Source organism: Pseudomonas putida, from assembly GCF_001941965.1.
Taxonomy (GTDB): domain Bacteria; phylum Pseudomonadota; class Gammaproteobacteria; order Pseudomonadales; family Pseudomonadaceae; genus Aquipseudomonas; species Aquipseudomonas putida_L.
This window is the reverse complement of sequence record NZ_MKZO01000040.1, coordinates 1-48,795: the sequence shown is the minus strand read 5'-3', so window position 1 is coordinate 48,795 and position 48,795 is coordinate 1. Positions and strand designations below refer to the sequence as shown.

46 protein-coding genes are annotated in these 48,795 nt (G+C 64.0%); 24 read left to right on the top strand and 22 right to left on the bottom strand.

Annotated elements, in window-relative coordinates:
- The first annotated feature begins 309 nt into the window (after nucleotides 1-309).
- From PSEMO_RS22420 to ku, 3 genes are all read left to right on the top strand, one after another.
- A complete protein-coding gene (locus PSEMO_RS22420) occupies nucleotides 310-483 on the top strand; it encodes a con-10 family general stress protein (RefSeq protein ID WP_075805168.1) in 174 nt (57 codons plus the stop codon).
- Nucleotides 484-584: 101 nt separating this feature from the next.
- The gene (locus tag PSEMO_RS22415) at nucleotides 585-764 is read left to right on the top strand and encodes a hypothetical protein (protein ID WP_075805167.1); all 180 of its coding nucleotides are present in this window, start codon (nucleotides 585-587) and stop codon (nucleotides 762-764) included.
- Nucleotides 765-780: 16 nt separating this feature from the next.
- The gene (gene ku, locus PSEMO_RS22410; protein ID WP_075805166.1) at nucleotides 781-1,602 is read left to right on the top strand and encodes a non-homologous end joining protein Ku; all 822 of its coding nucleotides are present in this window, start codon (nucleotides 781-783) and stop codon (nucleotides 1,600-1,602) included.
- Between the two features lie 120 nt (nucleotides 1,603-1,722).
- Here ku and PSEMO_RS22405 read toward each other — a convergent pair whose 3' ends face one another.
- Genes PSEMO_RS22405 through ligD form a run of 5 tightly spaced genes read right to left on the bottom strand, consistent with a single transcriptional unit; the run spans nucleotide 1,723 to nucleotide 7,208 of the window.
- Entirely contained in the window at nucleotides 1,723-2,376 is a 654-nt protein-coding gene (locus PSEMO_RS22405) for a glycosyltransferase (protein WP_075805165.1), read from the bottom strand.
- Complete coding sequence (locus PSEMO_RS22400) at nucleotides 2,373-2,972, bottom strand: class I SAM-dependent methyltransferase (RefSeq protein ID WP_075805164.1); 600 nt, start codon at nucleotides 2,970-2,972, stop codon at nucleotides 2,373-2,375. Before PSEMO_RS22400 ends, PSEMO_RS22405 begins: the two co-directional genes overlap by 4 nt.
- The gene (locus PSEMO_RS22395; protein ID WP_075805163.1) at nucleotides 2,969-3,721 is read right to left on the bottom strand and encodes a PIG-L deacetylase family protein; all 753 of its coding nucleotides are present in this window, start codon (nucleotides 3,719-3,721) and stop codon (nucleotides 2,969-2,971) included. Before PSEMO_RS22395 ends, PSEMO_RS22400 begins: the two co-directional genes overlap by 4 nt.
- Nucleotides 3,718-4,761 (bottom strand): acyl-CoA dehydrogenase, encoded by a 1,044-nt coding sequence (locus tag PSEMO_RS22390; protein ID WP_075805162.1) that lies wholly within the window; start codon nucleotides 4,759-4,761, stop codon nucleotides 3,718-3,720. Before PSEMO_RS22390 ends, PSEMO_RS22395 begins: the two co-directional genes overlap by 4 nt.
- Nucleotides 4,762-4,772: 11 nt before the next feature.
- Nucleotides 4,773-7,208, bottom strand: coding sequence for a DNA ligase D (ligD, locus tag PSEMO_RS22385; RefSeq protein ID WP_075805161.1), 2,436 nt, complete (start codon nucleotides 7,206-7,208; stop codon nucleotides 4,773-4,775).
- Between the two features lie 152 nt (nucleotides 7,209-7,360).
- Here ligD and PSEMO_RS22380 point away from each other — a divergent pair, with 152 nt between their 5' ends.
- Nucleotides 7,361-7,828, top strand: a complete 468-nt coding sequence (locus PSEMO_RS22380) for a phosphotransferase system, HPr-related protein (protein WP_075805160.1) — start codon at nucleotides 7,361-7,363, stop codon at nucleotides 7,826-7,828.
- A gap of 18 nt (nucleotides 7,829-7,846) precedes the next feature.
- On the top strand, nucleotides 7,847-8,083 hold the full coding sequence (locus PSEMO_RS22375; RefSeq protein WP_075805159.1) for a metallothionein: 237 nt from the start codon (nucleotides 7,847-7,849) through the stop codon (nucleotides 8,081-8,083).
- A gap of 114 nt (nucleotides 8,084-8,197) precedes the next feature.
- On the opposite strand, the gene PSEMO_RS22370 is transcribed toward PSEMO_RS22375, so the two are convergent.
- Together PSEMO_RS22370 and PSEMO_RS22365 are read right to left on the bottom strand one after the other, a co-directional pair.
- Nucleotides 8,198-8,569, bottom strand: a complete 372-nt coding sequence (locus tag PSEMO_RS22370; protein WP_075805158.1) for a Rho termination factor N-terminal domain-containing protein — start codon at nucleotides 8,567-8,569, stop codon at nucleotides 8,198-8,200.
- A 25-nt stretch (nucleotides 8,570-8,594) separates the two neighbouring features.
- On the bottom strand, nucleotides 8,595-9,512 hold the full coding sequence (locus tag PSEMO_RS22365; RefSeq protein ID WP_075805157.1) for a DUF72 domain-containing protein: 918 nt from the start codon (nucleotides 9,510-9,512) through the stop codon (nucleotides 8,595-8,597).
- 237 nt (nucleotides 9,513-9,749) lie between these two features.
- Here PSEMO_RS22365 and PSEMO_RS22360 point away from each other — a divergent pair, with 237 nt between their 5' ends.
- The 5 genes from PSEMO_RS22360 to PSEMO_RS22340 all read left to right on the top strand — a co-directional run bounded on the left by PSEMO_RS22360 (nucleotide 9,750) and on the right by PSEMO_RS22340 (nucleotide 12,637).
- Nucleotides 9,750-10,166 carry a low affinity iron permease family protein gene (locus tag PSEMO_RS22360; protein ID WP_075805156.1) on the top strand — a complete coding sequence of 139 codons (417 nt, stop codon included), beginning with the start codon at nucleotides 9,750-9,752 and terminating at the stop codon, nucleotides 10,164-10,166.
- Between the two features lie 2 nt (nucleotides 10,167-10,168).
- Nucleotides 10,169-10,720, top strand: coding sequence for an ATP-dependent Clp protease proteolytic subunit (locus tag PSEMO_RS22355; protein ID WP_075805155.1), 552 nt, complete (start codon nucleotides 10,169-10,171; stop codon nucleotides 10,718-10,720).
- A 229-nt stretch (nucleotides 10,721-10,949) separates the two neighbouring features.
- Nucleotides 10,950-11,834, top strand: coding sequence for an EamA family transporter (locus PSEMO_RS22350; protein ID WP_075805154.1), 885 nt, complete (start codon nucleotides 10,950-10,952; stop codon nucleotides 11,832-11,834).
- Nucleotides 11,835-11,972: 138 nt separating this feature from the next.
- A complete protein-coding gene (locus PSEMO_RS22345; protein WP_075805153.1) occupies nucleotides 11,973-12,164 on the top strand; it encodes a hypothetical protein in 192 nt (63 codons plus the stop codon).
- Nucleotides 12,165-12,334: 170 nt separating this feature from the next.
- Entirely contained in the window at nucleotides 12,335-12,637 is a 303-nt protein-coding gene (locus PSEMO_RS22340) for a hypothetical protein (protein ID WP_075805152.1), read from the top strand.
- Nucleotides 12,638-12,736: 99 nt separating this feature from the next.
- Here PSEMO_RS22340 and PSEMO_RS22335 read toward each other — a convergent pair whose 3' ends face one another.
- A complete protein-coding gene (locus PSEMO_RS22335) occupies nucleotides 12,737-13,069 on the bottom strand; it encodes a hypothetical protein (RefSeq protein WP_081430311.1) in 333 nt (110 codons plus the stop codon).
- A 445-nt stretch (nucleotides 13,070-13,514) separates the two neighbouring features.
- On the opposite strand from PSEMO_RS22335, the gene PSEMO_RS22330 reads away from it, so the two are divergent.
- Nucleotides 13,515-14,996 (top strand): DASS family sodium-coupled anion symporter, encoded by a 1,482-nt coding sequence (locus tag PSEMO_RS22330; protein WP_075805151.1) that lies wholly within the window; start codon nucleotides 13,515-13,517, stop codon nucleotides 14,994-14,996.
- A gap of 28 nt (nucleotides 14,997-15,024) precedes the next feature.
- Here the strand turns inward: PSEMO_RS22330 and PSEMO_RS22325 are convergent, their stop codons facing one another.
- From PSEMO_RS22325 to PSEMO_RS22315, 3 genes are all read right to left on the bottom strand, one after another.
- Complete coding sequence (locus tag PSEMO_RS22325; protein ID WP_009408871.1) at nucleotides 15,025-15,573, bottom strand: cupin domain-containing protein; 549 nt, start codon at nucleotides 15,571-15,573, stop codon at nucleotides 15,025-15,027.
- A gap of 183 nt (nucleotides 15,574-15,756) precedes the next feature.
- A complete protein-coding gene (locus PSEMO_RS22320; protein ID WP_075805150.1) occupies nucleotides 15,757-16,938 on the bottom strand; it encodes an MFS transporter in 1,182 nt (393 codons plus the stop codon).
- A gap of 178 nt (nucleotides 16,939-17,116) precedes the next feature.
- Nucleotides 17,117-18,373: an OprD family porin gene (locus PSEMO_RS22315; RefSeq protein ID WP_075805169.1), complete on the bottom strand. Its 1,257-nt coding sequence runs from the start codon at nucleotides 18,371-18,373 to the stop codon at nucleotides 17,117-17,119.
- A 149-nt stretch (nucleotides 18,374-18,522) separates the two neighbouring features.
- Here PSEMO_RS22315 and PSEMO_RS22310 point away from each other — a divergent pair, with 149 nt between their 5' ends.
- The gene (locus PSEMO_RS22310) at nucleotides 18,523-19,716 is read left to right on the top strand and encodes a Bcr/CflA family multidrug efflux MFS transporter (protein WP_075805149.1); all 1,194 of its coding nucleotides are present in this window, start codon (nucleotides 18,523-18,525) and stop codon (nucleotides 19,714-19,716) included.
- A 164-nt stretch (nucleotides 19,717-19,880) separates the two neighbouring features.
- Nucleotides 19,881-21,254 (top strand): nucleotide 5'-monophosphate nucleosidase PpnN, encoded by a 1,374-nt coding sequence (gene ppnN / locus PSEMO_RS22305; protein ID WP_075805148.1) that lies wholly within the window; start codon nucleotides 19,881-19,883, stop codon nucleotides 21,252-21,254.
- 89 nt (nucleotides 21,255-21,343) lie between these two features.
- Here the strand turns inward: ppnN and PSEMO_RS22300 are convergent, their stop codons facing one another.
- The gene (locus PSEMO_RS22300; RefSeq protein WP_075805147.1) at nucleotides 21,344-21,781 is read right to left on the bottom strand and encodes a hypothetical protein; all 438 of its coding nucleotides are present in this window, start codon (nucleotides 21,779-21,781) and stop codon (nucleotides 21,344-21,346) included.
- Between the two features lie 154 nt (nucleotides 21,782-21,935).
- On the opposite strand from PSEMO_RS22300, the gene PSEMO_RS22295 reads away from it, so the two are divergent.
- The 5 genes from PSEMO_RS22295 (at nucleotide 21,936) to PSEMO_RS22275 (ending at nucleotide 25,542) form a co-directional block, all read left to right on the top strand.
- Nucleotides 21,936-22,223 carry a hypothetical protein gene (locus PSEMO_RS22295; protein ID WP_075805146.1) on the top strand — a complete coding sequence of 96 codons (288 nt, stop codon included), beginning with the start codon at nucleotides 21,936-21,938 and terminating at the stop codon, nucleotides 22,221-22,223.
- A gap of 122 nt (nucleotides 22,224-22,345) precedes the next feature.
- Nucleotides 22,346-22,870 (top strand): DUF3455 domain-containing protein, encoded by a 525-nt coding sequence (locus PSEMO_RS22290; protein WP_075805145.1) that lies wholly within the window; start codon nucleotides 22,346-22,348, stop codon nucleotides 22,868-22,870.
- Between the two features lie 68 nt (nucleotides 22,871-22,938).
- Nucleotides 22,939-23,475, top strand: coding sequence for a sigma-70 family RNA polymerase sigma factor (locus PSEMO_RS22285; protein WP_075805144.1), 537 nt, complete (start codon nucleotides 22,939-22,941; stop codon nucleotides 23,473-23,475).
- Nucleotides 23,472-24,194, top strand: coding sequence for an anti-sigma factor (locus tag PSEMO_RS22280; RefSeq protein ID WP_075805143.1), 723 nt, complete (start codon nucleotides 23,472-23,474; stop codon nucleotides 24,192-24,194). The genes PSEMO_RS22285 and PSEMO_RS22280 overlap by 4 nt, the downstream gene beginning before the upstream one ends.
- A gap of 199 nt (nucleotides 24,195-24,393) precedes the next feature.
- A complete protein-coding gene (locus PSEMO_RS22275; protein ID WP_075805142.1) occupies nucleotides 24,394-25,542 on the top strand; it encodes an HPP family protein in 1,149 nt (382 codons plus the stop codon).
- On the opposite strand, the gene PSEMO_RS22270 is transcribed toward PSEMO_RS22275, so the two are convergent.
- Complete coding sequence (locus tag PSEMO_RS22270) at nucleotides 25,539-26,402, bottom strand: LysR family transcriptional regulator (RefSeq protein WP_075805141.1); 864 nt, start codon at nucleotides 26,400-26,402, stop codon at nucleotides 25,539-25,541. The genes PSEMO_RS22275 and PSEMO_RS22270 overlap by 4 nt on opposite strands.
- A 201-nt stretch (nucleotides 26,403-26,603) precedes the next feature.
- Entirely contained in the window at nucleotides 26,604-28,088 is a 1,485-nt protein-coding gene (locus PSEMO_RS22260; RefSeq protein WP_075805139.1) for an aldehyde dehydrogenase family protein, read from the bottom strand.
- 260 nt (nucleotides 28,089-28,348) lie between these two features.
- Here PSEMO_RS22260 and PSEMO_RS22255 point away from each other — a divergent pair, with 260 nt between their 5' ends.
- From PSEMO_RS22255 to PSEMO_RS22245, 3 genes are all read left to right on the top strand, one after another.
- Complete coding sequence (locus PSEMO_RS22255) at nucleotides 28,349-29,518, top strand: p-hydroxyphenylacetate 3-hydroxylase oxygenase component (RefSeq protein ID WP_075805138.1); 1,170 nt, start codon at nucleotides 28,349-28,351, stop codon at nucleotides 29,516-29,518.
- Between the two features lie 69 nt (nucleotides 29,519-29,587).
- Nucleotides 29,588-30,532 carry a p-hydroxyphenylacetate 3-hydroxylase reductase component gene (locus PSEMO_RS22250; protein WP_075805137.1) on the top strand — a complete coding sequence of 315 codons (945 nt, stop codon included), beginning with the start codon at nucleotides 29,588-29,590 and terminating at the stop codon, nucleotides 30,530-30,532.
- Nucleotides 30,533-30,720: 188 nt separating this feature from the next.
- A complete protein-coding gene (locus PSEMO_RS22245) occupies nucleotides 30,721-32,814 on the top strand; it encodes a TonB-dependent siderophore receptor (protein WP_075805136.1) in 2,094 nt (697 codons plus the stop codon).
- 81 nt (nucleotides 32,815-32,895) lie between these two features.
- On the opposite strand, the gene PSEMO_RS22240 is transcribed toward PSEMO_RS22245, so the two are convergent.
- The gene (locus tag PSEMO_RS22240) at nucleotides 32,896-33,285 is read right to left on the bottom strand and encodes a VOC family protein (RefSeq protein WP_075805135.1); all 390 of its coding nucleotides are present in this window, start codon (nucleotides 33,283-33,285) and stop codon (nucleotides 32,896-32,898) included.
- A gap of 116 nt (nucleotides 33,286-33,401) precedes the next feature.
- On the opposite strand from PSEMO_RS22240, the gene PSEMO_RS22235 reads away from it, so the two are divergent.
- Nucleotides 33,402-34,223 carry a class I SAM-dependent methyltransferase gene (locus PSEMO_RS22235; protein WP_075805134.1) on the top strand — a complete coding sequence of 274 codons (822 nt, stop codon included), beginning with the start codon at nucleotides 33,402-33,404 and terminating at the stop codon, nucleotides 34,221-34,223.
- A gap of 133 nt (nucleotides 34,224-34,356) precedes the next feature.
- Here the strand turns inward: PSEMO_RS22235 and PSEMO_RS22230 are convergent, their stop codons facing one another.
- From PSEMO_RS22230 to PSEMO_RS22215, 4 genes are all read right to left on the bottom strand, one after another.
- Nucleotides 34,357-36,312, bottom strand: a complete 1,956-nt coding sequence (locus tag PSEMO_RS22230; protein WP_075805133.1) for a DNA topoisomerase III — start codon at nucleotides 36,310-36,312, stop codon at nucleotides 34,357-34,359.
- Nucleotides 36,313-36,902: 590 nt separating this feature from the next.
- Nucleotides 36,903-38,585, bottom strand: a complete 1,683-nt coding sequence (locus tag PSEMO_RS22225; RefSeq protein ID WP_075805132.1) for an alpha-keto acid decarboxylase family protein — start codon at nucleotides 38,583-38,585, stop codon at nucleotides 36,903-36,905.
- Nucleotides 38,586-38,701: 116 nt separating this feature from the next.
- Entirely contained in the window at nucleotides 38,702-40,354 is a 1,653-nt protein-coding gene (locus tag PSEMO_RS22220; RefSeq protein WP_218641251.1) for a flavin monoamine oxidase family protein, read from the bottom strand.
- Between the two features lie 243 nt (nucleotides 40,355-40,597).
- A complete protein-coding gene (locus PSEMO_RS22215; protein ID WP_075805131.1) occupies nucleotides 40,598-41,875 on the bottom strand; it encodes a bifunctional O-acetylhomoserine aminocarboxypropyltransferase/cysteine synthase in 1,278 nt (425 codons plus the stop codon).
- A 277-nt stretch (nucleotides 41,876-42,152) separates the two neighbouring features.
- Between PSEMO_RS22215 and PSEMO_RS22210 the strand changes: the two genes are divergently transcribed.
- Both PSEMO_RS22210 and PSEMO_RS22205 read left to right on the top strand, forming a co-directional pair.
- Nucleotides 42,153-43,610, top strand: a complete 1,458-nt coding sequence (locus PSEMO_RS22210) for a SulP family inorganic anion transporter (RefSeq protein WP_075805130.1) — start codon at nucleotides 42,153-42,155, stop codon at nucleotides 43,608-43,610.
- 113 nt (nucleotides 43,611-43,723) lie between these two features.
- Nucleotides 43,724-44,923 carry a hypothetical protein gene (locus PSEMO_RS22205; RefSeq protein WP_075805129.1) on the top strand — a complete coding sequence of 400 codons (1,200 nt, stop codon included), beginning with the start codon at nucleotides 43,724-43,726 and terminating at the stop codon, nucleotides 44,921-44,923.
- Nucleotides 44,924-44,974: 51 nt separating this feature from the next.
- Here the strand turns inward: PSEMO_RS22205 and fusA are convergent, their stop codons facing one another.
- From fusA to PSEMO_RS22190, 3 genes are all read right to left on the bottom strand, one after another.
- Entirely contained in the window at nucleotides 44,975-47,080 is a 2,106-nt protein-coding gene (fusA, locus tag PSEMO_RS22200) for an elongation factor G (RefSeq protein WP_075805128.1), read from the bottom strand.
- A 257-nt stretch (nucleotides 47,081-47,337) separates the two neighbouring features.
- Nucleotides 47,338-48,333, bottom strand: coding sequence for a DUF6708 domain-containing protein (locus PSEMO_RS22195; protein ID WP_075805127.1), 996 nt, complete (start codon nucleotides 48,331-48,333; stop codon nucleotides 47,338-47,340).
- Nucleotides 48,333-48,795 (bottom strand): hypothetical protein (locus tag PSEMO_RS22190; RefSeq protein ID WP_218641250.1); only part of this gene is annotated, 463 nt, incomplete at its 5' end. The genes PSEMO_RS22190 and PSEMO_RS22195, both read right to left, overlap by 1 nt.

Here is a 48,795-nt window from a genome sequence, read left to right as displayed (position 1 = left end):
TCAAGAACCATGCTGGCAGCACGTTGCTTAAACTCGCGGGTGTAGGTCTTCCGTTCTTGCATAGAACCTCCTGAATGGGCGAATCATATCGCCCTTAAGAGGTGTCCGGGATCATTAGGCCAGTTCAGCTTGCCAGCGATGAGGCCAGTAGCAACACCGCAAAAAACCAGTACCCCAAACACCCCCCTCCCGCTATTTCCCGCCACCCGTCCGACCGCCCCGAATCAAAGCGAATCCCTGCCCCGAACCGGACTCCCAGTCATGTACGGCAAACGTCGTGCATCCCTAGTTTCTATGAGGTGAAAGATCATGGCTAACAATGAAAACCGCACTGGCTCCAAGCAAGGTGGCAACCCGGGCAACTTCGCCAACGATCGGGAAAAAGCCTCCGAAGCCGGTCGCAAGGGCGGGCAACATTCGGGCGGCATGAATCAGGACCGGCAGAAACCCCAGGACACCGGCCGCAAAGGTGGTCGCTCCTGATGCAGCAGTGAAGTAATTGGCGGGGCATGCACATGCCCCGTCCGTCTGGCGCATCGTGGCCCTGCCTCGGTGCGCCGTTTGCTTTTGCGGAGGAATCGGCCATGAACAAGGGCGCAGCCATGCTTCTGCTGTCCGGCCTGCTGGCGCTGGGCGGCTGTTTCGACAATTCCAACCACCCCGGCAAGGACTCCGATCCGAGCAAGCCGTCATTGCAGATGCAGCAACCGCAATCGGAAAGTCCGGCTTCGCAGCTGGCGCCGAGCAAGGACAGCGACAACTGACCTTCGGGAGTTCGCCATGCCACGTGCAATCTGGAAAGGTGCGATCAGCTTCGGCCTGGTGCATATCCCCGTTGCCCTGACCACCGCAGTCAGCAGCCAGCGCATCGACTTCGACTGGCTCGACCAGCGCAGCATGGACCCGGTGGGCTACAAGCGGATCAACAAGGTCACTGGCAAGGAGGTGACCAAGGAACATATCGTCAAGGGCGTCGAGGTGGAGAAGGGCCGCTATGTGGTGATCAGCGAGGAGGAGATCCGCAAGGCCCGGCCCGAGGCGACCCAGACCATCGATATCTTTTCCTTCGTCGAGGCCGGGGAGATTCCCTTGCAGCAGTTCGAGACGCCGTATTACCTGGCGCCGGACAAGCGCGGGGGCAAGGTCTATGCGTTGCTGCGCGATACCCTGGAAAGCACTGGCAAGGTGGCCTTGGCCACGGTGGTTTTGCATACCCAACAGCATCTGGCGTTGGTGCGGCCACTGGAGGAAGCCTTGGTGTTGATTACCTTGCGCTGGCCGGATGAAGTACGCGGTCTCGACAGCCTGGAACTGGACAGCAGCGTGACCAAGGCCAAGGCGAGCAAGGCCGAACTCGACATGGCCAAGCGCCTGGTCAAGGACATGAGCGGCAGCTGGACGCCTGGGGATTACCACAACGAGTTTCGCCAGACCATCATGGACCTGGTGGAGGAGAAGGCGGCCAAGGGCAAGATCGCCACGGTGGAACAGCCGGGCGAGGAGGGCGAGGGCAAGGGCGCGGATATCATCGACCTGACCGAATTGCTCAAGCGCAGCCTGGGTGGGAAGCCGAAGAAGAAGGTTGCGCGCAAGGCTTCATGATTGTTGGTTTTTTTACTGGCCTCATCGCTGGCAAGCCAGCTCCCACAGGGTTCGGCAGCGCGGCGGACACTGTGGGAGCTGGCTTGCCGGCGATGAGGCCATCAGCAACACAGCAAAATGTCAAAGTTGCAGCGACCGCAGATAATCCCCAAACCCACCCCGAGCCCGGCTATCCATGCGGCTGCTGGTCGACACACTGTTCAACGCCGTCCACACGATAGTCGCCCCGCACGCCTCCAGATCCTGGATCAACTGCACATCCTCGTTCAGCGCCAACGGCCGGAACCCGCCCACCCGCTGATAGGCGCGGGCACAGATCCCCAGGTTGGCCCCATGGATATGCCGGTGCCCCTCGCGCATCTGGTAATGCCCGAGATAACGTTCACGCAGGGCCTGGTCCTGATCCACCTGCCATTCCTCGATATGCACCGTGCCGCACACCGCATCGGCGGCGAAGCCCAGTTGGCACAGCAGCCAGTCCGCCGGCACGCAACTGTCGGCATCGGTACAGGCCAGCCACTGCGCACCGCGCTGCAGCATCAGTTCGGCGCCAGCCCGGCGGGCCTGGCCGACATTGCGCACATCGACCTCCAGCGTCTCCACGCAAAACGCGCGGGCGATCTCGGCACTGGCATCCGTGCAGTGATCCAGTACCAGCACGATCTCGACCTGGTGCCCGGCACTTTCAGCGGCGCGGGCAGCGGTTCGAACGGCTGCAAGGCAGCGGGGCAAGGTGTCCGCTTCGTTATGTGCAGGAATGATCACGGCAATCATGGGCAGGTCTCGTCCAGGTCGATCACGCTGGGCTGGCAACTCCAGTACTCCAGCAAAAAGTCTGCTTCCTCGTGGCGCAGCACGCGGTACAGCGGCAAACGCTGCTCCAGCAGGGCATGTACCTGACGCCCGTCCTGCGGGCAGCCGTCGATCGGGTGCAGCCAGTGGCAGGCCAGCAGCGCTCCATCGGCGTTCAGGCTGGCCACCGCCTGCTCGATCACCTGTAGCCACTGCGCCGGGTCGAGGTAGTAGCCGATCTCGCCGAGGACGATCAGGTCGAAACTGCCGCCCGGCCAGTCCCCCGGCAGGTGTCCCTGTTCGACCTGGACACCTGGCAAGTGGGCGAGGCGCTGGCGGGCGAGGGAAACGGCGGTGGCGTCGAGGTCATGGCAGACCAGTTCGCTACAACGCTCGGCAAGCGCTGCACTCAGTTCGCCATTGGCACAGGCCGGCTCGAAGATGCGTTCGTAGAACTGCTTTGGCAGGCTGGCCATGATCAGGTCGCGCTTGCGCTTCTCGTACCAGCGGGTGCGAAAGGCCCAGGGGTCGTCGCTGGCGGCGAACAGGTTGGCGAAGTAACGGGCATCGACACTCATCGGAACACCAGTTCGAAAGGTTGCATCAGGCATTCGAGCGTTTCCGCCGGCAGCACCGGCGGGCGCTCGCCATCGGTTTCCAGTTGGCTCACATGGGCCGTGATCGCCTGCTGCTTGCGTTGCAGGGCATCGGCATCCAGTTGCACCTTGTACGCCCGCTCCCAGGGCAGGCGCGTGTCCTCCGGCTCGGCCCAGTACCAGGCCCAGACCGGCACCTCCAGCAAGGCCACGCTCTTGGCCTGCGCTGCCTGGGCGCAGGCACGGCCGACGGCCTCGTGATCGCAGTGGCCATCGCCGCGCCAGGTGCAGAGGAGTTGGTCATCCGCGCGCAGCAGCTGGCTCAGGTGATTGACGAGGAAGGCCTCGTCCCGGGCCACGGCGGTGTCCTTCAACGACAGGCGCTGCCAGTTCAGCGTCTGCACATCGAGGCCGAGCTTGTGCAGGGCGTTGCGGCTTTCCTGCGGGCGCTGGCGGCGCAGGCGGTATTCAGTCCAGTGTTGCGAACCGGGATGACTGGCCTCGCCATCGGTGACCGAGATCAGCAGCAGGTCCGCTTCACGGCCGCGCAAGCTGGCGAGCAGGCCGCCGCAGGCGAGGATCTCGTCGTCGGGATGGGGCGCCACCACCACCAGGCGCCGGCCCGGCGGGCACAGCTGCTGCGGGGTGATCCAGGTGGCCCGGGCCAGGTGGGCCGAGTGCTGCCATTGCTCGTGCCGGGTTGCCGGGCCCTTGAACAGGTCTTCGCTCATAGCTGCCAGGCTCCCGCGGGCATGCCCGCCAGTTGTCGGCCGAGCACGGCGAGATCGCGCTCGGCGTGGCTCTGGCGCAGGAATACCGGCAGGTCTGCGGCGAGCCGGGCGAAATGACTGTTGTGGCAAAACGGCGTGGCGCCAAGGGCGCGGCCGACATGCTCGATTACCTGGTTCACCGCCTGTTCCACCTGGGCCCGGGTGCGCCGCACCAGCAGTTCGGCATCGCTGCCCGGGTTGGCGTCGATCCAGCCCGCGCACTCGCGCAAGGTCGCACGGGCACCGCACAGGGCGGCATCGACTGTGCCCAGGTGCGCCTCGGCGTGCGGGTCGGGGCGTGGCTTGCGGCAGTGCTCGCGCAGGTAATCGGCCAGCGCCTCGGCGGCGCCGTACCAGCAGGCGGCAATACCTGCGCCGCCGTGCCAGAACCCGGGGCGCGACAGGTACTGGCCCGGCGCGCCGATGGCCCGGGCCGGTGAGTCATTGAACTCCATGACCACGCTGGAGGTGGTCGACATGCCCACCGCCTGCCAGCCCTCGGCAATGATTCGCTGGCTCGGATGAGACAGCTCGATCGCCACCAGTTGCGGCTGGTCATGCCTGTCCCAGGCGGTGAGCAGCGCGTTGTCGATCTGCAAGGCGCCGGAACACCAGGCCTTGCGCCCCTCCAGCAGCACCCGCTCGCCATCGCGCTCGACGATGCGCACCCGTGCATCTGGCGGTTCCGCAGCCCACACGCCCCAGATGCCCTGGCCGACCTTGTGGCTGGCGCCGCATTCGGAAAGGATCGCCAGGGCATCGGTGTGGCCCTCGTACAGCTTGGCCAGGCTCAGGTCGCAGCCGGCGACCCGGGCCAGGGTCTGCCAGCGTTGCAAGGTATGGCCCTGGCCGGGCAGGGGCAGCAGGTCGAGATGATCCTGTTGCAGCGATTGCAGGATCAGCGGCAACTGGGTGTCCAGATGCAGCGCCTGGGGACGCTGGGTGAAGCTGCGCAGCAGGGTGTCGAGGCTGCCCAGGTCGAAGTCCTGGATGATGCTCATACGTGGCTCCTTCACTTCAGGCCGAGTTTCTTGCGTATGGCGGCGGTGATCGACTGGCGAGTGGCGGCGTAGTCCTTCCACGGGTCGTTGCCGTCCGCCAGGCGCTCGTCGATGGTGGCCAGGGTCCAGTGGTTGGCGCCCTTGAGCCCGGCCAGTTCCTCCGGCCAGATTGGTACCGACACGGGCATGCCCTCGCGGGCCCGCAGCGACCAGGCGCAGACGGTGGTGGCTCCCTGGCCGTTACGCAGGTAGTCGATGAAGATCCGCCCGACCCGGTTCTTCGGCCCGGACACCGCCGACAGCCGGTCCGGGAACAGCCCGGCCATGTGGCTGACGATGGCGTGGCTGAAATCCTTCACCTCGTCCCAGCCGGCCTTGCGCTGTAGTGGCACCACCACGTGGATGCCCTTGCCGCCGCTGGTCTTGAGGAAGCAGCGCAGGCCCAGTTCTTCGAGCAGGGTGAGGGTCAGGGTGGTGGCCTCGACCATGGCTTTCCAGGGCAGCTTAGGGTCCGGGTCGAGGTCGAGGATGAAGCGGTCCGGGCGCTCGAACTGCTTGTCGGTGGCGTTCCAGGTGTGCAGTTCGAGGGTGTTCATCTGCACCGCGCCGAGCAGAGTGTCCTGGCGATTGATCACCATGGCGGCCTGGCCTGCCTCGTCCTTGCCGTAGGTTTTGACATGGGGCAGGTCGAGCTGGGCGGCGTTCTTCTGGAAGAACAGCTCGCCGGCCAGCCCGTCCGGGGCGCGGACCAGTGCGACCGGGCGATCCTTGAGGTGTGGCAGGATCAGCTTGCCGACCTTGGCATAGTACTCGGCGATGTCCAGTTTGCGGGTGTGGCTGGTGGCATCGATGATGCGCTCGGGATGGGTCAGGCGCATCTGCCTGGCGGTGCTTTTCCTGGCGGTCATGGGACGCTCCAGAGTGATCGCGCTGGCTGGCTTGTCGTTGCGCAGGCCATGGAACACTGCATGGCGGACGATGCCTTCGCGGGTCATCTGGGCGAAGCTGATTTCGGCCAGCAGATGCGGCTTGAGCCAGTGCACGCCACGGGCCTCGGCACCGCTCGGTGGCTTGTCCAGCGCCGGCCGGGACACTTCCAGCGGTTTGAGTTGCCGATGCAGAGTGTGCAGGGTGTCGGTGCTGAAACCGGTGCCCACCTTGCCGGCGTAACGCAACTGCTTGCCATCGTGCAGGCCCAGCAGCAGGGCGCCGAAGGCGGCGCGACTGCCCTTCGGATCGGTGTAGCCGAGCACCACGAACTCCTGGCGTTGCTGGCACTTGAGCTTGATCCAGTCGCTGCTGCGCCGTTCCACATAGGTGCTGTCGCGACGCTTGCCGATCAGGCCTTCGAGGTTCATCCGGCAGGCGCTGGCAAGCAGCGAGGTCACCGGTTCATCGAAGTCGGCGGAGTAGCGCACTTCAGGCGGCGGATCGGCGAGCAGCTTTTCCAGGGCCGCGCGGCGCTCGTGCAAGGGGTGCTGGCGCAAGTCGTGGCCGTCGAGCCAGGGCAGGTCGAACAGGTAGTAGAGAATGCGTTCGTCGTGCTCGGTGTCGAAGGCGTTCTGCAGGGCCTGGAAGTCGGCCACGCCGTTCTCGTCGGCTACCACCATCTCGCCGTCGAGCCAGGCGGATTTCAGCTTGAGCTTCTTGAGCGCGGCCACCTGGCGCGGCATCTTCGCCGTCCAGTCATGGCCATTGCGGGTGAACAGACGCACCTCGCCGTCATCGATGCGGGCCAGGATGCGATAGCCGTCGAACTTGATTTCGTAGCGCCAGGCGCCTTGCGGTGGAGCGTCCACCAGGGTTGCCAACTGCGGCTTGAGTGTGGCGGGCAGCGGCGCCTTGCGCGTTTTTTTCTTCGCCGTAGCGGGCTTGGGCGCGGGTGTCGCATTGGGCAGGGTGCGATCGCTGAGCACGCTGTCCGGCGCGGCTTCGAGAATGTCGTAGTCGCTTTCTTCACGGGCCTGGGCGTCTGCTGACTTGACCAGCATCCACTGTTCTTTCTTGCCGGCCAGGCGCGTGCGGAACAGGTTCCAGCGCCCGCCCAGCTTTTCCCCTTGCAGTTCGAAGCGCAGATGACCTTTGGCATAGCCTTGATGGGGATCGCCTTCGGGAATCCAGATGCCGCGATCCCAGACGATCACATCACCGGCGCCATAGTGACCTTCGGGGATATGCCCCTCGAAGCCGGCGTAGTCCAGCGGATGGTCTTCGACATGCACGGCGAGGCGCTTGACCTTCGGGTCCAGCGACGGGCCCTTGGGCACCGCCCAGCTTTTCAGGGTGCCATCCAGTTCCAGGCGGAAGTCGTAATGCAGGTGGCTGGCGTCATGTTTCTGGATGCAGAACTGCAGCGCCTGGCCTTTGCCACGGGCGCGCTTGCCACTGGGTTCAGGGGTGGCGGTGAAGTTGCGCTTGCGCTGGTATTCCTCGAGGGGCTTGGCCATGGCGAATGCTCTGTCTCCGGCGTCTTACCAAGTGGGAGAGGGGGCGCATGACGGGAGTTCAATCGGCGTGGCGACCGGGTGGCAGAAAGACTGAATCATTCTTCGCGGCGGTGAGTCGACTCAGGTACAGCTCATCCGCAAGCGAGGTTGCCATGAACGAGAAAAGTGAAAAGCCTGCCAGCCATGTGCCGCAGGAGATCGACGACATCCAGGACCGCATGGGCGAAATGCGTGAGCTGGATTTCAGCGACCGCCACGACGAGCGTCAGGGCCGTGCCGGCGATGCGCGGTCGGCGGAAGAGGTGAATCGCGAGTTTCCCGCCGAGCGGGTTGAGCGCAGCGGCATGACCGGGGGGGAAGCCCTCAGCGAAAGCCTGCATGAAGACAACGTCACCTACGACGACCTGAGTCCCGACACCCTGTACGACCAGACCGGTGCCCGCGATCCGTCCGAACGTGGCGGTGCCGGGCCTGTGGACCAGCAACTGCGGCGGGTCGACGAAGACGAAATCGGCGGCGGCATCGGCCTCGATGAAGCCGAGCTGGCACGCTCGGCACCGCTGGACGGCAAGCCCTGGACCGACCGGGTATCGCCGCCGCAAGGCGATGAAGAAGCCTGAGTGAAGGAGGAAACGATCATGAGCGAACAACACTGTGCCTGCCCCGGTTGTACCTGCGAAGTGGACGCCAATGCCGTGCAGGTGGGCGGCGAAGCCTATTGCTGCAAGGCCTGCGCGAGCGGGCATGCCAATGGCGAGCCGTGCCGCATGAGTGAATGCCATTGCGGGGATGACAAGGCGAAGCAGCCGGATGAGGAGAGCGTGGATAACGCGCTGGAGGAGACATTTCCGGCGAGTGATCCGATCTCGCCTTGAAGCCTCTGGGACCGCTTTGCGGTCCTTCGCGGGCAAGCCACGCTCCTACATTGAAACGCGATCAACTGTAGGAGCGTGGCTTGCCCGCGAAGGCCTGCGAAGCAGGCCCAAAGCTTATTTGCTCAGTGCCTTTACCAGATCCGCCTTCCTCATCCTCGATCTCCCCGCAATATTCTGCTTGCGTGCCTTGTCCATCAGCTCGGTCTTGGTCAGTTCCTCCAGCGGCTGATCCGGCCGCGGTTCACCCTGCCGGGTCTTCACCGCGCGTTGCGCTGACGACTGCCGCGACTTGTGTTTAGCGCTCTCACTCTTCTTCTGCCCGGAACCCCCGGCCTTCTCGCCGCCGCCGGATTGCTTGTTGACCGTGGCCCAGGCACGGGCTTCGGCTTCATCCTTGGGCACGCCCTTGGCCTCGTAGCTGTCCTCGATGCGCGCGGCCTTGCGCTTCTGTTCCTCGGTGTACTTGGCTTTGCTTCCGCGTGGCATGGGTGTGGTCTCCGATTATCCATGGCTACAGGGGTGGGGCCGGCAGTTCGCCCGGCGCCGTTTGCAGGTGGGCATCGAGCTTCAATCGATGCAGCAATGCCCGCGCGTCGAAAGGCGCACGGACTTTCAAGTCGTTGTCGAAGTAGCAATAGATCGCCTTGGCACCCTTGGTCGCGGCCTCCCGTGGACCGGCCAGATGGGCGTCGCCAGGTTGCTTGCCGTGACTCCAGGTGCGGATACGCCGGGCCCAACGCTGCAGGGCGCTATCGGTGTAACCGCTGGAATACAGCTCGGCATCGCCGTGCAGACGCAGATAGACGAAATCGGCAGTCAGGTCTTCCAGCAGCGGCCATTTGCCGGCGGTATCGGCAACCACCAATGCCACTTTGTGCTTGCGCAGCAGTTCGATGAAGGCCGGGTCGCGGAAGCTGTCGTGGCGAATCTCCACGGCATGGCGCACTTGCCCCTTGTCATCGTGGTCGAATGCACCGTCTTTCTTCATCCGCGCGGCGCAGTGCCGGGCGCATTGACTGGCGGCGGCCTGATCATGGGGCAGGCGCTGAAGAAAATCGGCGAAGCGCTGCGAATCGAACTTCAGGCTCGGCGGAAACTGCCAGAGGATCGGCCCTAGCTTGGCGCCCAGTTGCAGCGGCCCGGAGGCAAAGAAATTGGCCAGCGGCTCGTCAATCTCCTTGAGCCGCCGCACATGGGTGATATAGCGCGGCGCCTTGACCGCGAAGACAAAGTCATCCGGCGTGGCATCGCGCCATTCGGCATAGCGTTGCGGAGTTTGCAGGGCATAGAAGGAACCGTTGATCTCGATGCTGTTCACCGCGCGCGAAGCGAACGCCAGCTCCTTCGCCTGGACCAGCCCCTCGGGGTAGAAGACCTTGCGCCACGGGGCATAGCGCCAGCCGGAAATGCCGATGCGGATCTCGCTCACGCCGTCGTTCCTTACACTGTTCGTTAAGGGTGCGACTGGCGTGGCTGAGTGTGGGTTCAGGAGGGTGGACGAATGGCGGGAAGAAAAAAGCCCCGTCAGGCGGGGCTTGGAAATTCGCAGTTGGCGAGAAGATGTTCGGCGTAAAGCGTAGATGTATTGCCAAAACTGAACTTTGCCCCCGCCAGCCTTTCCACCGAATGTCGGCCCCGGCGCGCGCGACACGACGAGGAAGCCACCATGAAGTTTTCCCGCTTTGCCCAGAAGCTGGCCAGTTGGACCGGCCGCCCCACGACCTTCTTCATTGCCTTCGCCTTGGTCCTGGTCTGGGCAATCAGTGGCCCGCTGTTCCATTTCAGCGATACGTGGCAACTGGTGATCAATACCTCGACCACCATTGTCACCTTCCTCATGGTGTTCCTGATCCAGAACACCCAGAACCGCGATACCGACGAGTTGCATATCAAGATCGACGAGTTGCTGCGCGCTACCCGCCGGGCGCATAACGCCCTGCTCGGGCTCGATGATCTGGACGCGAAGCAACTGTCCGAGTTGCGCCAGCGCTACGAGCATATAGACGCGCTCGCCGATGACACGGGGGCTGACAAGCAGCTCCGCAACCCTCACGCAGACCCAGGGAAGCACTCCACGAGGTGACCATGGCCAGTCATATCATTCATTTCACCGGACCGATCAACGCCTCCACCTGCGGCAATCTGATCAGCACCTGCTCCAAGGCCCTGCAACAGGGCGCCGAACGTCTGCAGGTGAATATCGCCACCATGGGCGGGGAGTGCAGCTACGGCTTCAGCCTGTACAACTTCCTGCGTTCGCTGCCGGTGCCGGTGGATACCCATAACCTCGGCACGGTGGAGTCGATGGGCAATATCCTGTTCCTGGCCGGCGAGCGGCGTAGCGCCTGTGCCTTGAGCAAGTTCCTGTTCCATCCCTTCCACTGGACCTTGCATGGCTCGGTGGACCATGCGCGGATGGCCGAGTATGCGATGAGCCTGGACTACGACCTGCAGCTCTATGCGCAGATCGTCGCCGAGCGGACCCGGGGGGCGCAGGAGGTGCTGGACATTCCTCGGTACCTGATGGCGCATCCGCGGATCGTTACGCCCGAGGAAGCCATTCGCTGTGGGTTGATCCAGGCGGTGGATGACTCGGTGATCGGGGTGGATGTGGTGCAGTGGAGTGTGCATGCCTAGTGGCTGTACTTGAGGGCCTCATCGCTGGCAAGCCAGCTCCCACAGGTTTTGCGGTGTACGCGGTCCCTGTGGGAGCTGGCTTGCCAGCGATGAGGCCCTTGTGGATTGCATCATTTTCGAGCGTTCCGCCACCTGCTGGTGCGCCCGCAGCCTGACTTTCCTTTGCTGTCACCCCTCCGCCTAATGACGATATGATGTTTCAAATTATTACGCGTGCAATGGGGGAAAAATGCCGCTCAAGGATTTGTTGCTGGCGCTGGTGGTGATCGTTGCCTGGGGCCTGAACTTCGTGGTGATCAAGGTCGGGCTGGACGGTTTGCCGCCGATGTTGCTGGGGGCGCTGCGTTTCATCCTGGTGGCCTTTCCGGCCGTATTCTTCATCCGTCGGCCGCAGTTGCCGTGGCGCTGGCTGATCGCCTACGGCTCGACCATCTCCCTCGGCCAGTTCGCCTTCCTCTTCGAGGCCATGCACAACGGCATGCCGCCGGGCCTGGCTTCGCTGGTGCTGCAATCCCAGGCCTTCTTCACCATGATCTTCGCCGCCGTGTTCCTCGGTGAGCGCCTGCGTGCGGCCAGCGTCCTTGGGCTGCTGGTGGCGGCAGGCGGGCTGGCGCTGATCGGCAGCGAGAACGGCAGCCATGTGCCCATGCTGGCCCTGGTCCTGACCCTGTGCGGCGGTGCCTGCTGGGGGATCGGCAATATCATCACCCGGCGTTTCGGCAAGATCGACCTGGTGGCCCTGGTGATCTGGGGTGCGCTGATTCCGCCACTGCCGTTCCTGGCCCTGTCCTGGTACCTGGAAGGCCCGGCGCTGATCGAATCGTCGCTGCGCAATATCGGGCTGAACTCGATCCTGTCGCTGATCTACCTGGCGGCGATCGCCACCATGCTCGGCTATGGATTGTGGAGCCGCCTGCTGTCGCGCTACCCGGCGGGGAAAGTGGCACCGTTTTCGCTTCTGGTTCCGGTGGTGGGGCTGACCTCTTCGGCCCTGCTGCTGGATGAGCGCCTGACGGCGATCCAGTGCTGGGGTGGCGTGCTGGTGATGCTGGGGCTGCTGATCAATGTGTTCGGGCCACGGCTGAAGGACGTGTTCAGGACCGCCCAGGCCTGAGGTGCCACTGGTCGGGCATCGATAAGATGACCGGCCAGTCTGCAAATGTCCGGCTAGTCTCTGGATTGTTGAGATCGATATTTTCAGGTTCTCCGGCTGGAGGATCGGTATCGGTCGCTTTCAGAGGGGAGCAGGAACATGAAGGATCAATTTCTCGAAGACCTCGGCGACGAATTCCCGATCAATTCCGTGGTGCGCTGTGGTCAGTCCGCCTTCCGCCTGGGCATTGGCCACATGACCCTGGACGATGCCCAGGGCACCTTCAAGGCGAAGATGCCTGCGCGCATCGAAAGCCGCCGCTTCCTCCCGGCTGCGCTGCCAAAACGCTGAACCAGAGCGCTTTCGGCTATTTGCCGAAAGCGCCGACGGGTACGCGGTTCGCGCCAATTCATGCCGCTTTGTTTGATTTCGCTCATTGCGCCGCCCAGCGGCGCTGGAGAGTGATGGCGATCTATGCCTTACTACGTGCCGTCAATGCGCTATTCCAGTGGAGGAAAGCAATGCGTATCAGGGAAGACAAATACTGGGAATGGGCGGATGCCGGGTTGCACAGCCGCAGCCATGATGAAGTGCTCAGCGACGGTACCAGCATCGATGTGCAGGTCCGGCTGTCGCGCACCGGTGCGACCCAACTGTTCCTCGGCGTGTATGCCCGCCACGGCAAGGCGTTGCTGGAGGAGTACTACCCGACACGACCGAGCGAAAGCATGAGCCGGGCGCTGGTCTGGGGTGTGGACCGGGCCAGGGCGATGGTTGCCGAATTGCAGCCCGAGGAGCCACTGGCGCTGCTGCGACGGGCATGAAAAAAGCTGCAAGCTACAAGCCGCAAGCTGCAAGAAAGAGCGACACCGGGTCCGCTTTTACTTGCAGCTTATAGCTTGAAGCTTGCAGCTTCGAAGGACTCAGCTGAGGCGGTCGATGACCTGAACGCCCTGGCCTTCACGCAGCGCTGGCCACTCCTGTTGCAAGGTTTCCAGCACGCGACCGACGAACTGGGTATCGGCGGCCGCTTTCTTGCCGACGTAGCCCTGGCCACGGCGGTACATCTTCATCCGGGCGCGCATGCCGGGTTTGCCCTGTTCGAATTCATCTTCGGTGGTGCAGGGCGACAGGCTGTCGATATGCACTTCACCTTCGTCGCAGATCCAGAGGATGTGGCTGTCGAGCGTGTCTTTGCGCGCAGCGAACAGTTTGGCCAGTTCCTGGATAGTCGGTTGTTCGTTCAAGTTCATCATTAAAGCCCCCATAACCCTTCAGTGGTTGATTCGTTCAGACTCGCGCTTCATGTAGCGCATCTACCAAGGCTGCTACAGCAGCATCGCAACAGGGGCTTTCTTCACTCTGCCTTTTGGACAGTCCCACTCCACGGACAACCCGAAAATCACTCGAATCGTCTGGAACACCCTTGCCAGCGCTCCCGATCGGGGAGACGAGTCCATCATGCAAGAGCCCGATGAACGGCGTCAACGGGTTTGTAGTGATTTTTTCTTATCACTACAAAAATGATGTCCCACGTATGTAGTTATTGCCGGGTTGTCCTACAAAACCTGCGGCAGCCTGATCCGTCAGGGCTTGATCGATGTCATTTTTTCCGCGAGAGAGCGGGAGGATGATCGAGGAGAACGGGCAAGCCGCGGAATAGAGCGCTTGCCAGCACTTCCCAAGGCAGCGAGGCAGGCCATGAATACGTCACCCACAACCGCGACCCTCCGGCCGGGTCTACCCATTGGCCTGCTGGTGGGCATCGCCGCCCTGATCGGCGTCCTGTTGCTGCCGCTGCCGAGCGATCTGCCGGTGGCGGGGCAGCGGGTCCTGGCGATCCTGGCCTTCGCCGTGGTCATCTGGATCACCGAGGCGGTGTCCTACGAAGCCAGTGCGATCATGATTACCTCGCTGCTGGCCTTTCTCCTCGGCAGCGCGCCGACCCTGGCTGACCCGAACCTCACCTATGGCTCATCCGCTGCCGTGGGCATGGCCCTGACCGGGTTTTCCAATACCGCGCTGGCGCTGGTGGTCGGTGCGCTGTTCCTCGCCGCCGCCATGACCCATACGGGCCTCGACCGGCGCATCGCCCTGGTCACCCTCGACCGTATCGGCGTCAGTACCCGGCGCATCCTCCTCGGTGCGGTGGTGGTCACCATCCTGCTCAGCCTGGTCGTACCCAGCGCCACCGCGCGCAGCGCCTGCGTGGTGCCGATCATGATGGGGGTGATCGCCGCCTTCGGCGTGGACAAGCGCTCGAACATCGCCGCCGGGATCATGATCATCGTCGCCCAGGGCACCAGCATCTGGAACATCGGTATCCAGACCGCCGCCGCGCAGAACCTGCTGACCGTGGGCTTCATGGACAAGATGCTTGGTGCCCGGGTGTCGTGGATCGACTGGTTGATCGCCGGTGCTCCGTGGGCGCTGCTGATGTCGGCGCTGCTGATCGTGGTGGTGCTGAAGATGCTGCCGCCGGAGACCGACAGCATTCCCGGCGGCAAGGCGGCGGTGGCCGAGCAGTTGGCGGCGCTGGGGCCGATGAGCGGGGCGCAGAAGCGCCTGCTCGGGGTATCGCTGGCGCTGCTGCTGGCCTGGGCCACCGAGGGCAAGCTACACGGCTTCGACACTACCTCGACCACCTACGCCGGGCTGGTCCTGCTGTTGCTGCCGCGTTTCGGCGTGATGACCTGGAAGGACGTGCAGGCGCGGATTCCCTGGGGCACGGTGATCGTCTTCGGTGTCGGCATCAGTCTGGGCACCACGCTGCTGACCACCCAGGCCGGGCAATGGCTGGGTGCGCAGGTGGTGGCCCATACCGGGCTGGATCAACTGGGCACCCTGGGCGTTTTCGCCATTCTCGGGGCGTTCCTGATCCTGATTCACCTGGGCTTCGCCAGTGCCACCGCGCTGACTTCGGCGCTGCTGCCGATCCTGATCGCCGTGTTGCAGACCCTGCCGGGAGATTTCAACCGGCTGGGCATGACCATGGTCCTCGGCTTCGTGGTCAGCTACGGCTTTATCCTGCCGATCAACGCGCCGCAGAACATGGTGTGCCTGGGCACGGAAACCTTCAACGCACGGCAGTTCGCCAAGGTCGGCCTTGTCGTGACCCTGGTTGGTTACCTGCTGATGCTGGTGTTCGCCGCCACCTGGTGGCACTGGCTGGGCTGGATGTGAAAACGGCGGCCTCAGGGCCGCCGTTTCATCAGAAGTTCGCCGGGGTGTTGGCGCTGATGATCTCGGCCTCGTCCTGGCCGATGTTCTTGAAGCTGTGGGGCAGGGTGGTGGGGAAGTAGTAGCCGTCACCGGAGTTGAGGATGCTTACCTGGCCATCGACCCGCAATTCGATGGTGCCACGGGTGACCAGGCCGCATTCCTCGCCTTCGGCATGGACGATCGGCTCTTCACCGGAGTCCGCGCCGGGGGCGTACAGTTCGCGCAGCATGCGCATCTGCCGGCCTTCGACACTGGCGCCGACCAGCAGCATGCGCATGCCGCTGCGGCCTAGGTCAGGCTGCTCGGCCGCGCGGAAGACGAAGCGTTCTTCCCGCGGAGGCTCGTCGAAGCTGAAAAACTCCGCCAGGGACATGGGAATGCCTTCGAGCAGTTTTTTCAGGGAGCTGACCGAGGGGCTGACGCGGTTCTGCTCGATCTGCGAGATCGTCGAGTTGGTCAGGCCGCTGCGTCGGGCCAGTTCCCGTTGGGAGAGCTTGTTGCGTTCACGCACCAGTCTGAGTCGTGTCCCCGTGTCCATAGCCGCCTTGGTGTTGAGAAGAAAAAATGGGCGACGCATTAAAACACACTCGGCGGGGGTGTGTCGGGGCTGGATTTCCCTGCTGTTCTTTCGGGCCTCATCGCTGGCAAGCCAGCTCCCACAGGGACCGAGTGCACCGCGGACTTTGTGGGAGCTGGCTTGCCAGCGATGAGGCCCGAAAGGTCACTTCTCTTTCGAGGTAGTCCAGAGGCCGATCAGCAACAACAACCCCGCCGCCACCAGCCACGGCAGCCGGGCATCCAGGCTGTAGATCAAGGTCCCGGCCAGCGGCCCGATCACCACCCCGAGCCCTTGCATCGCGCCGATCGACCCGGCGGTAGCGCCCTGTTCCGAGGCTTCCACCGCATTCGCCGCCAGCGCCGCGAAGGCCGGGAAGATCCAGCCCATGCCGCCGGCGCAGATGAAGAAGCCGGCCGAAAGCATCAGGCTGTCCACGGCAAAGGCACTGACCACGAAGCCCAGCGCGCCGACACAGGCCCCCACGCGGATCATCCGCAGCGGCGGCCATTGCAGCTTGCGCACCAGCAACTGGGAGAAGATCAGCGCCACGCCGACCATGGTCAGGGCGATCCCCGCCGCCTGGGCCGCTGCGCCCGGTTCCAGGCCGAGGCGGTCGAGGGCGAAGAAGCCGACGGTGATCTGCGCCAGGGACACGCAGAGCATGGCGACGAAGGCCACCGCCAGCGGCCGGCGCAGGCGCGGGTCGCTCAGCCGTACCGGGCGTGGTGGCTGGGCCAGGTGCAGTTCCTGGCGCACCAGCTTGTGGCGCAGCACCAGCAGGGCCAGCAGCGGCAGGATTGCCAGGGCATACATCGGCAGGCTCAGGCTGAAGCGGGCGAGCAGGGCGGCCAGGGCCGGGCCGAGCACCAGGCCCACGGCGTTGGCAGCACCCAGTGAGGCCATGGCCTTGGCACGGTTGGCCGGTTCGACGTTATCGGCGATCAGCGCATTGCTGCCCACCGGCAGCGCAGCATAGAACGCGCCGATGGCGCCGCGGCCGATCATCATCCCGACGAAAGCGATGGACGCCGGCGGCAGCCAGCGCAAGGCGCCGTCGATGAACAGGCACAGGGCCCAATAGGCGAGGGTGAAGCCGCCGGCACCGAGCAGCAGGATGCGGCGCCGGCCGTAGCGGTCGCTGGCGCGGCCCCAGGGGCGGGCCAGGAGCATCCAGATCACCCCGGAGACGGTCATGGCGGCACCGGCCTGCCAGGGGGCCAGTTGCAAGACCCGGGCGATGGGGCCGATCAGCGAGACGAAGGCCATCATGGCGATGGTGCAGGCCATGTGGGCGAAGAGCAGGGGGCGCAGGTCGAAGGCAGGGGCTACCTGGGCTTTGGTCATAAGAGGTCCTGTTTTTGTGGTGTTCTTCAGGGCCTCATCGCTGGCAAACCAGCTCCCACAGGGATCGCATAACCTGTGGGAGCTGGCTTGCCAGCGATAGGGCCCGAAAGGCCGACCATTGTGCCCCGCCCTGAAACATTTCTTGAAGATAAAACCCGTATTTACGTTTTTTCTGTCCTCACCACAGCGCCACGGTATACCCGAGAATCAAGCGGTTCTCATCGATATCCGTCGTCAACCCGCCACTGGAGCGAAACGTCGCATTCCTCAAGCGCACGCTGAAATTCTTCAACGGCCCGCTCTGCACCACATAGGCGATATCGGTGTCCCGTTCCCATTCCTTGCCGCCGCTGACCGTCGCCGTCTCGATGTGCTTGCCGTTCACATAGCGGGTCATGAAGCTCAGCCCCGGCAAGCCGAAGCTGGCGAAGTTGTAGTCATAACGGGCCTGCCAGGCATCGGTCTCGGCCTTGGTGAACACGTTCACCGTGACCAGGTTCACCGAGTAGGGATCCAGCCCCGGGTAGGCGAAATCACCGTCGCCGGAGAGGTTCTGGTAACCCAGGCCGAATTTATGCGCACCGACACCCAGGGTCAGCATGCCGTTGAAGAAGCGGTTGTCGATCTTCCCGCCATCCACCCGGTTCGCCGAACGCAGGGCGTCGTGGCCGCTTTCCCGGGTGTCGAAGTAGCGCAGGTCGCTGCGCAGGCTGACCCCGTCGCCGAGCGGCAGGTCATGCACCAGCCCGGCGTAGTGCTGGCGGTAGATGTCCTGCATGTCGGCGTAGTAGTAACTCAGCGCCAGATGCTGGGTGAGCGCATAGGTGCCGCCCGCGAGGTCCAGGTGGCTGCTTTCCACCCCGGCGTAGCTCATTTCGTCGTTGCTGGAGGAATCGCGCAGGTTCTGCTTGTCCAGGCGCCCGAGGTTGAAGGTCAGGCCGTCGATGTCCTGGGAATTCAGCAGGCCGCCGCTGTAGGTGGACGGCAGCAGGCGCACATCGTTGATCGCCGCCACCGGCAACGCGGGTTGCAGGGTGCCGAGCTTGAGGGTGGTCTTGCTGATCCGCGCCTTGGCGGTCAGGCCCAGTTCGCTGAAGTCGTCCACCGGCTCCTGGCTGGCGCCGTAGGGCAGCAGGCCGGTGCCACGGCGATCGCGGCTGGAGTCGAGCTTGACGCCCAACTCGCCAAGGGCATCGACACCGAAGCCCAGCGTGCCTTCGGTAAACCCGGATTCCAGGCGCAGGATGAAGCCCTGCGCCCATTCCCGGGCCTGGCTCTGCGGTGCGTTGTCCTGGCGGAAATCACGGCTGAAGTAGAAGTTGCGGGCTTCCAGGCTGCCCTTGCTGTCCTTGATGAAATCGGCGTGGGCGAGAAACGGGGCGAGGGCGCTGCACAGGCCGGCAGCAGCCGCGCAGTGGCGACGGGAAAGAGACATCGATGGCATACCTTTTGTTCTTTTTGTGGTCTGGCCCGTGATGGGCTCGCGCTATAGTTAACATGTTATCTTTTGTTGCGTGAAACCCTTTAGGTAAGCTTGCAGATAAAATTAAGATATTAACGTTATGTCCTGCTCGCGGAGCCCTGATGACCCGACCTTCCAACCCGGCGCGCCTGATCGTCCTGCTCGCCGCCCTGGTGGCCTTTGCGCCACTGTCCATCGACACCTACCTGCCCAGCCTGCCGCTGATCGCCAGCGACCTGCAGGCCAGTTCCGCCAGCGTGCAACTGACCATCAGCCTGTTCCTGGTCGGCCTGTGCCTGGGCATGCTGGTCTACGGGCCGCTGTCCGACCGCTATGGCCGGCGCCCGCTGTTGCTTGGCGGCATGGGCCTGTACCTGGTGGCAACCCTGGGCTGCATTTTCGCTGGCTCCGTGGAGCAACTGGTGACCTGGCGCTTTTTCCAGGCCCTCGGCGGCGCGGCGGCAGCGGTATTGGCGCGGGCCATCGTGCGTGACCTGTTCGCCCTGGCCGAAGCGGCGAAAGTGCTGTCGCTGATGCACCTGGTGACCATGCTCGCCACCCTGGTCGCGCCGCTGCTGGGCAGCGTGCTGATGGACATGGGCGGCTGGCGCACGGTGTTCCTCGGCCTGCTGCTGTTCGGCACCCTGTGCCTGGTCGCCGCGGCGTGGAAAATCGGTGAAACCCACGCACCGGACCAGCGCGGCGAGTCCCTGGCCAAGGTCTTCCTTGCCTATTGGCATATCGCCACGCAGCCGCTGGCGCTGGGCTACATCCTGTGCATGGGCCTGGCCTTCGGCGGCATGTTCGCCTTCATCACCGCCTCGCCCTTCGTCTACATGGAGTTCTTCGGCGTATCGCCGCGCGGCTATGCCTGGCTGTTCGGCCTGAATGTGTTTGGGATCATCCTGATGACCCTGATCAATGCCCGCCTGGTCAGCCGCCTCGGCCCGCTGCGCATGCTCGCGGTAGGCGCAGGGCTGGCCGGGCTGGCGGCGTTCGGGCTGCTGGTGACCGGCTTGAGTGGCTGGGGCGGGCTGGCGCTGATCGTCACCTGGGTGGTGCTCTACGTCAGCGTCACCGGTTTGCTCGGCGCCAACTGCGTGGCCAGTCTGCTGGCCCTGTTCCCGCGTCAGGCGGGCGCGGCGGCCGGGTTGGCGGTGGCTTGCCAGTTCGCCCTGGGCGCGCTGTTTTCCGCCGCAGTGAGTGCCCTGGCCGACGGTACGCCACGGCCGATGTGCCTGACCCTGGCCGTGGCCGGGCTGGGTTGCCTGGCGTGCTACGCAATGATCGCCCGAGGTGTCAGGCACAGGGCCTGAGCACGGAACGACAAGTCTTGGGAAGCGTCCATACTCAGTGAACCCCGGCGGTGTTTGCCTCATGCCGGGGCACCTGTTACAAACAGGTGCAAGACCCGCGCGTGCGGTGTTCACAACAGCGGTGCCACAGTGGTTCGCAGGCACCGAACAGCATGGAATCCAGAATGACCCAAAGACAGGTAATCAATGCTTCGGTCGCCCCCAAGGGTAGCCTGGAGACGCTTTCCCAACGTGAAGTCCAGCAACTGAGCCAGGCCGGCTCGGGCTCCATGTACAGCCTTTTCCGCCAGTGCGCCCTGGCCATCCTCAACACCGGCGCCCATGTCGACAATGCCAAGACCATCCTCGATGCCTACAAGGACTTCGAGGTCCGTTTCCACCAGCAGGACCGCGGCGTGCGCCTGGAACTGCTGAATGCCCCGGCCGACGCCTTCGTCGATGGCGAAATGATCGCCAGCACCCGGGAAATGCTCTTCAGCGCCCTGCGTGACATCGTCTACACCGAAAGCGAGCTGGACCGCCTGAACATCGACCTGGACAGCTCCCAGGGCATCACCGACTACGTCTTCCAGCTCCTGCGCAATGCGCGCACCCTGCGTTCGGGCGTCGATCCGAAGCTGGTGGTGTGCTGGGGCGGGCACTCAATCAGTAGCGAGGAATACCAGTACACCAAGAAGGTCGGCCACGAGCTGGGCCTGCGCAAGCTGGATATCTGCACCGGCTGCGGCCCGGGCGTGATGAAGGGCCCGATGAAGGGCGCGACCATCGCCCATGCCAAGCAGCGCATGAGCAGCGGCCGCTACCTGGGCCTGACGGAACCCGGGATCATCGCCGCCGAGGCGCCGAACCCGATCGTCAACGAACTGGTGATCCTGCCGGACATCGAGAAGCGCCTGGAAGCCTTCGTCCGGGTCGGCCACGGCATCATCATCTTCCCGGGCGGCGCCGGTACGGCGGAGGAGTTCCTCTACCTGCTGGGCATCCTCATGCATCCGGACAACCACGACCTGCGCTTCCCGGTGATCCTCAGCGGCCCGCGCAGTGCCGAGCCGTACATGCAGCAGTTGAACGCCTTTATCGGCGCGACCCTGGGTGAAGCGGCGCAGAGCCTGTACCAGATCATCATCGACGACCCGGTGCAGGTGGCGCGGGTGATGACCGAGGCGCTGAAGGAAGTGAAGCAGTTCCGTCGCGAGCGCAACGACGCCTTCCATTTCAACTGGCTGCTGAAGATCGAAGAGGGTTTCCAGCGTCCGTTCGACCCGACCCACGCCAACATGTCGGCGCTGCAACTGAGCCGCTCGCTGCCGCCCCATGAACTGGCGGCGAACCTGCGCCGGGCGTTTTCCGGGATTGTCGCGGGGAACGTGAAGGACAAGGGGATTCGGCTGATCGAGGAACATGGACCGTACGAGATCCATGGTGATGCCGAGATCATGGGGCCGCTGGACAAGCTGTTGCAGGCGTTCGTCGAGCAGCACCGGATGAAGTTGCCCGGTGGGGCGGCTTATGTGCCGTGCTATCGGGTAGTGGCGTAGCCTTTCAGGGCCTCATCGCTGGCAAGCCAGCTCCCACAGGTTATGCGATCCTGTGGGAGCTGGCTTGCCAGCGATGAGGCCCTCAGGATCTACACAAAATCCCCGTCAGCCATCAATTGCAGCCCCCCATCGGCCTGCTCCTTCACCAACCCGCTGGCCAGCAACAGCGGCTTCACCCGCACGTGCAGCCCCGGCTCGACAAAGGCCTTCACCGCCTCCAGGTCCAGGCTCCCGGTCGCCGGCATGTCTTCCTTGTTGTACGACAGCCAGGCCTTTTTCAGGTTGCCCAGTACATCCGCCGCCGTGGTCACGGCAAAGCGCCGGTGCAGCGGGATGCCGTTGAATTCGAAACTGTGGGCGAAGGCGTAGGCGCTTTCGTCGTTGGCGCTGTCCTTGCAGCGCGCGCAAACGCAACGGCCGTTGCCGAAGGCATTGCTCAGGTAGGTGTTGAAGTCCACCACGGGCTTCAGGCTCAGGCGCTTGTCGACTTCGAACAGGTCACCGGTCATTTTCGCTTCGGCACTCAAGGTCTTCTCCTTTGCGGTCGTGCGGATTCAGCCGGGCACGATACCAGCGAGCGGCGCCCGGCGCTCGTTTTCGTGATGGCCGGGCGGGCTTTTACCGGCGTCCTGGCTTATCCTGTGCGCCTTTCCCCGCCCGCCGATCCCGGAGTCGTCACGCATGAAGAAATACACCGCCACCGTCACCATCAGCGCCGAGCAGCGCGATGACGTCGAAGCCGTCGAGAACACCGGTGTGCAGGTTTCCCTCGAGGCGGTGTCGGAAACCCTGAAGAAGGTCCACTTCAACGGCACCCTGGCCGCCCCGGAAAACCCCACCCATATCTGCGTCACCCTGGACAACGGCCTGACCTACTACGGCGAGATCGTCAACGGCCACGCCGAGCTGGAATACGGCTGGCTCGCCTTCGAATCCGACATGCTGACCCCGGAAGAACTGGGCCTTTAAGCCGCCCGCCAGGCCGCCGGAAAATTTATTTTCAGCAGCCTGCATCCATTTGCCCTCCAGCCAGGTAGTTCAGACAGCAGCCGTCGCGCTGTCGAACCGATCCCCTGACTGGAGTCATGCCCATGAACGTCAAATCCCGCTTCGAACTCGCCTTCGCCGCCCTGTTGTTCAGCTCCATCGCCCACGCCAATAGCTCGCTGCCCGACAGCATCAAGGTGCCGGACGGCCACAAGGTCGCCCTGGAAACCACGGGCGTTGGTGAAATCACCTACGAATGCCGCGACAAGGCGAATATGCCGGGGCAGACCGAGTGGGTCTTCGTCGGTCCGAAAGCGGTACTCAACGACCGTAGTGGCAAGGCCGTAGGCGATTACTTCGGTCCACCCGCCACCTGGCAGGCCAAGGACGGTTCGAAAGTCACCGGTACGCAACTGGCGGTAGCGCCGTCGAGCCCGGGCAACCTGCCGTACCAGTTGGTCAAGGCCAACCCGGCCGAAGGCAAGGGCGCCATGAGCGGCGTGACCTATATCCAGCGCACGGCGCTCAAAGGCGGGGTTGCACCGGGCAGCGCCTGCACCACGGCCGACAAGGGCAAGCGCGAAGTGGTGAGCTACCAGGCGGATTATATTTTCTGGACCGCCCGGTAAATCGCCGCTGCCAGCCCGGGGGCTGGTCTACGCTGCTGTCAGCCAGTCCCCAGCCACGGCGAGACCCTGTGACTTTATCCGCACCTGCGTTCGACTATGAAGACCACCTGGCGGCCTGCGCCCGCGGCGACCGCCAGGCCCTGCGGCGCCTGTATGACGTCGAGGGCCCGCGCCTGCTCGGCGTGGCCCGGCGGCTGGTCAAGGACACTGCCCTGGCCGAGGACGTGGTGCACGACGCGTTCATCCGCATCTGGACCCGCGCCGCGACCTTCGACCCGGCGCGGGGCAGCGGGCGCGGCTGGATGTTCAGCATTACCCGGCACCTGGCCCTGGATTTCCTGCGCCGCCAGGAGCGGGACGTGGCACTGGACGAGCACAGCGAGCCGGCACTGGCCCAGACTGACGAGCTCGACGGGCTGTTGCACGGCGCTCGCCTGAGCCAGTGCCTGGACCAGCTGGAGCCCGTGCGGCGGGCATGTCTGGTGCACGCTTATGTCGATGGTTATTCCCACGGCGAAATCGCGCGCAGGCTCGATAGTCCGCTGGGCACGGTGAAAGCCTGGGTCAAACGCAGCCTGGCTGCCTTGCGCGAGTGCATGGGATGACAAGCGGCGACGACAAGCAATCTGCCGACGACCTGGACGCCCAGGCCGCCGAATACGTGCTCGGCACGCTGCCGTACGAGCAGCGCCAGGCCTTGGCTCGCCGCCTGGAACACGAGCCGGCGCTGCGTGCTGCGGTGGATGCCTGGGAGCAACGTTTGCAGTCGATGCAGGCGTTGGCGCCAGCGCAAGTGCCTTCGGATTACCTGTGGCAACGGATCGAGCGCAGCCTTGACGGCCTCTCGCCGGCACCGGTAGTGGCCAGCGTGGCTGCTTCCCGTTGGTGGCAGCGCGCCACGCCCTGGCGCTGGACCACGGCGGCCGGGCTGGCGGCCAGCCTGGTGCTGGCGGTGTTGCTGCTGCGCGGGACGCCTGCACCGCTGCCGACCTACCTGGTGGTGCTGGTAGCCCCGCAGGACCAGGCTCCAGGCTGGGTGGTCCAGGCCAGCAGCCCGCGCAGCGCCCAACTTATCCCGCTGGGCGTGGCCGAGGTCCCGGCCGGCAAGACCCTGCAGTTCTGGACCAAGGCCGATGGCTGGAGTGGTCCGGTTTCGCTGGGCCTGATCAAGCCGGGCGAGCGCGTCGAGGTACCGCTCGAAACCCTGCCGCCGCTGGAGAACAACCAGCTCTTCGAATTGACCCTCGAAGGCCCGACGGGCTCGCCGACGGGCAAGCCGAACGGGCCGATCCAGTTCATCGGGCGGGCGGTCAAGGTGCTGTAAATTTGCACCAAAATGTGACACTGCAAAATAATTGCACTAAAACAGCACTTTTTTGAATTGGAGCAAGGGGCGGGATTTCTTCACACTGCCGGGCAATCTTTCCATCTCCAAGGAAGGAGCCCTTTGCGTATTGCCCCTCGCGATACAAGTCCGCCCAGGTTGGGCGGGCTTCTTTTCTTCAAAAGGTGCTGGTCTTCACATGTCTAGTCGTGGTCTGGGTCACTGGTTCGATCGCTTCATTCCGGCTGCTTTGCATATCCCCCCCAAAGAATGGTTCCGCGCTGCCTTCGGTGCCTTGCTGGCCCTGGTGCTGGCGGGCAGTGCGTGCAGCTACCTGTTCGGCAGTGCCGCCGCCTTGCACCTGATGGCGCCGCTGGCGGCGTCCACCGTGCTGCTGTTCGCCGTGCACTCCGGTGCGCTGTCCCAGCCCTGGCCGTTCCTGGCCAGCTATGTCTGCGCCGCAGCGGTGGGCATCAGCCTGCATCACTGGTTCGGTCATAACCTGTATGTGGCCGGCGCTGCGCTGCTGCTGGTGATCCTGCTGATGTGCCTGCTGCGCTGCCTGCATCCGCCGGGTGCGGCGCTGGCGGTGAGCCTGGCCCTGGCCGATCCGTCGCTGGCGGCCATGGGCGCACGGGTAATCGAGCCGGTGATGCTCAACGCCTTGATCGTGCTGGCCGTGGCCGTGGGCTACAACCGCCTGACCGGGGTGCTCTATCCAAAGATCGGCGTGCCGCGCAAGGCTGCCCATGCCACTGCCGACCAGCCGGCCAGCGAGCGCGTCGGGATCAGCAGCAGGGATCTGGACGAGGCCCTGGATGAACTGGGCGAGTTCGTCGATGTGACCCGCCCCGAGCTGGAGCGGATCATCCTCGCCACCGAGCGTCACGCCGTGCAGCGCAGCCTCGGCGGGATCAGCGCGGCCCATGTGATGTCCCGCGACGTGCAGTTCGCCACCCCGCAGACCACTTTGCAGCAGGCCTGGAAGCAACTGTCCAGTCATCACCTGAAGAACCTCCCGGTGCTGGACAAGGCCGGCAAACTGGTGGGCATTGTCAGCCTCAGCGACCTGGTCGGCCCGGCCATGGCCCAGGCCAGATTCAGCTGGCGCGGACTGTTCGGTCGCGGCAAGGCGGTGACCCTGGAGCAGATCATGAGCGAGCCGGTGATCACCGTGGACAGCGATCATCAGGCGGTGGAACTGATCCCGCTGCTGTGCGATCGCGGCTTGCACTGCCTGCCGGTGCTGGAAGGCGGGAAGGTGGTTGGAGTGGTCACCCAGACCGACCTGATTGCCGCCCTGAGCCAACACCTGCTGGCCCAGGACCGTCTGGCCAAAGCCGCCTAGATCAGCGGATCCCAGCGCTGCGACCAGTCGCTCTCGCGCGCAACCACCTGGCGCAGCAGGTCGAAAGCCTGCTGCAACACCTCCGAATCCCGTTCCCGTGGGTACACCAGCCAGGTGGGGTAGGGGAATTCCGGGGCCTGGGGCACCCGTTGCAGCACGCCGCGATCCAGATAGCTCTGCACCACCCGCGTGCGGAAATAGCCGCTGCCGCCGTGTTCGAGGATGAACTGCAGGGCCAGCGGGCCGAGGTTGAAGCTCAGCGCCGGGCGTGCGCAGTCCGGCAGGGCTTCGTCGTGCAGACGGCGGAAGGCGTCGCCCCAGTCGATATACACGTAGGGCTCGGGCTTGCGCGCGAGCTGGATGCGGATCAGTTTTTCTTCCAGCAGTTGTTCCACTTGCAGGCCGGGGCTGTAGATCGGCTGGTAGACCAGCGCCGCGTCGAGGGTGCCGGCCTCGAGCTTCTGCAGCAGGGTGTCGCTTTCGCCGACTTCGCTGCGGATCCCGTGGTGGGGCATCTGTTCGTGGAGCACGCTGACCCAGTCGAGCATCAGCGGGTTGCACAGGCTGACTTCACCGCCGATGCGCAGGACCTGGTGGAAATTGTCGGTCAGCGGCAGGTCGCGGCGGGCGGCTTCCCAGGTGTGCAGGAGCTGGTTGGCGTAGGGCACGAAGGCCTCGCCATTGGGCGTCAGGCTGGCGCCGGCGCGGCTGCGGATGAAGAGCTGGCTGTCGAGTTGCTGTTCGAGCTTCTGCACCCGGGCGCTGATGGCGGTCTGGGTGACATGCAGGCGCTCGGCGGCCGCGACCAGACTGCCGCTGCGCACGATTTCAAGGAAGGTCCGGGCCAGCTCGATGTCCATGGGAGAACCTGGAGGGGAGGGGGAGCTGGGCATTCTAAAGCTTTTGGAGTGGAATGGGATTTTCTGGAAAGTGCAAAAAACCTGTGGGAGCTGGCTTGCCAGCGATTTGGCCAGACCTGACAACATCATTGCCCAGGCTGGCCTCATCGCTGGCAAGCCAGCTCCCACAGGTTCAGAGGTGTCCTTGCTGTTTTGGTTGTGTCAGTAGCGGATCATTACGGACTTCAGCTCGGTGTAATCCTCGATAAACGCCCCACCAAACTCCCGGCCCACACCCGACGCCTTGATCCCGCCAAACGGCACCGCCGGGTCCAGCAGGGTATGCATGTTCACCCACAAGGTCCCCGCCTGGATCTGCGGGATCAGGCGCATGGCCTTGCCCAGGTCATTGGTCCACAGGCTGGCACTCAGGCCGTAGGGGCTGTCGTTCATCAGTTCGACCAGCTCTTCCTCGGTGTCATAGGCGAGGAAGGTCGCCACCGGGCCGAAGGTCTCTTCGGTCATCAGGCTGTCCCTGGCCGAGTTGGCCAGGATCACCGTCGGCTCGACATAGCAGCCCGGCCCGTCGATCAACTGGCCGCCATGCAGGATGGTGCAGTTCTCGGCGCGCGCCTTGGCGAACAGTTGGCCCAGCTTGGCCTGGTGCTGCTTGTTGGTGACCGGACCGAACTCGGCGCTTTCATCCAGCGGCGAGCCGATCTTCAACTGGCTCAGGCGCTCGCACAGGCGTTGGGTGATGGCATGGATCTGCGAGCGGTGCACATAGAAGCGCTCTGCCGCCGCACAGATCTGCCCGGAGTGCAGGAAGCCTGCCTCGATGATGCCGTTCACTGCCTTTTCCACGTCCACGTCCGCCAGGAAGCCGGCGGCGTTCTTGCCGCCCAGTTCCAGGGTGGCGCGGGTCAGGTTGGCGGCCATCGCGGTCTGGCCCACGGCCAGGCCGGTGGGCACCGAGCCGGTGAAGGAGACCTTGTCGGTATGCGGGTGCTCGATCAGCGCCTTGCCCACGCCACCGGCACCGGTGACCACGTTCAGGGCACCCGCCGGCAGGCCGGCTTGCACCGCCAGTTCGGCAATACGCAGGATGGTCAGCGGGGTGAACTCGCTCGGCTTGATCACCACGCTGCAGCCGGTGACCAGCGCCGAGGCCAGTTTCCAGATGGCGATCATGGTCGAGAAGTTCCACGGCACGATGCCCACCACCACGCCGATCGGCTCGCGCAGGGTGAAGGCGGTGTACTTCTCGCCATTGAACGAGGGCAGCGACGGGGTGATGGTCTCGCCGCCGATCTTGGTCGCCCAGCCGGCGTAGTAACGCAGGAAGTGCGCGGCCTGGGCCACTTCGAAGTTGCGCGAAATCTGGATCAGCTTGCCCGATTGCAGGGTCTCGATCTGCGCCAGTTCCTCGCAGTGGCTTTCCAGCAGGTCGGCCAGTTTCAGCAGCACCGCACCACGCACCGCCGGGGCGGCCTGGGACCATTGGGCGAAGCCCTTGCGCGCCGACGCCACGGCAGCGTCGATATCCGCCGGGCTGGCTTCGCCGACACGGGCGATGACTTCGCCGCAGGCCGGGTCGATGACCTCGAGTTTGCGATCGCTGCCGGCGACCTGGGCGCGGCCGTCGATAAACAGGCCGTGGTCGCGCTGGAGAAAGGCCTGGACGGCAGGCAGAAGGGAAATGCTCATCTCGGAAGTACCTGTGCAAAGAGGCAAAGCCGCACCCTAGCGCAGGCTCGCGCGGGTGACTTGACTGTGCCTGCCAGGGCGACATGACCGGGTCTGCCAACCGATCGGAAGGCCGCGTCGGTTGCGCCATGGAAAGTACAATTTTGTCTGTGGAAGGTGCATTTTCAGCCTCTCGCCCGGCTCCCATACTGGCCCCGAATCCGCCGCAGTCGCTGCCACTGGTAGCTCAGTCGGACATCCAATAATAAGCAGGGCCTCCCATGAAAAAGCCAAACCCGCTGCTCGAAGACCTCAAGTCGGTACTCCCGGCTATCGCCGCCAATGCCTCCCGTGCCGAGAAGGACCGTATGGTCCCTGCCGAGAACATCGCCCTGCTCAAGGGCATCGGCCTGCACCGCGCGTTCCTGCCGAAAGCCTACGGCGGCATGGAGATCTCCCTGCCGGAATTCACCGATTGCATCGCCCTGCTGGCCGGTGCCTGCGCCAGCACCGCCTGGGCCATGAGCCTGCTGTGCACCCACAACCACCAGTTGGCGATGTTCCCGGCCAGGCTCCAGGAAGAAATCTGGGGCGTGAACCCGGACCACACCGCCTCCAGCAGCATCGCGCCGTTCGGCCGTGTCGAAGAGGTCGAGGGTGGCCTGCTGTTCAGCGGCGAAATGGGCTGGAGCAGCGGTTGCGATCACGCCGAGTGGGCCATCGTCGGTTGCCGCCGGGCCAATGCCGAAGGCACCCAGGACTACTGCTTCGCCGTGCTGCCACGCAGCGACTACGAGATCCGTGACGACTGGTTCGCCGCCGGCATGAAGGGCAGCGGCACCAAGACCCTGATCATCGACAAGGCCTTCGTCCCCGAGCACCGCATCCAGAAAGCCAAGGACATGATGGAAGGCAAGTCCGCCGGCTTCGGTCTGTACCCGGACAGCAAGATCTTCTACACCCCGTATCGCCCGTACTTCGCCGTCGGTTTCGCGACCATCAGCCTGGGCATCGCCGAGCGCATGCTGGAAGCCTTCCGCGAGAAGACCAAAAACCGCGTGCGCGCCTACACCGGCGTCAGCGTCGGTGCCGCGACCCCGGCGCTGATGCGCCTGGCCGAATCGACCCATCAGGTCGCCGCCGCCCGTGCCTTCCTCGAAAAGACCTGGCAGGACCACGCCGACCACGGTGCGCGCAAGGAATACCCGAACCGCGAGACCCTGGCGTTCTGGCGCACCAACCAGGCCTACGCGGTGAAGATGTGCATCCAGGCCGTCGATCGCCTGTACGAAGCCGCCGGCGGTACCGCCTGGTTCGAGAGCAACGAGCTGCAGCGCCTGTGGCGCGACTCGCACATGACCGGCGCCCATGCCTACACCGACTACGACGTCTGCGCGCAGATCCTCGGTCGTGAACTGATGGGCCTGGAACCTGACCCGAGCATGGTCTGAGTTCCACTTCTTCTCTCTCGTATAACAACAATCACGGTTGCCCATTCGCGGGCAGCCGGGGAGTCTTGCATGTCTACAGAAACTGCCGCGGCCTTCGACAGCCGTGCCTTCCGCCGCGCCCTGGGCAACTTTGCCACTGGCGTCACCGTGGTCACCGCCGACGATGGCCGGGGCAACAAGGTGGGTGTTACCGCCAACAGCTTCAACTCGGTGTCCCTCGACCCGCCGCTGATCCTCTGGAGCCTCGACAAACGCTCCAGCAGCCTGGCGACCTTCGATGCGGCCAGCCATTTCGCGGTGAATATCCTGGCCGCGGACCAGATCGACCTGTCCAACAACTTCGCCAAGCCGCGAGATGACCGCTTCGGCGGTATCGCCCACCAGGCGGGAGCGGGTGGGGCGCCGATCCTCTCGGACTGCTCGGCCAACTTCCAGTGCGAGAAGTACCAGATGGTCGATGGTGGCGATCACTGGATCATGATCGGCAAGGTGGTGGCCTTCGAGGATTGCGGGCGTTCGCCGTTGCTGTATCACCAGGGTGCGTATTCCATGGTGCTGCCGCATACGCGCATGACCCGTCGCGAGGAAGGCCAGCCGCCGAGCAGTCATTTCCAGGGGCGCCTGAGCCATAACCTGTACTACCTGATGACCCAGGCCCTGCGCGCCTACCAGGCCGGGTACCAGCCGCGCCAGCTGTCCAGCGGCCTGCGCACCAGCGAAGCGCGGATGCTGATGGTGCTGGAGAACGATGCCGGTTTGAGCCTGGCCGATCTGCAGCGGGAAGTGGCGATGCCGGCGCGGGAGATCGACGAGGCGGTGGCCAACCTGACCCGCAAGGGGCTGGTGAGTGGCAGCGAGGAGGGCGGCAATGTGCGCCTGACCGCCAATGGCGTGGAGCAGACCGAGGCGCTGTGGAGCATTGCCCAGGAACAGCAGGACAAGGTGTTCGGGCAGTTCAGTGAAGAGCAGATCGAGAATTTCAAGATGGTGTTGAAGGCTGTGATTCGCGGGTGAATCTACTGGCCCTATCGCTGGCAAGCCAGCTCCCACAGGGACCGCGTGCACCGCAAAACCTGTGGGAGCTGGCTTGCCAGCGATGAGGCCCTTGAGGCTTGCCAGAGAACCCCAAACCCCCACAAACCCAAGGGTGCCTTTTTCCACTTGAATTGTTATGTTATCACATCAACAATCCAGGTGCCCCCATGACCACCCCCCTCACCAAGCTCTCCCTTGGCCTTTCCGCCAGCCTGCTCGGCCTGCCCGCCCTTGCCCAGGACCCGGTTCTCCTCGATGCCCTGAACATCAACGAGCGCCAGGTCGAAGAACGCGCCGACGGCCCCGTCCAGGGCTACCGCGCCACCCGTTCGGCCACCGCGACACGCACCGACACCGATATCCGCGACACCCCGCAAGCCATCAGCGTGGTACCCGCCCAGGTGCTGCAGGACCTCAACACCACCCGCATCGACCGCGCCCTCGACTTCGCCGGCGGCGTCTCGCGGCAGAACAACTTCGGCGGCCTGACCTTCCTCAACTACAGCGTGCGCGGCTTCACCACCGGCGAGCTGTACAAGAACGGCTTCGCCATCAACCGCGGCAGCTACAGCGCGCCGGATACTTCGGCGATCGAGCGTATCGAGGTGCTCAAGGGCCCGGCCGCCAGCCTCTACGGCCGTGGTGACCCGGGTGGCCTGGTCAATATCGTCGGCAAGAAACCTCAGGCCGAAGCCTTCAGCACCTTCAAGGCCAGCGCCGGCAGTTGGGACCGCTACCGCAGCAGCCTCGACGTCAACACTCCGCTGGACGAAGACGGCCGGGTGCTGTCACGGGTGAACCTGGCGGTGGAGGACAACGGCAGCTTCCGCGACCATGTCGACGGACGCCGGGCCATCGTCAGCCCGTCGCTGAGCTGGCAACTGAGCCCGGACACGCTGTTGTCCATCGACACCGAGTTCTCCCGCACCGAGTCGGTGTTCGACCGGGGTATCCCGGCGGTGAACAACGCGCTGGGGCCGGTCTCGCGCTCGACCTACCTCGGCGAGCCCAACGACGGCCATATCCGCAACGACAACCAGACCCTCGACGTGGCCCTCGAGCATTACCTCGACGACAACTGGAAACTGCGCCTGGCCAACCACTACACCCAGGGCACCTTGCGGGGTGACAGCTCGGAAACCTCCCGCGTGGTGGGGGATCGCATCAGCCGCTTCTACCGCGAGCGGGATTTCGAGTGGAACGACAACATCACCCAGGCCGAGCTGCATGGACAGTTCGAGTTCCTTGGCTGGCAGCACCAGAGCCTGATCGGCCTGGAGTACGAGAACTACCGCAACAGCCAGAAGTATCCGCAAAGCGTGACCGGTTTCGGCTACGGGCTGGACATCTACAACCCGGTGTACGGCCAGGCTAAGCCGCCACTGGTGAATGCCAATGACTTCTTCGAGCACACCGAAAGCTATGCGTTGAACCTGCAGGACCAGATCGCCTTTACCGACCGCCTGCGCGGGCTGGTCGGCGTGCGCCTGGAGCGGGTCGAGCAGACCGCGCTGAACCGCGCGACTCGGGTCAGCAATAGCCAGGAAAAGGATGTGGCGACGCCACGGCTTGGCCTGATGTACCAACTGACGCCGCAAGTGGGGGTGTTCGCCAACGCCTCCACCTCGTTCAAGCCCAATGCCATCGGCACGCGCGGGCAGGTGTACAAGCCGGAGAAGGGCATCGGTTACGAAACCGGGCTGAAGCTGGACCTGTTCGATAGCCGGGTTGGCGCAACGCTGGCGCTGTTCCATATCGACAAGGAAAACGTCATCACCACCGATGCCTCCGGCGACAGCATTGCGGCGGGCAAGGCGCGCAGCCAGGGCATGGATCTGCAATTCAGCGGGCAGGTGACGGACGAGGTGCGGGTGATCGGCGCCTATGCGTACATCGACGCCGAGGTGACCAAGGGCGATGCGGCCCTGCCCAAGGGCAGCGATCTGCTGGGCATTCCCCGGCACAGCGGCAGCGTGATGGCGGTGTATGAATTCCAGGACGGGGCGTTGCGTGGATCGGACTTTGGTGCGGCGGCGAACTACGTTGGCGAGCGCTCCGGGCAGGCGGGCAGCCGTTTCCGTTTGCCGTCCTACAGCACCGTCGATCTGCTGGCCCACTACAAGGCCAGTGAGCAGCTCACCCTCGGGGTGAACCTGAACAACCTGTTCGACCGCAAGTACTACGAGCGGGGCTACAACCTGGCGTGGAACATGCCGGGCGAGCCGCGGAACCTGAGCCTGAGCCTGGCCTATTCGATGTAAAAGTCTTTGAGGGCCTTATCGCAGGCGCCGCAGCCCCGTGGGAGCTGGCTTGCCAGCGATGAGGCCCTCAAGACCAATACATCAACCCACGGTCGTACACAGCTCGACCAGAATTCCCGCCGGACACCTGACCCACGACACCGTCTGTCCCCAGGGCTTCACCTGCGGCGCCTTCAACTCCACCGCCCCTGCGGCCAACGCCCGGGCATGGGCGGCCGGCACATCCTCGGTCACCAGGCCGATCTCCATTCCCAGCGGCCTGTCGCTCTCGCTAGCCGCCAGCACGCCGCCCGCGAAATTCATCTCCCCCAGCTCCAGGGAAGCGAACGCCAGGGTCGTGGCCCCGGTTTCCAGCTCGCCATAGTCTCCCGACTCATGGAGGAACCGCCGCTGCAGACCGAAAGCGGCCTCGAAAAAGCTCAACGACGCCGCGACATCCGCGACATAGGCAATGGTGTAACCCAGTTTCATGCTTGTCTTCCTTGATGAGTGATCCGCCGTTATACCGCACTGCGGCAACCAGCACATTGCCACTGTTGAGCGAGCGCTCTATCGTGGGGCACGGACCGGGACCAAAGGAGCTGACCATGGCCGATTCACTTGCCCTCAACAAAGCCAGCTGGGATGAGCGCGCGCCGTTGCATGCGGCGTCTGGCGATTATGAAGTGGCGGCGTTCGTCGCCGATCCTGCGCACCTCTCCGAAGTGGTGCGCTTCGACCTGCCGTTGCTGGGGGAGATCGACGGCCTGCGCGGCCTGCACCTGCAATGCCATATCGGTACCGACACGTTGTCCTTGGCCCGCCTGGGCGCGCAGATGACCGGGCTGGATTTTTCCGGGCGCTCGCTGGAGCAGGCCCGGGCCCTGGCCGAGCGCTGCGAGACGCCGATCGAGTATGTCGAGGCCGATGTCTATGCGGCCTGCTCGACCTTGCCGGCGGCGTCGTTCGACCTGCTCTACACCGGGGTCGGCGCCCTCTGCTGGCTGCCGGATATCCAGCGCTGGGCCGGCACCGTGGCGACCTTGCTCAAGCCGGGCGGGCGCCTGTTCCTGCGCGAAGGCCATCCGATGCTGCTGGCGCTGAACGAGGATCATCAGGACCGGCTGGTGGTGGAGTACCCGTACTTCGAACGGCCCGAACCGACGGTGTGGATCAGTGACCAGACCTATGTCAGCACCGAGGCCAGCCTGGTCAATACCGAAACCCATGAATGGAACCATGGGCTGGGCGAGGTGGTGAGTGCCCTGATCAGCCAGGGCATGCGGCTCACCGGGCTGGTGGAGCATGACAGCATCCCCTGGGAAGCGCTGCCGGGGCAGATGAGCCGGCGGGAGAATGGCGAATGGCAGCTGGATAACCAGCCCTGGCGGTTGCCGTTGAGCTACACCTTGCAGGCGGTCAAGGAGTAGGGCTTTGGCTTGATGGTGTTGCTGATGGCCCTATCGCTGGCAAGCCAGCTCCCACAGGTTGAGTGCATATCTTGAGATCACTGCGACCTCTGTGGGAGCTGGCTTGCCAGCGATGAGGCCAGATGCAGCACCATCAATTCCCGGCCTTCTTCACCCTCGGCTTGCGCACCCGCTTCACCCCATCCTTGGCCGCAGTCCCCGCCTTGCGCTTCTTCTTCCACGGCGACCCACCCCGGCCCGCCGGTGTCGCCGGCCCGGAAATCCTCAGTTGCATCCCGGCACAGCGTTCCACCTGCTTGCTCATCCATGCCGATTGTTTCTCGACAAAGGTCTCCAGGCTCATTTCCCCGCTTTGCACCATGTCCAGCGCCTGCTCCCAGATCGCCGTGGTCCCCGGGTCGGCAATCGCCCGTGGCACCGCATCGATCAGGCTGAAGGCCGCCGGCGTGGCATTCAGGGCCTTGCCATTCTTTACCAGGTAACCCCGGTCCAGCAGGCCCTGGATGATCCCGGCGCGGGTCGCCTCGGTGCCGATCCCGGTGGTTTCCTTGAGCTTCTGCTTGAGGCGCGGATCCTCCACCAGCTTGGCGACGTTCTTCATCGCCTTGATCAGGTCGCCTTCGGTGAACGGCTTGGGCGGCTGGGTCCAGAGGTCCTTCAACGCCAGGTCGCGCACCGCGCACCACTGCCCCTTGCTCAACGCTGGCAGCACCTGTGCTGCCGGCGCTTCGCGACCTTTCGGCGGCGTCAGCGCTTCCGGCAGCGCGCGGCGCCAGCCCGGTTCGACGATCTGCTTGCCCACGGCGCGCAACGCCTGCCCGGCACAATCGAAATCCGCCTGGGTGCGGTCGTATTCGTGGTTGGGCAGGAACTGCGCCAGGTAGCGTGCGCGGATCAGGGTGTAGACCGCCTTGGCCTTGCCCGGCAGCCGGTTCGGATCGACCGCCGCTGCGGTCGGGATGATGCCGTGGTGGGCGCTGACCTTTGCATCGTTCCAGGCCCGCGAACGGCGCTGTGCCTGCAGGTGCGGCTGCAGTGGCGCCAGTGATGGATCGGCCCGACCGAGCGCCGCGAGAATCGCCGGCGCCTCGCTGTGCTGGCTCAGTGGCAGGTAGCCGCAATCGCTGCGCGGGTAGGTGATGACCTTGTGGGTTTCGTACAGCGACTGGGCGATATCCAGGGTTTCCTGGGCGCCGAGGCCGAACTTCTTCGAGCAGACTTCCTGCAGGGTGCCGAGGTCGAAGGGCAGGGGCGCGGCCTCGCGGACTCGCTCGGTCTTCACCTCGACCACCTGCGCCGTGCCCGCCGCCTGCATCGCCGCAGCCGCCTGTTGTGCCAGTTCCTGCTTCAGGCAGCGACCCTGGTCATCGCAGACGTCGTCCGGCGCCCGCCATTGCGCGGTGAAGACGCTGCCCTCGCTGTCCAGCTGCACATCGATGGCCCAGAACGGCACCGGCACGAAATCGGCGATGCTGCGGTCGCGGTCCACCACCAGGCGCAGGGTCGGGGTCTGCACCCGGCCCACCGGCAGCACGCCCTGGTAGCCGGACTGGCGGCCGAGCAGGGTGAACAGGCGGCTCATGTTCATGCCGATCAGCCAGTCGGCGCGGGAGCGGCCGAGGGCCGAATGGTACAGGCTGAAGGTTTCGGCACCGGGCTTGAGCGCGGCCAGGGCCTTGCGGATCGAGGCATCGTCCAGCGCCGACAGCCACAGGCGCTGGATCGGCCCGCGGTAACGGCAATGTTCCACCAGCTCGCGGGCGATCATCTCGCCCTCGCGGTCGGCGTCGGTGGCGATCACCAGCTCGGCGGCTTCGCCCAGCAGGCGCTTGACGGCCTTGTACTGGCTGGCGGTCTTGGGCTTGACCTGCATCTTCCACTGCTCCGGCACGATCGGCAGGTCGGCCAGCACCCAGCGCTTGTAGCGCGCGTCGTAGGCGTCGGGCGGCGCGGTTTCCAGCAGGTGGCCGATGCACCAGGTCACCGTCACCCCAGTGCCCACCCAGCAGCCATCGCCACGCCGGCTGGCCCCGAGGACCTTGGCGATATCCTTGGCCTGGGAGGGCTTTTCGCAGAGGAACAGGCGCATGGGGAAGAGAGGCATCCAGGGGAACGAGGTTCCCTAGGATGCTTCGAGGGAGGCGCGGTGGCAAGGTTTATCTGTATGGATGTACAGTCTTGTGTGCTGGGCGCGTGATCTTGGAGTGTGGGTTCTGCACACGAGTGGCTGCGATGTGCCTGTCAGAAGACCGAGTTATGGCCACTAGGCGCATGCCGATAGATCTTCAGCGCTCTCAAGATCGAGCGCCGCCCGCGCGGCGCATCGCTGGCAAGCCAGCTCCCACATTTGTTGCAACGTGCCATGGCCTGTGAGATCTCCGTTGCCAGCCTTGGATGTTCGGCGAACTATCGCGAGGAGGCTTTTCGGCTCGGCGCGATACCGCGTCGTACAAACAAGGCGGTCAACCATGGCCTGACAGGCATAGGTACGTTGCAACAAATGTGGGAGCTGGCTTGCCAGCGATGCGCCGCGCGGGCGGCGCTCGATCTCAAGGGCGCTGGAGAAGTCATGACAAGCACCTATCAGCCCTGATGCGATCTACTGACAGGCCTTCTCACCGTCGCCGCCGTGCCCAGCAGTACGCAGGCTACCGCCATGCGCACGCTGGTCTTTTCCCGTCAGTTGCTGGCCAACCGCTCAATCTGAACCGCCAGGTCCTTCTCCGGGATCTTCACCTCCACCAGTACCGGCCGGTCGCTGATCTCCAGCAGTGTTGGCAGCAACGCCTGCAGCTCGCTGACCGTATTCACCTGGTAGCCAAGCGCGCCATAACCCTTGGCCAGGGCCGGGTAATCCAGGCTCGGCAGGGTATCGAACGGTGCGAACTCGCCGTCCGGATTGAAGGCGTCGATATCGACGAACGCCTGCTCGATGGCATACACCTGGTTGCTCATGACGAAGACGATGGCGTTGACCTTGTTGCGCGTCAGCGCCGCCAGGGACTGGCTGACCATCATGAAGCCGCCATCGCCGGCGACCACGATCGGCCGTTGCCCGCTGCCCAGGGCAACACCAAGGGCGCAGCCGGTTTCATGACCGAGGGAGCCCCAGATGGCGTCGGAGAGGAAGCTGTTGCGCGGCATGTCCTGGATGTTGCTGGCCACGTACAGCGACGAGCTTTCGCCGAGGATCAGGGTGCTGGTTTGCCACAGGCGATGCTCCTTGGCGAAGTCCACCAGGCTGGCGAAGAAGTTTTCGTAGCCGAGGGCGTCGCTCGGGGCGCAGGCGCCGAGCAGGGCCGGGTGCCGGGGCAGGTACACGTCGCTGCGCGGGAAGCGCTTGTCCAGGTCGAAGGCCTTGAGCAGGCTGTCGACGTAGTCCGGCAGGCGCACGTTGGGGTAGTACTCGGCCCCGGTGCGGGCCAGGTCGCAGTTGACCTGGATAATCTGGTCGAAGCGGTCCTTGAGCAGGTCGAGGTAGTCGTCGGTGAAGATCACCCCGATGGCCAGGATGCAGTCGGCCTCCAGCACCTGCGGCGAAGTCTCCAGGCGCGAGGCCGGGCCCGCGTAGGTGCCGATGAAGGGCTTCTGGCTTTCGTCGAGCACGGTCTTGGCGTCGAGGGTGGTGCTGAACGGCAGTTGGCAGCCGTCGATCAGGCGCTGCACCGCGTCCTGCAAGCCGTAGCGCATGACTTCCACGCCCAGCAGCACCAGCGGTTTCTTCGCTTCGGCCAGGCGCTGGACGCTGTTGTCCACCAGCAGCTTGAGGGCATCCGGGTTGGACGGCTGCGGCGCCGGCTTCAGGGTGCCTTGCGGGAGCGAGCAGGGCAGGCCCCAGACATCCTTCCAGGCCTCCAGGTACACCGGCTGGCGATGGGTGATGGCGGCGATCAGCGCGCTGTCGATCTGCCACGGTGCCTGGCGGGCGTCGGAGATGATCTCGCAGGCCACCGTGACCTGCTCCAGCACATTGCGGTCGGCCTCGAAGTTGCCGGTGGAATGGTGGAACAGCACATGCTGCTGGCGCGCCAGCTCGCGGTTTTCCGTGGACGGGCTGGCCGAGATCACCACCACCGGGGCGCGTTCGACGAACGAGCCGGCAATGGCATTGACCGCGCTGAAGGTGCCCACGCCGTATTGCAGCGACACGGCGCCGAGGCCATGCACCCGGGCATAGCCGTCGGCGGCGTAGGCGGCGCCCATTTCATAGACCTCGCCCACGGCGTCGATGCCGTCGAAGGCCTCTAGGGCGTTCATGAAGTTGGAGACATAGTCCCCCGGGACCTGGAACACCTTGGTCAGGCCCAGTTCCTTGAGGCGGGTCAGCAGGTAGTCGGCAACGGTGAAAGGTGCGGTACTCATGCCTTGATCCCCGTGTAGGCGAAGTCAGTGACTTCGGCGAGTGTCTTCTTGCAGTCGGTGCAGGTCAGGGATGGCGGGTTCTCGATATCGACCGGCGCCGGGGTCGGCAGCAACTGTTACGCCTCCGGCAGCCACTCGGGACGCGGCAGGCCGAAGAAGTCCTGCAGGGTGGACTCGGCGGTGGTCAGGGCGCCTTCGACCCAGCCCTGGCCGTAGGAGTAGGCTTCACCGACGATGAAGACGTCCTGGTCCTGCACCGGATGCCGCATGCCCTGGATGATCAGGTCGAGACGGTAGTTGGCTTTCCACTCGTGCCAGCCGCCGCCGAACGGATCGGCATCCCAGGCGTGATAGACCGCGGAGTAGGGCGCCGGCAGCTCGATCTGGTCGTGCAGGGAGGTGACCTGGCGCTGCGCGATGCGCACCATCTCTTCGCTGATCTGGTACTGCATACGCGGCACCACTTCATTGCTGTCGATACGGCCCTGCAGGCTTTTCGGCTGGTAGCCTTCGAACGGTGCGCCGTCTTCCAGGCCTTTCCAGAACGGCACGGTACCGATGTCGTTGTAGGAGGCCATCAACAGCGAGTTGAGGGTTTTCTCGCCGCCGTCCTGCTCGCACTCGGTGCCCATGTAGTAGCACTGGCGGATCGGCAGGTCGGTGACCGAACGCCCGGCCACCAGGCCCTGGGCGCGCCACCAGGGTTGTTCGTAGGCGAGGAACAGCTTGAACGCCGACTGCACCAGTACCGAGCCGATGTTCTCTTTCAGCCACGGATCGTCGAACAGTGGCGACTGGATCAGCTCCAGGGAGCGCCGCGGCATGGCCAGGATCACCTGGCGGGCATGGATGATGATCTCGTCCGCGCCCGGGACGTCAGTGGTGTTGCCATCCACGGTCTGGGTGGGGACGAAGTGCAGGCGGTACGGGTACTCGGTGTCATCGCTGTATTGCAGGGAGGCCAGGCGCTTGTTCATCTGCACCCGCTGCTCGGCGGGAACCAGGCCGCCCGAGACGTCCTGGAAGCGCTGGGCGAGGGTCAGCGGCAGGGTCTGGAAACCGGTCTTGAGGGTGAGGAACTTGGTGGTGTCGCTGTATTCGGTGGCGGGCAGCTGGGTCACGGCGCTGGCGTTGGCCACATTGGCCTCGTAGCCGCCGGCGTCCTTCATGAACTGGTAGCCCTCGTTGCTCAGCACGCGGTAGAGCAGGTCCCAGAAGCCGTAGCGCCAGATTTCCTTGCCGAACACCTTGACCTGCATCTGCTCGGCCAGGCTCAGTTGGTCGAAGCCCGGGTAGATGCTGTTCATCACCTTGACCTGCAGGTCCTCGGGGCCGAAACCGCGCTCGGACCAGGCCAGGTTGTAGGGGATCTTTTCCGGGGCTTCGGTGAAGTCGCGCAGGCGGAAACGCTCGCCGCGCAGGTAGAACAGGTTGTTTTTGGCACCGACCGGATCGTTTTCCGGCAGGTTGCTGCCCATGGGGAAGTCCTTGGTCGGCAGCTCGAGCTCGTTCACCAGCTTGTCGACCATCACGTGGCCACCGGTGTTGTCGTCGGTGGCCGGCATCCAGCGCATGCCGCCGACTTCGGCGACGACGTTGGGCAGACCGGGAAGATTGATACTGAACAGACGCCCGCCGATGCGGTCGCTGTATTCGAACAACTGGATGCGTTGATGATCGCCTTGTGCTTCTTGCAGGCGCCAAGCGCTGTAGGTCCCGGAGACGCCGCCGCCGATGATGGCGACATCCAATGGCTGGGTCTGGCTCATCGCAAATATCCCTATGTTGTTGTGGGCAAGGAAGTCCATGCGGGAGGCAGTATCGACGAGGATTGTGTCAGTGCCAATCTGCCATCACTGAATATTTTGTCGGCGCTGGCTGAAACGGTGAACCCCAATGAATACGGGGCTTTGCCGGGAGTCGAAGGTATGTGCGCAAGGCAATCGGAAGGAACCGCTCAAGCCCGCGCCCGCCGTCGAAACCGGGCAGGGCGGGGCGGGCGGTTTTGCGGATTATCCGCGGCTGGCAGTGAGCGCCTGCTCCAGGTCGGCGATGATGTCGTCGCTGTGCTCGATACCGATCGACAGGCGCACCATGTCGCGCGGAACACCGGCTTTTTCCAGTTCTTCGTCGTTCAGTTGGCGGTGGGTGGTGGAGGCCGGGTGGCAGGCCAGGGACTTGGCGTCGCCGATATTTACCAGGCGTACTACCAGCTTCAGCGCATCGATGAAGCGGGCGCCGGCTTGCTGGCCGCCCTTGATGCCGAAAGACAGAATCGACGCCGGTTTGCCCTGGGTGTAGCGCTGGGCCAGTGGGTGTTCCGGGTGATCCGGCAGGCCGGCGTACTTGACCCAGGCCACTTGCTCATGGGCTTGCAGATAACGGGCGACCTTGAGGGCGTTCTCGGTATGACGCTCCATGCGCAGGGCCAGGGTTTCCAGGCCTTGCAGGATCAGGAAGGCGTTGAACGGCGACAGCGCCGCGCCGGTATTGCGCAGCGGCACCACCCGGCAGCGGCCGATGAAGGCGGCGGGGCCGAAGGCTTCGGTGTAGGTCACGCCGTGGTAGGACGGGTCGGGGGTGTTGAGCAGGGCGAAGCGTGCCTTGTTCTCGGCCCAGGGGAACCTGCCCGAGTCGATGACGATACCGCCGATGCTGGTGCCGTGGCCGCCGATGTACTTGGTCAGGGAATGCACGACGATATCGGCGCCGTGTTCGAACGGCCGGCAGAGGATCGGCGTGGCCACGGTGTTGTCGACGATCAGCGGCACGCCATGGCGGTGCGCGGCGTCGGCCAGGGCCTGCAGGTCGACGATATTGCCCGCCGGGTTGCCGATGGACTCGCAGAACACCGCCTTGGTGCGCTCGTCGATCAGGGCTTCGAGGGCGGCGATGTCGTCGTGCGGGGCGAAGCGGGTCTGGATGCCGATGCGTGGCAGGGTGTGGGCCAGCAGGTTATAGGTACCGCCATACAGCTTGGCCACGGAAACGATATTGTCGCCGACTTCGGCGATGGTCTGGATCGCATAGGTGATCGCCGCCATGCCCGAGGCCACCGCCAGCGCCCCGACCCCGCCCTCGAGCGCGGCCATGCGTTGTTCCAGCACATCGTTGGTGGGGTTCATGATCCGCGAATAGATATTGCCGGCAACTTTCAGGTCGAAGAGGTCGGCGCCATGCTGGGTATCGTCGAAGGCGAAGGAGGTGGTCTGGTAGATCGGCACCGCCACCGCCCGGGTGGTCGGGTCCGGGCTGAAGCCCGCGTGGATGGCCAGGGTTTCCAGCTTCATGCAGTCGCTCCTTGAAAGAGGGGGGAGCGGCGGAGCATGGAGGGAGGGTGGCTGGATGGTCAATGGCCCTATTTGGCATAAGGAAATAGCCAGAGCACCACAAAACCCTGTGGGAGCTGGCTTGCCAGCGATGAGGCCGGCTTGAGCAATGATGTTGTCAGATCGGGCCCTATCGCTGGCAAGCCAGCTCCCACAGGGGTTTTGTGTCGAGCATGGCGAATCCGGTAAGCTTGCTAACGATTTTCCCCCGCCTTGCCTGCCCCCACGGAAACCCCCGATGTCCCAGACCCACACCAAGAACCGGGCCCTGCGCGTGCGCAGTGATGTCCTCGCCGGTTTGACCACGTCGTTCGCCCTGGTGCCGGAGTGCATCGCCTTCGCCCTGGTCGCCCACCTCAACCCGCTGATGGGCCTGTACGGCGCCTTTATCATCTGCACCCTGACCGCCCTGTTCGGTGGCCGCCCGGGCATGATCTCCGGCGCCGCCGGCTCCATGGCCGTGGTCATCGTCGCGCTGGTGGTCCAGCAGGGCGTGCAATACCTGCTGGCCACGGTGTTGCTGGGCGGCTTGTTGATGATCCTCTTCGGCCTGCTGCGCCTGGGCAAGCTGGTGCGCCTGGTGCCGTACCCGGTGATGCTCGGCTTCGTCAACGGCCTGGCCATCGTCATCGCCATGGCCCAACTGGAGCACTTCAAGCAAGGTGAGCAATGGCTGCAAGGCGCGGCGCTGTGGCTGATGCTCGGCCTGGTAGCGTTGACCATGCTGGTGGTCTACGTCCTGCCGAAGCTGACCCGCGCGGTACCGCCGGCCCTGGTGGCGATCCTCGGCGTCGGCGTGCTGGTCTGGCTGCTCGACCTGCCGACCCGCACCCTTGGTGACATGGCCCATATCGCCGGCGGCCTGCCGTCCCTGGCCCTGCCGCAGGTGCCGTGGAACCTGGAAACCCTGCGGATCATCGCTCCCTATGCGGTGCTGATGGCCCTGGTCGGGCTGCTGGAAACCCTGCTGACCCTCAACCTCACCGACGAAATCACCGAGAGCCGCGGCCACCCCGACCGCGAATGCGTGGCCCTCGGCGCGGCCAATATGGTCTCCGGGCTGTGCGGCGGCATGGGCGGCTGCGCGATGATCGGGCAGACCGTGATCAACCTCAGCTCCAACGGCCGCGGGCGCCTGTCCGGGGTGGTGGCCGGGGCGATGATCCTGCTGTTCGTGCTGTTCCTCTCGCCGCTGATCGAGAAAATCCCGCTGGCGGCGCTGGTCGGGGTGATGTTCGTGGTCGCCCAGCAGACCTTCGCCTGGGCTTCGCTGCGGGTGCTGCACAAAGTGCCGGTCAGCGATGTGCTGGCGATCATCGCGGTGACGGTGGTTACGGTGTTCACCGACCTGGCCACGGCGGTGCTGTTCGGCATCGTCATCGCCGCGATCAACTTCGCCTGGCAGCACGCCCGCGAGCTGTATGCCGACATCCATGACGAAGCGGACGGCAGCCGGCTGTACCGGGTGCATGGAACGTTGTTCTTCGCCTCGTCGACGCCGTTTCTCGACCAGTTCGACCCGGCCAATGATCCGGCGCAGGTAACGCTGGACTGCCGGCACCTGAGCTTCGTCGATTACTCGGCGATCGCGGCGTTGAAGACCTTGCGCGAGCGCTATGAGAAGGCGGGGAAGCATCTGCGGGTGGTGCATCTGTCGGAGCGTTGCAAGCAGTTGCTGAAGCGGGCGGAGCTCTGAGCGACGGCGTACCTGATATTTCTGTCAGGTGTTTGTTTACAGCAATAGGTTTTGAATCTTCTCCAGGCACGACGCCTTCGCCCGTGTCTTCACCATTCTTAATGGAGAGCATCATGACCGACCAACGAACAAAGCGTTCACTCGTACTCGACCCCACCTTCGGTACAGGAGGGCTGGTGGAAGTCAGCCTGCCAGGCGGCAACTACGGCGCACTTATTGCGGTGACGCCGTCCCGGCGCATCATTGCGGCCGGCCTGTCTCCGGGCAGTTCGCATAGCATCACTCTGGTCAGGTTCGATCAACGCGGTGCCCTCGACCCTACCTTCGGCGTGGAGGGTGTGGCAGTCATCGAGCTTTCCGATGCCCTCGAGCACATGCTTTATCACTGCGTGGCCCTTCCGGACGAGCGAGTGGTACTGATTGGTACCCGTAAGGTGAGCAACATGATTGCCCAGGACTATTTTTTCTCCTGTGTTGGCGCGGATGGTGCCCTTGACGGTAGTTTCGGCAGCGGCGGGACAACGATAATCGCGCCGTACAACCGGGTCTTCCATGTTTTCAGCGCGACGCTGCAAAGCGATGGCAAGGTCCTTGCTCATGGAGAGGGTGTCCAGTGGCCAGAAGGCTATACGGCCAATGCGCTGATGCGCCTCGATCACGACGGGCGGCCCGATCCCACGTTCGGCGAAGATGGAGTGCATTTCGTCGAGCGCGGTCTCCGGCTTCCCGCACTTGTGGTCAGGCCGGATGGGCGCATCCTTATGGGCGGGTGGTCGGATTCGCACGCCCAAGTCAGAGGTTATGATGCGGCGGGTCAGACGGATGTATCGTTCGGCGACGGCGGGGTTGCGGATCTGCCCGTTCCCGGCGGAGAGAGCATGACCACCGAGAGCCTGGCTCTCCAGGCTGACGGCAGGGTCATCGTACAGGGCCAGATAAGCCCCAGCGACAACGACAAACGCCGCAGCTTTGTGATGAAGCTGCGCCCGCATGGCGAGCGCGACCATACCTTCAACCGCGGCGAGCCTCTGGCCCTGTCCTGGACTCCCGGCCGCGCTGTGCTGGCCGACGCGGCCGGTCGGGTGTTCGCCCTGGCCCGGGACGAGTACGTGGATAGAGCGCAGCTAACCGTGCTCACTCCCGATGGCTTCGTCGAGCAGCCGGTTTTCACCCTGCCGTTTCCTGGGGTGGAGTACCATTTCCCTGCGAATCAGTTGCTGGAGCACCTACCCGGCACCTTGTTGGTGAACGCGCAAGTGATTGACCCTGATACCCAGGTCCATCGCCTGATGATTGCTCGCCTGTTGATCTGATCGACGGCTGGAGATGACCTGTATTTCGGGCCATCTCCGGGCCGCTGCGCCTCACCCCTGCTTCTTGATGATCACCTCGGCAATGCTCGCCGGCGCTTCCGCGTACCGGGTGAACTCCATCGAATAGCTGGCCCGGCCCTGGGTCATCGAGCGCATTTCGGTGGAGTAGCCGAACATTTCGCCCAGCGGCACCTCGGCCCGTACCACCTTGCCCGCCGGGGTGTCCTCGCTGCCCTGGATCAGGCCGCGACGGCGGCTCAGGTCACCCATGATGTCGCCCATGAATTCCTCGGGCATCACCACTTCCACCTTCATCACCGGCTCCAGCAGCACCGCGCCGCCTTTTTGCGCCAGTTGCTTGGTAGCCATGGACGCGGCGATCTTGAAGGCCATCTCGTTGGAGTCGACGTCGTGGTACGAGCCGTCGAACACCGCGGCCTTGAGGCTGATCAGCGGATAACCGGCGACCACGCCATTGAGCATCTGCTCCTCGATGCCTTTCTGGATCGCCGGAATGTATTCCCGCGGCACCACGCCGCCGACCACCTCGTTGATGAACTCCAGGCCTTCCTTGCCTTCATCGCCCGGGGCGAAGCGGATCCAGCAATGGCCGTACTGGCCGCGCCCGCCGGACTGGCGGACGAACTTGCCCTCGATCTCGCAGGTGTTGCGGATCTTCTCGCGGTAGGCCACCTGGGGCTTGCCGATATTGGCTTCGACCCCGAACTCGCGGCGCATGCGGTCGACGATGATGTCCAGGTGCAGCTCGCCCATGCCGGAGATGATGGTCTGCCCGGTCTCCTCGTCGGTCTTGACCCGGAACGAGGGGTCTTCCTGGGCCAGCTTGCCGAGGGCGATGCCCATTTTCTCCTGGTCGGCCTTGGTCTTGGGTTCCACCGCCACGGAGATCACCGGATCGGGGAAGTCCATGCGCTCGAGGATGATCGGCTTGTTGATATCGCACAGGGTGTCGCCGGTGGTGACGTCCTTCATGCCGATCAGCGCGGCGATATCGCCGGCGCACACGGCCTTGATCTCGGCGCGCTGGTTGGCGTGCATCTGCACCATGCGCCCGACCCGTTCCTTCTTGCCCTTGACCGAGTTGAGCACGGCGTCGCCCGAGCTGAGCACGCCGGAGTAGACCCGGGCGAAGGTCAGGGTGCCGACAAAGGGATCGGTGGCGATCTTGAAGGCCAGGGCCGAGAACGGCTCGTTGTCGTCGGCGTGGCGCTCCAGGTGCTTGTCCTCGTGGTCCGGATCGGTGCCGTTGATCGCCGGGATTTCCGAGGGCGCGGGGAGGTAATCGATCACCGCATCGAGCATCAGCGGCACGCCCTTGTTCTTGAACGACGAGCCGAGGATCGCCGGGACGATCTCGTTGGCCAGGGTGCGCTGGCGCAGGCCGGCCTTGATCTGCTCGTTGCTCAGTTCGACGCCGTCGAGGTACAGGCTCATGAACTCGTCGTTGGCCTCGGCGGCGGCCTCGATCATATGGGCGCGCCACTCGCGGGCCTGGTCCAGCAGTTCGGCGGGGATCTCTTCCTCGCGGTAGCTGGTGCCCTGGTCGTCATCGTTCCAGAAGATCGCCTTCATCTTCACCAGGTCGATCTGCCCGGCGAAGTTCTCCTCGGCGCCGATGGCCAGCTGGATCGGCACCGGATGGTGGCCGAGGCGCTGGTCGATCTGCTTGACCACCCGCAGGAAGTCGGCGCCCTGGCGGTCCATCTTGTTCACATAGGCCAGGCGTGGCACATGGTACTTGTTGGCCTGGCGCCACACGGTTTCGGACTGCGGCTCGACCCCGTCGGCGCCGCTGAACACCACCACCGCGCCGTCGAGCACGCGCAGGGAGCGTTCCACCTCGATGGTGAAGTCCACGTGGCCGGGGGTGTCGATGATATTGAAGCGGTACTTGTCGGGGAACTGCTTGGTCGAGCCTTGCCAGAAGGCCGTGGTCGCCGCCGAGGTGATGGTGATCCCGCGTTCCTGCTCCTGGGCCATCCAGTCCATGGTCGCGGCGCCGTCGTGGACCTCGCCCATCTTGTGGTTGACCCCGGTGTAGAACAGGATGCGTTCGGTGGTGGTGGTCTTGCCCGCGTCGACGTGGGCGACGATGCCGATATTGCGGTAGAGCTCGATGGGAGTGGTGCGCGCCATGAGGGGTCACCTGTGTTGCGTGGGGAGGGTGGTATTTCCACGGTAGCAGAGGCTGGGGGGATTGCCGGATCGCCGGACAGATGAACGACGCGAGATTGGTGTGGGAGCGAGCTTGCTCGCGAACGGGCGCGAAGCGGCCGTAAAACCTGTGTCTGCTGTATTCCTGACCAACCGCAGACGTAAGTTCTACGATGGCTGCACCACCGTTCGTGAGTGCACTGGAGGGGCTGCGATACAGCCCCAGGAAGAGGGATCGATCAACGCCCGGCTTCTTCGATGACTTTCGGAAACCTTGGCTCATAGCAAAGCAGTAGTGACAACCAGTGGCCGGTGGCGTGGATCAGGATGACGGGCCATAGCAGCAGGTTGAGCAACACGAATACCCGTAGTTCGCTCTGGCGGAAGAAGCTGGTATCCAACCCCCAGGCGGCCTTGAGCGAAAGCCAGGGCCAGGGGAATTTGCAGATGAGTTTCTTCGGGGCTGGCGCGGAGGCGGGGCCGTCTTCCATGTAGCGGCGGATGTATTCCCAGAACGCCAACAGTTCGCTGGCGTTGCGGGTGGGTTTGCCGATGAAGGTGACTTCGATGTTGTCGGTGGGGGTGCCTTGTAGATCGACGCCATCACCTTTGTCCCAGACCAGGATGACGAAACCTCCGGTACCTTCGAGTTCGCTCATTTTCTTGTCGATAAGGATCTCGGTCTTGTCCCAGTCCATGATGCGGATGCCACCCAAGTGCTTGGGACGGAGGAGGTAGACTTTTCGGGTGATTCGGTTGAAGCGGACAATTACGCGACGGGCGGTAAAGGACTCCAAACGAGTGAAACGAAACGTGTATTTCAAAAAGGCGGCAAGTACTATCAGCAAGGATAAGGGGAAAAGCACAGCAAAAAAGTAATCGATACTGGTTAGTGGGGCTTTGTCGTAATAGCTATGTCCAGCAATAATGTAGTCGATGGACATCACTGTGTTGATTGTAATGGCATGTATTAACATTCCATATATGGCGATTGCAAAGAATGTAATTGCTCCTCTTTTTTCGTCGCTCGGTGTCCTGACGTCAATGTGTCTGTCGTTGTATGTATAGATTGATGAGTTGTCATAAGTTCTGCTTGAAACTGGCTCGCTCACTCCATCGGGGGCATGAAGTTCAGTCTGTCCCGGATGGCGCTGTTGGTTGTTGAATTCGTTCTTGGCTTCGTCGTAAGTGGTTAATGTCTTGGACCACTGAAATCCTCGCTCCAGAAAATACACTAGAGAGTCCCCTCTAATGCGTTTTGCATGGTTTTTACTTCAGCTTCTTCACTCTCGATGCCATTGTTTTTAAGGTCCTTACGGAATGTGCAGGAGTCGAGATAGCGCTGCAGCTGGTTAGGAAATAGGAAAATTTCAACTAGTACCAATGCCAGAATCACCATGTTCAGGCCGAAAAATAGCCGAAGCATTGGAATCATGCGTAGGGCCAAAGCAGTAGAAGCTTGCAAGCCTGATCTAACCGCTACACCGAGAATTGGGCGAGTTCCGTACTGTTTTAGCAGGTATTCCAAGTATGGCTTCGCGTACGCCAAGCCCACCGTAATCGATAAGGTGGCGGAACCCATCTGCGTCACTGCGCGCAATAAGTAGACTCCGGCAAGAGAGTACCTTTTATGTCCTCGATTCTCATACGCATCCTGAAGGTCATACCAAGCCCCCACCAACCCAGCCGCCCCCACC

Coding starts and splice junctions, on each gene's coding strand:
- PSEMO_RS22315 (WP_075805169.1), bottom strand. CDS start 18,373: ATGTCTCTTTCCCGTCGCCACTGCGCGGCTGCTGCCGGCCTGTGCAGC.
- PSEMO_RS22230 (WP_075805133.1), bottom strand. CDS start 36,312: ATGCGCCTGTTCCTCTGCGAAAAGCCCTCCCAGGCCAAGGATATCGCC.
- PSEMO_RS22280 (WP_075805143.1), top strand. CDS start 23,472: ATGACAAGCGGCGACGACAAGCAATCTGCCGACGACCTGGACGCCCAG.
- fusA (WP_075805128.1), bottom strand. CDS start 47,080: ATGGCGCGCACCACTCCCATCGAGCTCTACCGCAATATCGGCATCGTC.
- PSEMO_RS22360 (WP_075805156.1), top strand. CDS start 9,750: ATGAAGTTTTCCCGCTTTGCCCAGAAGCTGGCCAGTTGGACCGGCCGC.
- PSEMO_RS22415 (WP_075805167.1), top strand. CDS start 585: ATGAACAAGGGCGCAGCCATGCTTCTGCTGTCCGGCCTGCTGGCGCTG.
- PSEMO_RS22390 (WP_075805162.1), bottom strand. CDS start 4,761: ATGAGCATCATCCAGGACTTCGACCTGGGCAGCCTCGACACCCTGCTG.
- PSEMO_RS22210 (WP_075805130.1), top strand. CDS start 42,153: ATGTCCCAGACCCACACCAAGAACCGGGCCCTGCGCGTGCGCAGTGAT.
- PSEMO_RS22290 (WP_075805145.1), top strand. CDS start 22,346: ATGAACGTCAAATCCCGCTTCGAACTCGCCTTCGCCGCCCTGTTGTTC.
- PSEMO_RS22350 (WP_075805154.1), top strand. CDS start 10,950: ATGCCGCTCAAGGATTTGTTGCTGGCGCTGGTGGTGATCGTTGCCTGG.
- PSEMO_RS22220 (WP_218641251.1), bottom strand. CDS start 40,354: ATGAGCCAGACCCAGCCATTGGATGTCGCCATCATCGGCGGCGGCGTC.
- PSEMO_RS22245 (WP_075805136.1), top strand. CDS start 30,721: ATGACCACCCCCCTCACCAAGCTCTCCCTTGGCCTTTCCGCCAGCCTG.
- PSEMO_RS22345 (WP_075805153.1), top strand. CDS start 11,973: ATGAAGGATCAATTTCTCGAAGACCTCGGCGACGAATTCCCGATCAAT.
- ppnN (WP_075805148.1), top strand. CDS start 19,881: ATGACCCAAAGACAGGTAATCAATGCTTCGGTCGCCCCCAAGGGTAGC.
- PSEMO_RS22225 (WP_075805132.1), bottom strand. CDS start 38,585: ATGAGTACCGCACCTTTCACCGTTGCCGACTACCTGCTGACCCGCCTC.
- PSEMO_RS22295 (WP_075805146.1), top strand. CDS start 21,936: ATGAAGAAATACACCGCCACCGTCACCATCAGCGCCGAGCAGCGCGAT.
- PSEMO_RS22250 (WP_075805137.1), top strand. CDS start 29,588: ATGTCTACAGAAACTGCCGCGGCCTTCGACAGCCGTGCCTTCCGCCGC.
- ligD (WP_075805161.1), bottom strand. CDS start 7,208: ATGGCCAAGCCCCTCGAGGAATACCAGCGCAAGCGCAACTTCACCGCC.
- PSEMO_RS22380 (WP_075805160.1), top strand. CDS start 7,361: ATGAACGAGAAAAGTGAAAAGCCTGCCAGCCATGTGCCGCAGGAGATC.
- PSEMO_RS22325 (WP_009408871.1), bottom strand. CDS start 15,573: ATGGACACGGGGACACGACTCAGACTGGTGCGTGAACGCAACAAGCTC.
- PSEMO_RS22330 (WP_075805151.1), top strand. CDS start 13,515: ATGAATACGTCACCCACAACCGCGACCCTCCGGCCGGGTCTACCCATT.
- PSEMO_RS22310 (WP_075805149.1), top strand. CDS start 18,523: ATGACCCGACCTTCCAACCCGGCGCGCCTGATCGTCCTGCTCGCCGCC.
- PSEMO_RS22420 (WP_075805168.1), top strand. CDS start 310: ATGGCTAACAATGAAAACCGCACTGGCTCCAAGCAAGGTGGCAACCCG.
- PSEMO_RS22240 (WP_075805135.1), bottom strand. CDS start 33,285: ATGAAACTGGGTTACACCATTGCCTATGTCGCGGATGTCGCGGCGTCG.
- PSEMO_RS22355 (WP_075805155.1), top strand. CDS start 10,169: ATGGCCAGTCATATCATTCATTTCACCGGACCGATCAACGCCTCCACC.
- PSEMO_RS22275 (WP_075805142.1), top strand. CDS start 24,394: ATGTCTAGTCGTGGTCTGGGTCACTGGTTCGATCGCTTCATTCCGGCT.
- PSEMO_RS22370 (WP_075805158.1), bottom strand. CDS start 8,569: ATGCCACGCGGAAGCAAAGCCAAGTACACCGAGGAACAGAAGCGCAAG.
- PSEMO_RS22320 (WP_075805150.1), bottom strand. CDS start 16,938: ATGACCAAAGCCCAGGTAGCCCCTGCCTTCGACCTGCGCCCCCTGCTC.
- PSEMO_RS22260 (WP_075805139.1), bottom strand. CDS start 28,088: ATGAGCATTTCCCTTCTGCCTGCCGTCCAGGCCTTTCTCCAGCGCGAC.
- PSEMO_RS22375 (WP_075805159.1), top strand. CDS start 7,847: ATGAGCGAACAACACTGTGCCTGCCCCGGTTGTACCTGCGAAGTGGAC.
- PSEMO_RS22340 (WP_075805152.1), top strand. CDS start 12,335: ATGCGTATCAGGGAAGACAAATACTGGGAATGGGCGGATGCCGGGTTG.
- PSEMO_RS22215 (WP_075805131.1), bottom strand. CDS start 41,875: ATGAAGCTGGAAACCCTGGCCATCCACGCGGGCTTCAGCCCGGACCCG.
- PSEMO_RS22205 (WP_075805129.1), top strand. CDS start 43,724: ATGACCGACCAACGAACAAAGCGTTCACTCGTACTCGACCCCACCTTC.
- PSEMO_RS22255 (WP_075805138.1), top strand. CDS start 28,349: ATGAAAAAGCCAAACCCGCTGCTCGAAGACCTCAAGTCGGTACTCCCG.
- PSEMO_RS22335 (WP_081430311.1), bottom strand. CDS start 13,069: ATGATGAACTTGAACGAACAACCGACTATCCAGGAACTGGCCAAACTG.
- PSEMO_RS22395 (WP_075805163.1), bottom strand. CDS start 3,721: ATGAGCGAAGACCTGTTCAAGGGCCCGGCAACCCGGCACGAGCAATGG.
- PSEMO_RS22235 (WP_075805134.1), top strand. CDS start 33,402: ATGGCCGATTCACTTGCCCTCAACAAAGCCAGCTGGGATGAGCGCGCG.
- PSEMO_RS22405 (WP_075805165.1), bottom strand. CDS start 2,376: ATGATTGCCGTGATCATTCCTGCACATAACGAAGCGGACACCTTGCCC.
- PSEMO_RS22400 (WP_075805164.1), bottom strand. CDS start 2,972: ATGAGTGTCGATGCCCGTTACTTCGCCAACCTGTTCGCCGCCAGCGAC.
- ku (WP_075805166.1), top strand. CDS start 781: ATGCCACGTGCAATCTGGAAAGGTGCGATCAGCTTCGGCCTGGTGCAT.
- PSEMO_RS22270 (WP_075805141.1), bottom strand. CDS start 26,402: ATGGACATCGAGCTGGCCCGGACCTTCCTTGAAATCGTGCGCAGCGGC.